The organism is Amycolatopsis sp. NPDC104775, assembly GCF_055583325.1.
In genome coordinates this window covers 1,535,867-1,593,256 of record NZ_JBVJOE010000001.1, presented here as the reverse complement: position 1 = coordinate 1,593,256, position 57,390 = coordinate 1,535,867, and the positions used below count along the sequence as shown (strand labels likewise).

Genomic DNA, 57,390 nt, shown 5'->3' with positions numbered 1-57,390 from the left:
TCGCTGGCGATGTCACCAGCGCGGCGGACGTCGCCGCCCTCGCCGCGGGGCACGACGCGGCCATCAACGCGGCCGCGGTCTACGGCGAGGGCACCGACCCGGAAGCGTTCTTCACCGGTGCCGCACGGGCTCTTGTCGCCGGTTTGGCGCAGGCCGGGGTGAACCGGCTGGTCGCGGTCGGGCTGTCCGCGCTTCTGCCCGCCGCGGACGGAACCCCGGTGCTGGACTCGATTCCGGCGGAGTTCCGGCCGTTCTGCCTGGCGCACGCGGCGGGGCTCGAAGTGCTGCGCGCCGAGGGCACCGGGCTGGACTGGGTGTACGTCAGCCCGGTCGGCGACTTCGATCACGACGGCGAGCGGACCGGCCGCTACGAAATCGGCGAGCACGGCGACCTCTCGGTCAAGATCTCGTACGCCGATTTCGCCGTGGCGCTGCTCGACGAGGTCGAGAACCCGCGGCACCTCCGCGTGCATCTGGCGGTGGTTTGAACCTACTTGGCGAAGCGGGAGTGCTTGCGGCCGTAGAAGAAGTAGATCAGCAGGCCGATCACCAGCCACGCGGCGAAGCGGAGCCAGGTCATCACGTCGAGGTTCAGCATCAGGTAGAAGCACGCCAGCGCGGCGATGATCGGCAGCACCGGCGAGAACGGCACGGTGAACGGCCGCTTCAAGTCCGGGCGGCGTTTGCGCAGCACCGGCACCGCGACCGCGACGATGATCATCGCCGACAGCGCGCCGATGCTGACCATGTCGGCCAGAGCCGAGATCGGCACGAACGCCGCCAGCACGGCGATCAGAGCGGCCCCGCCGATGGTCATCCGGTGCGGCGTGCCCCAGCGCGGGTGCGCCGTGCCGATCGCCTTGGGCAGCAGGCCGTCGCGGCCCATCGCGAAGCCGATCCGGCCGATCGTGACCAGTTCGACCATCATCACCGACGTCAGCCCGGTGACCGCGCCGAGCGAGATCAGCGCGCCGACCCAGTGCTGGCCGACCCGGTCGAACGCGTCCGCGAGCGGGGCGCCCGCGTCGATGTCGGTGTAGGGGACCATGCCGGTCAGCACGATCGACACGCCGATGTAGAGCACCGCGCAGACGGCCAGCGCACCGAGGATGCCGACGCGGAGGTCCTTGCGCGGGTTGATGGTTTCCTCGCCGAGGTTGGCGAGCGCTTCGAACCCGGTGTAGGCGAAGAACACGACGGCCGCGGCGGTGACCATGCCCGCGATGCCGTACACCGACTGCTCGAGCCCGAGCGCGGCCTGGACCACTGGCTGGTGCAACGCGTTCGCGGTGCCGGACGGCGGCTGCGCGGGCGGCACGAACGGGGTGAGGTTCGAGCCCTTCACGAAGAACACGCCCACGGCGAGGATCAGCACGCAGACCGCGACCTTCACGAGCACCAGCAGGTTCGTCAGCCACGAGGATTCCTTGATGCCGACCACGGCCACGACCGTCAGCACCGCGATGATCAGCACCGCGCCGACGTTGACCGTCGCGTCCTCGCCGAACCACTCCGGCGACAGCCCGAGCAGGTTCGCGAGATAGCCGGACCAGCTGCGCGACACCACGGCCGCGCCGAGCGCGAACTCCAGCAGCAGGTCCCAGCCGATGATCCAGGCGAAGACCTCGCCGAGCGTGGCGAACGCGTAGGTGTAGGCGCTGCCCGCGGTCGGCACGCTCGAGGCCAGTTCGGCGTAGCAGAGCGCGGCGAGCCCGGCGACCACCGCGCCGATCACGAACGACAGCGTCACCGACGGCCCGGCGTGCGTCTTCGCCTCGACCCCGGCGAGGGTGAAGATCCCGGTGCCGATGATGATGCCGACGCCGAAGCCGATCAGGTCGCGGCCCCTGAGCCGCCGCTTCAGCTCGCCGGACTCCTGCCGCTTGAGGACTTCGTCGACGTCGAGAGTTCTCCGCTCGCCCATGAGGGAACGTTAGAAGGTCTCGCCCGGATGCGCAGATCGGCTATCCGGGCGGTTCGATCCCGCGGTCCTGGGCGAGGATCGCGGCCTGCACGCGGGAGCGCAGGCCGAGCTTGGCCAGCACCCGGGAAACGTGCGTCTTCACCGTCGCCTCGCCGATGTACAGCCGGGCGCCGATTTCGGCGTTCGAGAGCCCGGCTCCCAGGCAGCCCAGCACCTCGCGCTCGCGTTCGGTGAGATCCGCCAGCCCGGTCGGCGCGGGCGACGGAGCGGCCGGCGTGCTGGCGAACGCGGCGATCAGGCGTTTCGTGACCTGCGGGGCGAGCACCCCTTCGCCCGCCGCGACCAGCCGGACGGCCTCGATCAGCCGCGGCGCCTCGACCGACTTCAAGAGGAATCCGGCGGCTCCGGCGCGCAGCGCGGCGTGCACGTACTCGTCGAGGTCGAAGGTGGTGAGGACGAGGACTTCGGCGAGCCCCTCGGCGATCAGCTGCCGGGTGGCGGTGATCCCGTCGGTGCCGGGCATCCGGACGTCCATCAGGACGACGTCCGGCCGCAACGCGCGGGCCTGGCGCAGCGCGACCTCGCCGTCGGCGGCTTCGCCGACCACCTCGATGCCCTCGGCGTTGCCGAGGATGAGCGCGAGCCCGGCGCGGATGGCGCCGTGATCGTCGGCGACGAGGACCCGGATGGTCATGACAGCTCTCCGGCGAGGGGAAGTTCGGCGTGGACAAGCCAGCGCGGCCCGGACGGACCGGCTCGCAGGGTGCCGCCGACGGCGTGCGCGCGCTCGCGCATGCTCAGCAGTCCGTGCCCGCCGCTGTCGGCTTGGGCGGGTGCGCCGAGCAGTTCGTTGCCGATCTCGACGGTCAGCGTGCCGTCGGCGATGTGCAGCCGCACTGTCGCCCGGCTGCCCGGAGCGTGTTTGACCGCGTTGGTCAGCGCCTCCTGAGCGATCCGGTACGCGGTGAGGTCGACCGCCGTCGGCAGCGGAAGTTCTTCGTCCACAGTGGAATCCACAGTAACCGTCATGCCCGCCGCCCGGGCCGATTCCACCAACCTGGACAACTCGGCCAGCCGCGCCGGGGCGGTCACCTCTTCCTCCGCGGACACTGAGGACACTGGGGACTCCGAGCGCAACAGGCCGATCATCGCGCGCATTTCCTCCAGCGCGCGCACGCTGTTCTCCCGCACCGCGACGAGTACGGTCTGCGCGGTCTTCGGATCGTCCGCCATGGACAGTGCCGCCTCCGACTGGATGGCGATCGCCGACAGATGCCCGGCGACGGCGTCGTGCAGGTCTCGGGCCATCCGCGCGCGTTCGGCCGCCACCGCCGCCCGGCGGTCCAGCGCCGCGATCGTCGCGAGCTGTTCGGCGTTGGCGCGTTCGGAGGCCGCGATGTCGCTCTGCTGGCGCACATTCGCGCCCCACCACACCGGGACCAGCACGAACGACAGCATGCTGAACGCGCCGAGCGCCGCTGTCCGCCAGCCCGCCACGGCCAGGAACACGAACAGCACGGTGAGCGTGACGGTCGCGGTCACCCCGACCAGCACCCGGGACGTCCAGCGGGAGCCGTAGAGCATCGCGGAGTACAGGAAATCCGTGTACGCGATGACGATCGGCAACGACAGGCCCAGCGCGACGTCGACGCCGACGATCCCGGTGGCGACCAGCAGCCCCCACGGCACGTTCCGGCGCAGGAACGTGGCGAGGCACACCGCGCCGAGTTCGGCGAACCGGACCCAGAGCGGGAACGAGTCGCCCTTCGGCAGCAGATGATGGCTGCCGGTGAGGTACAGCATCGTGCCGCCGGCGAACACCGCGAGCGCGATGAGGCCGTTCTGCTGCCAAGAGGGCAGGTCGCGCGGCCGGGGGACGGCCGAGCGCAGGTCTCGCAGGCGCACCCGACCATGACAGCACACCGCGGCAGCGGGGTCGTCCTACGAAATGATGACCCTCGATCGTGCCGTCCGCTGACGCGCGCGGACGCCCGCGCCCGCGACAGTGAAGCCATGGACGAGCTTCTGAACAGCCCGATGACCGCCGCCATCGTGGCGTGCGAGGTCGGGTTCTGGGTCTTCATCGCGGCCGGGCTGCTGACCCGGTACGCCTTGCGCAAGCAGAAGGCCAGCACCGTGCTCCTGGCCCTGGTGCCGGTGGTCGACCTGGTGCTGCTGGTGATCACGGTGATCGACCTGATGAATGGCGCGACGCCGAACGTGACGCACGGGCTGGCCGCGGTGTATCTGGGCTTCTCGGTGGTGTTCGGGCCGTCGATGGTGGCGTGGGCCGATGCCCGGTTCGCGCACCGGTTCGCCGGCGCACCGCGGCCGGAGAAGCTGTACGGCCGCGCGAAGGCCCGCAAGGAATGGCTCGAATGGGGCAAATGCGTGCTGGCGTCCGCGATCAGCGCAGGGCTGCTGCTGCTCGCGATCGCGGTGGTCGGCGGATCGGGGCACGTCGAGCCGCTCTGGGGCTGGCTGCCGCGGCTGGGCACGCTCACCGGCCTGTGGTTCGTCTTCGGGCCGCTGTGGCAGGAGATTTTCGGCTCTTCCGCGCAGAAAAAGGAAGCGTCGCGATGATCGAGCTGATCGGCGTTCTCCTGGTGGTGCAGGGCGCGGGCGGGCTGATCAACCGGATCGCCGGGGCGGAGCACCCGAGCTGGTTCGTCCAGTTGCACGTGCTGCCGCCGGAGCTGCACGTGATCGCCAGCGTCGTCCTGCTCGCGGCGGGCGTGGCGGTGCTGTTCGCGAACCGCGCGCGCAAACGCCGCCGCGGCTAAACTCGGGAGCGTGGCGGCCGGTCCGGTTGTGCTGTTCGCCGTGGTCAGCGTGGCACCCTCGGCGTTGTTCTGGGCTGCCCTCCGCGTTCCCGCGCTCTGCCGCTGGCTGCGTCGGCGACGTGCTGCTCCAGTACCGTCCGAACCGCCAGTGGAGCAGGTGGCGGCCGACTTGCGCCGGGTACGCCGGACACTCGCGCAACTGCCCGCCGGAACGCCCGCCGCGCGCCGGATCGGCACCCGGCAGGCGTACGACGAACTGCTCGTCACCGCCTGCCGCGAGGTCGGCGTCGCGCACCGGCTCGACGGGCTGCGCGAGGGCGTCGACCGGGATCTCGAACGGCTGCGGATCGAGGATTCGCTGAGCCGTAAAGGATTCGTGCTGTCCTGAGCGGAGTGGCAGGATGCCCCGGTGGACTTCCAGCCGAAAGACCGGCCCTCAGACGCGTTCCAGCAACCGCTCACCGCCGAGCAGATCGAACTGCTCTGCCGCCGCGCGCTCGGCTCCAGCGTGCGGTCCGCCGTCGAAATTGGCTGGGGCGGGTACAACAACACCTATCGAGTGGAACTGGCCGAGGGCTCGGCGATCCTGCGCGTCGCCCCGGAACCCGCGCGGCAGACCCGGATCGAGCCCCAGTTCATGCGCAACGAATACCTCGCCGCGCCGTACTTCGCGCCGATCGCGCCGCTGATGCCGCGCACGCTCGCCGCGGACTTCACACATCAGGTCATCGGCCGCGATTACGTACTGCAGGCCGTTCTTCCCGGAGAACCCGGTCCGGAAATCCTGTCCGCGGTTTCGCCAGGGGAGCGGACGCCGTACTTCCACCAGCTCGGCGAGATCACCCGCGCCGTCCACGAGGTGCGCGGCCCCGGTTTCGGCCTCGTGGCCGGACCGCATTTCGGGACCTGGAGCGAGGCGCTGATCGCGTACTTCGAGGACAACGCCGCTGACGTCGAAGACCTCGGCCTCGACGGGGCAGACCTGCGCGCGGTGGCCGACTGGGTGAGGCGCGACGCGGAACTGCTCGACGAGATCACCGAACCGCGCCTGCTGCACGGGGATCTGTGGCATGTGAACGTGATGCTGACGCCATCGCTGGAGATTGTCGGTGTGTTCGACCACGACCGCGCCTGGTGGGGCGACCCGGCGGCGGACTGGACGATCCGCATGGCGTCGGCGAAACCCGGCACCGAGCGGGACGCGTTCTGGGACACCTACGGCCAGCCGGACGCTTCTCCGGCAGCGCGGCGGCGGGCGTTGTACTACGAAGCCCGGCATATCGGCGCGGTGCGGTTGGAGCGGTACCGGCTCGGCAAGGAAGGGAAGGTCGAGGAGTCTTATCCGGAGCTGGCCGGGATCCTGTCGGCGCTGGAGTCAGAGTGACGGGTCGGAACCACGCAACGCGGCCCACCAGAACCCGAACGCCGCGATCAGCACGCTGACCGTCAGCCAGCCCGCGAAGCCGCTCCCGTCCACCAGCGCCCAGAACGCACCCACTACCGGAGCGACCGCGAGCACCGGCAGGTCAGCACGGAACTGCCGCGCAAGCCGTACCGGCGTGGCTGCGGCAAGTGCGCGTTCTTCGTCCGGCTCGGAAGGGTTGTCGAGGCGACGGCCGCGAGGTTCGCCAGTGCGCACCGATCCCGCCGGGTACAGCACCTCGTCGTCGATCCGGACGGCGACGTGGCGGTCCGTGCGCAGGTCACCCAGCACCTCGACTCGCGAGGGCGACGGCAGGCCGATCAGCGTCGGCGAGAAGTACACCGGAATCCAGCGCGGCGTGGCGGTGTCGGTCTCCAGCCACGACCGCGTCAGCAAGCCGCGCTGCACCTTCACTCGGCGCATCGGCACCGAAGCGCTCGCCTTCCGTCGCGAGGGTTGCACGAAACGCGTGAAGAGCAGGAATCCGTTCACCGCCAGCATCGCCAGCACCGCGACCACAGTGACCGTCGCGTACGTCGAGGCACGGTCGGCCGTCACCAACGCCGACGCCCCGGTCGTGACTGCCCGCGAAGGGGCTGCCGGGTCGTAGCGCACCGGAACCTTCGCGCCCAGCCGCGGGGGAGTGGTGTCCAGCTCGACCGCAGCGCTCGCTTCCGGCTGATTCGGCACCGGGAACCGCACCGTGACAGTGGAATCGTCGACCCGGGAGACGATCCCGGTCGCGTTCGCGGTCAGCCCCTGCAGCCGCGGCCGGGTGCTGTTGAACTCCAGCAGTTGCACCACGAACACCGCCGCGCACGCGACGAACACGACCGCGCTCGTCACCAGGATGTGCCGTACCGGCCGCAATCGCAGGAAATTCCGCACAGAGCTCACCTTAACTCACCTTGACCGTCCAAAAAGGAAGGAGCGGCGCGGGGAGTCCGCGCCGCTCCTTCGATTCCCGCTAGGGGAGGATTACTTCATGAACCCGATCTTGGGGTAGTCGTACGGGTTGTTCGCGTAACCCGGCGAACCGAAGTTGGCCACGGTCTTGCGCACGGCGAAGGCTCCGACCGACTGGAAGATCGGAAGCTGGTGGCCCAGCGCCCAGATCTCCTTGTCCGCGGCGTTGATGTCCGCGGCCCGCTTGGTGTCGTCCAGTTCCTGCGCCGCGGTGTCGAGCAGCTGGTTTTCCTTGTCGCTGCCGATCCGGCCGTAGTTCTGGTTGATGTTCTTCGGGTCCAGGTAGTAGATGCCCTTGCTGCCGCCGATCGGGAACGAGTTCGAGATCCAGCGGAACAGCGTGAGGTCGAAGTTGCCGACGTTCACGTAGTTCTTGAAGAACTCGGTCGACGGGACCGCGACGATGTCGATGCCCACGCCGATCGCCTTCAGCTGCGACTGCAGGATCTGGGCGGTCTGCTGGCTGATCGGGGTGCCGGTCGGGATCACCAGGCGCAGCTTCAGCTGCTTGCCGTCCTTGGCGCGCAGGTCGCCGGACTGCTTCCAGCCCAGCTTGTCCAGCTCGGCCTTGGCCGCGTTCTGGTCGAACTTGTACGGCCCGCTGTTGTCCTCGTAGGTCTTCGAACCCTTGAGGTACAGGTGGTTGCCGATCGGCGTGGTGTCCTTCTGCATCTGGCCGAGGATCGACTTGGCGATGGTCACCGTGTCGACGCCGCGCATGACCGCCAGCCGCAGGTCCTTGTCCGCGAGGATCGAGGACGAGGCGCCGTTGAGCGTCATGTGCGTGTAGTCGGGGTAGGCCGACTGGCGCACGACCGCGTTCGGGTCGGCCTGGGCCCGCTTGAACGCGTTGATGTCGTTGTTCAGCGGGTAGTAGTCGATCTGCCCGTTGGCGAACGCGTCCGCCAGCGCGGGACGGTCCACGACCTTGTAGGTCACGGTGTCCAGCTTCGGCTTGTCGCCCCACCAGTTCGGGTCGCGCTCGAACACCGCGGTCTTGGCGGTGTAGTCGACGCTCTTGATCTTGAACGGACCCGCGGTGATCAGCGCCTTCTGCGCCCAGCTCTTGTTGAAGGTGTTGGCGTCGGCCATCGCCTCCTTCGGGTACAGCGGCGAGAACAGCGACTTCCACTCCGCGAACTTCTTCGCGAAGGTGACCTTGACGTCGAGGTCGTCAGTGCCCTTCTCGACCTTCGAGATGTCCTCGTAGCCGGTGGTGCTGGAGACCTGGTAGGAGGTGTCCTTGCCGTTCAGCACCTTCGCCATCGCGGCGAAGTCCTCCCAGGAGAACTGGCGCCCGTTGCTCCACTTGGCCTTCGGGTTGATCTTGTACTCGATGACCTGCGGGTCCTGGCTGACGATCTCCGCCGATGTCAGGTAGTTCTTGTCCAGGCCGACCGTCGAGTCCGCGTTCTGCGGGAACGGGTAGGGCAGGATCGCGCCGAACATGCTCGCGCCGTCCAGGACGGTGCCGTCGACCTGGTAGTAGTTCCAGTTGTCCGGCAGCTGGTCGACCGGCCACTTGAAGTCGCCGCCGTCCTTCAGCTTGTCCAGCGGCTGCTCGTTGATGTCGGCGGTCTTGACGCTCGACGTGCCGGTGTCCTGCAGCCCTTTGCCGTCGCTGCCGCTGCCGCCGCCGCAAGCGGCGAGCAGGAGCCCCAGAGCGGCAACGGGGGCCACGATCGCGGCCATTCTCCGTCGCATGTGTTTACCTTCCTTCTTCTGGTGTGCCAACGGATCGTGGCTACACGACTTCGCGGGTTTTGGCGTAGTGGCACGCCACGTCGTGGTCCTCGGCGCGGGATTCGCGCGGCGGTTCGACGTCGACGCACTTCTTCTTGTCCTCATCGGACAGTTGAGAGAAAACGAAACACCGGGTGCGGAACCGGCAGCCCGAAGGCGGATTCGCCGGGCTGGGCAGGTCGCCGGTGAGGATGATCCGGCCGCGCTCGCGCTCCTTGGCCGGGTCCGGGATCGGGATCGCCGACAGCAACGCCTGCGTGTACGGATGCTGCGGCGCCTCGAAAACCGTGCGGACGTCGCCGATCTCCACGATCTTGCCGAGGTACATCACCGCCACGCGGTCGGCGATGTGCCGGACCACCGACAGGTCGTGCGCCACGAACAGGTACGACAGGCCCAGTTTGGCCTTGAGCTCGTCCAGCAGGTTGATCACGCCGGCCTGGATCGACACGTCGAGCGCGGACACCGGCTCGTCGAGCACGATCAGCTTCGGCTCCAGCGCGAGCGCCCGGGCGATGCCGATGCGCTGGCGCTGCCCGCCGGAGAACTCCGCCGGGTACCGGTCGGCGTGCTCGGCGCGCAGGCCGACCAGCCCGAGCAGCTCCGGCACGCGCTTGTCGATGCGCTCCTTCGAAAACCCGTGCGTCACCATCGGCTCGGCGATGATGTCGCCGATCGGCAGCCGAGGGTCGAGCGCGGCCATCGGGTCCTGGAAGACCACCTGCAGGTCGCGGCGGATCGACTTGCGGTCCTTGCCCGCGAGCTTCGCCACGTCCTTGCCGAGCACCGCGACCGAACCGTGCGACGGGGCCGCCAGCTCGAGGATCTCCATCAGCGTGGTCGACTTGCCACAGCCGGATTCGCCGACCAGGCCCAGGGTTTCGCCCTCGACGATGTCGAAGGTGATCCCGTCCACCGCGCGGACGGTGCCGACCTTGCGCTTGAAGACGGTGCCCTTGCTGACCGGATAGTGCTTCTGCAGGTCCCGCACGTCCAGCACGGTGGAACGCTGGGCGCGGGGCAGGGCAGCGACCGGGGCCTCTTCGATGACCTCGGCTCCGTAGACCTCGGCGGCGTCCGCCTCGGGACGGGCGAGTTCCTCGGTGCGGATGCAGGCGGCCCGGTGCGTGGTGTCGACCGGCGCGTTCGGGTTGCCCGGCGTGATCGTGAACAGCTCCGGCTCGGCTGTGCGGCAGGCGTCGATCGCCAGCGGGCAGCGCGGCGCGAACGGGCAGCCTTGCGGCAGGTTCACCAGAGACGGCGGCTGGCCCTCGATCGGCACCAGCGGCTGCTTCTCCCGCGCATCGACGCGGGGGATCGAACCGAGCAGGCCCAGCGTGTACGGCATCCGCGGCTGGGCGTAGATCGTGTCGACCGGACCCTGCTCGACCGCGCGCCCGGCGTACATCACCATCAGCCGGTCGGCGAACCCGGCGACCACGCCGAGGTCGTGCGTGATGATCACGATGCCGGCGCCGGTGACCTCCTGCGCGGTCTTGAGCACCTCGAGCACCTGCGCCTGCACCGTCACGTCGAGCGCGGTGGTCGGCTCGTCGGCGATGATCAGGTCCGGGTCGTTGGCGATCGCGATGGCGATCACCGCGCGCTGGCGCATGCCGCCGGAGAACTCGTGCGGGAACGCCTTCGCGCGCGCCGCCGCGTTCGGGATGCCGACCAGGTCGAGCAGTTCGACCGCGCGGTTGTTCGCCTGCTGCTTGGTGATCGTGCCCTTGCCGTGCACCAGCAGCGCTTCGGCGATCTGCGCCCCGACGGTGTACACCGGCGTCAGCGCGGACAGCGGGTCCTGGAAGACCATCGAGATCTTCTTGCCGCGGATCTTCGACAGTTCGGTGTCGGACTTGCCGATCAATTCGCTGTCCTGGAACCGGATCGAGCCCGAAACCCGCGCCTGCGGGGGCAGCAGCCCCATCACCGCGAGCGACGAAACCGACTTGCCCGAACCGGACTCGCCGACGATGCCGAGGACCTCGCCCGCGGCGACCTGATAGCTCAGCCCGCGCACCGCGTGCACGCGGCCGGACTCGGACGGGAAGGACACTTCGAGGTCGGAAACCTCGAGCACGGTGCCGGTGGGCTTGCCCGTTTCCGCGCTCAGTTCGAGTGCGGCGCTCATGCTTCTGCTCCCACAGGTTGCGTCGAGGCGCTCGACTTGGTCTTTTCTTCGATCCGCTTGCGTTCCTTGCGCCGCGAACGGCTGGACGACGGGTCGAGCGCGTCGCGCAGGCCGTCGCCGACGAAGTTCACCGCGAGCACGGTGAACACCAGGAAGCCGGCCGGGATGTAGAACAGCCACGGGAACGTGCGGACCGCGTCGGAACCCGCCGAGATCAGCGTGCCGAGCGAAACGTCCGGAGCCTGCACGCCGAAGCCGAAGAACGACAGCGACGTCTCCATGATGATCGCGACGCCGACGTTGATCGTCGCGTCGATGATCAGCAGCGACGCCATGTTCGGCACGATGTGCTTGAAGATGATCCGCCACGGGGACTGGCCCATGAACTTGGCGGCCTTGACGAACTCGCGTTCGCGCAGCGTCAGCGTCATGCCGCGGACGATGCGGGCGGTGATCATCCACTGGAACAGCGCGATCAGGCCGACCAGGATCAGCCAGGTCTTGCCGCGGAAGGCGGGCGACAGGATCGAGATGATCAGGAACGGCGGCAGGATCAGCAGCAGGTCGACGACCCACATCGAGATCCGGTCGGTCCAGCCGCCGAAGTACCCGGCCGCGGAGCCGACGATCGAGGCCACGCCGGTGGAGAACAGCGCGGCCAGCAGGCCGATGGTCAGCGACTTCTGCAGCCCGCGCATGGTCTGCGCGAACATGTCGCCGCCGATCTGGTTCGTGCCGAACCAGTGCGTGCCGTCCGGCGGCATCAGCGTCGAGGCCGGGTCGAGTTCGTCGTAGCCCCACGGCGAATACCAGGTGTAGGTGAACGCCAGCACGTAGAACAGCAGGATCACGACGAGCCCGGCGAGGGCCAGTTTGTTGCGGAAGAACCGGCGGGCGACGAGCTTGCCGCGGCTGGAGGACTTCCCGCCCTGCTGCTCGGTGGCCGTTTCGGTGGCGGCGACGGCCGAATCGGCGAGGTCGGCCTCGTTCAATGGGGCGGCCATCAGATCCTCACCCTCGGGTCGAGCGCGGCGTAGAGCACGTCCGCGAGCCAGCCGGCGAGCAGCACGCAGATCGCGATGAACAGGGTCACGGTGGTGACGATGTTGGTGTCCTGCTTTTGGATGCCGGTCACCAGCCAGTCGCCCATGCCGTACCAGCCGAAGATCTTCTCGGTGAAGACGCCGCCGGTGATGAGCAGGCCGAAACCGAACGCGAACAGCGTCGCCATCGGGATCAGCGCGGTGCGCAGGCCGTGCTTGAACAGCGCGCGCCTGCGGGTGAGGCCCTTGGCCTGCGCGGTGCGCAGGAAGTCCGAGCCGAGCACGTCGAGCATCGCCGAACGCTGGTAGCGGCTGTAGTAGGCGACCTGGGTCAGCACGATCGCCAGAGTCGGCACGATGATGTGCTGCAGCCGGTCGAGCAGGACGTCGCCGAAGCCGCCGTCGATCGCGCCGCCCTCGCCCTGCACGATGAAGAACTGGTACCCGTCGAGCAGGTTGTCGTTGACCGACTGCGCGCCCGCCTTGAGGATCGTGGCGATCACGAACACCGGCGTCGACAGCACCACGAAGGAGAACGTGGTGGCGATGTAGTCGCTGATCTTGTACTGCCGGATCGCGCTGACCACGCCGACCAGCACGCCGATGATGATGCCGATCGTGATGCCGAGCAGGAACAGCCGCAGGCTCACGCCCGCGCGGCGGAACAGCTCGTCGGTGATCGCCTGATCGGCGACGGTGCGGCCGAAGTCGCCCTGGATGACGCCGCCCAGCCAGGTGATGAACCGGTGCGGGATCGACTGGTCCAGGTGCAGTTCGGCGGCCTTGGCGTCGATCGTCGCCTGCGGGGCGGGCGGGTTGCGCAGCTTGAGCGCGTCCAGCGGGCTGAAGGACAGCGACGCCAGGGAGAACGCCGCGAAGGTCGCGACGAGGCACAGGGCGATGTAGTTGACGAGTCTGCGGAGGAGGAACCCGATCACAGTTGCCTCGCTTCACCGGGGCCGGAGGATCCGCTCCGCGCCGCCGGGCATCCCTGGCTCGCTCGCGATTGAGTTTTCGTCGAAAACACTGGGCGGTGCTGCCTTCCAATACTGACGCTCGTTGTGGGCGCAGCCTAATGGCGATCAGCCGTTGCGATCTTCGTTTTCAGGCAACCAAACAATCACGATTTTCGCGCGTGGGCGGAGAACAACCGACTTTAGCCCCTTGCCCGCGTCCCAGTGTCGCTTTGGGTGCGCGACCGTGCACCCGCGATGAGTATTCCGGAACGGTTCCGGGGGTTCCGGGTGAACGGTTGTGAACGGGAAACGGACACGCACGCCAACGCCCGAGACTCCGAAGCCCCGCGGGACTGCACGTTCGGGTGCACGTTCGCTCTCCGGGATTCACTCGATGGATTCCCGTTGCGCCGCAGCGTAATTCGCATCGGGGCTTCGTGTCTCCGGGATTTCGGGACTTGTCCAGTCCACTGTGCCGGGCGAAGGAAGGATTTCGCGGAAAATGCCGGCCGCCGTTGTTGTCGTTAAACGCGAGAAACCCCGCCGCCGCGTAGTGCGGGACGGGGTTTCTCGGGAGAACCTGAGCGGCTCAGTCCAGGTAGTCGCGCAGCACCTGCGAACGCGACGGGTGACGCAGCTTCGACATCGTCTTCGACTCGATCTGCCGGATCCGCTCGCGCGTGACCCCGTAGACCTGGCCGATCTCGTCGAGCGTGCGCGGCTGGCCGTCGGTGAGGCCGAAGCGCAGCCGGACCACGCCCGCCTCGCGCTCGGACAGCGTCTGCAGCACCGACTGGAGCTGGTCCTGCAGCAGCGTGAACGACACCGCGTCCACCGCGACGACCGCCTCGGAGTCCTCGATGAAGTCGCCGAGCTGCGAATCGCCCTCGTCGCCGATGGTCTGGTCCAGCGAGATCGGCTCGCGCGCGTACTGCTGGATCTCCAGGACCTTCTCCGGCGAGATGTCCATCTCCTTGGCGAGTTCCTCGGGCGTCGGCTCGCGGCCGAGGTCCTGCAGGAGCTCGCGCTGGATGCGGCCGAGCTTGTTGATGACCTCGACCATGTGCACCGGGATGCGGATGGTGCGGGCCTGGTCGGCCATCGCGCGGGTGATGGCCTGGCGGATCCACCACGTGGCGTAGGTGGAGAACTTGTAGCCCTTGGTGTAGTCGAACTTCTCCACCGCGCGGATCAGGCCGAGGTTGCCCTCCTGGATCAGGTCCAGGAACGCCATGCCGCGGCCGGTGTAGCGCTTGGCCAGCGACACCACGAGCCGGAGGTTCGCCTCCAGCAGGTGGTTCTTGGCCCGCTCGCCGTCGCGCACGATCCACTTGAGGTCGCGGCGCATCTGGGTGACGAGCTTCTCGCCCTCCTCCTCGGCGGTGCGCACGCGCTCGGCGGCGTAGAGCCCCGCCTCGATCCGCTTGGCGAGCTCCACCTCCTCCTCGGCGTTCAGCAGCGCGACCTTGCCGATCTGCTTGAGGTAGGCGCGGACGGAGTCGGCCGACGCGGTGAGCTCGGCGTCCTTGCGCGCCTGGCGCAGCGCCTCGGACTCCTCCTCGTCCCACACGAAGTCCGGGTTGTCCGAGGACTTGCCGCCCTTGTCGGCCGCGGCCGCGCGACGGCGCGCCGCGGTCGAGGAAGCCGCGCCCGCGGTCTCGTCGACCGCTTCGGCCTCGTCCTCGGAGTCGTCCTCGTCGTCGTCGGTCTCGTCGTTGACCGTTTCGTCGACGACGTCGACCTCGACCTCTTCGAGATCGGACAGGTCCGGGCTGTCGAGTTCGGCCTCGTCGAGGTCGACCGGGCCGTCGGGATCGCCGTCGTCGGTCTTCGGACCCTTCGCGGCGGCCTTCTTCGCCGGAGCCTTCTTGGCCGGAGTCTTCTTCGCGCCCGCCGGCTTCGCGGCGGTCTTGCGCGCCGGGGACTTCGCCGCTCCGGTGGCTGCCTCGTCGGCCGGCTCGCCGGCTTCGGTCGCTGTCTTCGTCCCGCTTCGGGTTGCGGTTCTTGCGGCTGCCACTTACGCCCTTTCGCAGCGGTCGATCATGACGAGCCGAGATGTCGCCACCTCAGCTGCCTCACATTCGGGGAACACGCCTCGGCCTGCGGTTTTACCTCCGCAGCTCCTGCGCCGTGTTCCATTGTAACGACGTCGGCCCACTGCGTCGCGAAGCGATCACCCTCCGGCCCCCTGTCCGGCGCCTCGCGGTGACCGGTCCGAGACCTGGCGCGGACCGCTCGTTCAGCGCCCGGCGCTCTCCGCGGCGGCCGCGGCGGCCCCGACGATGCCCGCGTTGTTCTGCAACGACGCGACGGCCACCGGCGTGCGGATGTCCAGCAGCGGCACCCACTTCTCGGCCTTCTTGCTGACGCCGCCGCCGACGATGAACAGGTCCGGCCAGATCAGGTTCTCCAGCACCGAGAGGTACCGGTGCACCCGCTTGGCCCACTCCGGATACGACAGGCCCTCGTTGTCCTTCACCGAAGCGGCGGCGCGCTTCTCCGCGTCGTGGCCGTCGACCTCCAGATGGCCGAACTCGGTGTTGGGCACGAGCTTGCCGTCCTGGAACAGCGCGCTGCCGATTCCGGTGCCGAAGGTGAGCAGCGCCGTCACGCCGGTGCGCGCGGCCGCGTCGCCGAAACGGATTTCGGCGAGGCCGGCGGCGTCGGCGTCGTTGAGCATCGTGACTTCCTCGACGCTCTTGCCGAGCCGCTTCGCGAACAGCGCTTCGGCGTCCGTGCCGATCCACTTGTGGTCGATGTTGGCCGCGGTGTGCGCGGTCCCCTTCTTCACCACCGCGGGAAGCGTCACGCCGACCGGGCCGTCCCACTCCGCCGCGCGGACGATCTCGGCGACGACGTCCGCCACCGCGTCCGGCGTCGACGGCTGCGGCGTTTCGATCCGGTGCCGGTCCCCGATGAGCTGTCCCTGTTCCAAATCGACCAGCGCGCCTTTGATCCCGCTGCCGCCGATGTCGATTCCGAAACCTCGGGTCGCCGTCACTGACGTGGTCCCTTCTCGCACGATTCAGAAGTCTGCTGCGGAGACTTTAACCGGATGTGATGACATGGCGGGCGTGGGAGTTGACGAGGCGATGCTGAACGACCTGAAAAACACCGCCGAACAGGTCGCGGTCGAGGCCGCGCACCTGGTCCGGACGGCTTGGGTGCGGATGCGGTCCGGCGGCGAGGTCGCGGTGGACACGAAGTCGGCGGAGACCGACGTGGTGACCGCGGTGGACCGCGAATCGGAGGAACTGGTCCGCGCTCGCCTGGAACGCCTCCGGCCCGGGGAACCGGTGCTCGGCGAAGAGGGCGGCGGGGCCGGGAGCGCCGCCGAGGGCGGGGTGGTCTGGGTGGTCGATCCGATCGACGGGACGGTCAATTTCCTTTACGGCTTGCCGACTTTCGCGGTGTCGATCGCCGCGCAGATCGACGGGGTGTCGGTCGCCGGAGCGGTCGTCGAGCCGGTCAGCGGCCGGCGCTGGACGGCCGTCCGCGGCGGCGGTTCGTGGCTCGACGGCGCCCGGCTGTCGGTGACCGCGGCGGACCGGCTGGAGCTGGCGCTCGTGGGGATGGGGTTCGCCTACGGCCAGGAACGCCGGGTCCGGCAGGGCAAGCTGACCGCGGATCTGGTCGGGCGCGTGCGCGACATCCGCCGCCGGGGCGCGGCTTCGCTGGACCTGTGCGCCGTCGCGGCCGGCTGGCTGGACGGGTACTTCGAGCATGGCTTGCACCGCTGGGACTGGGCCGCTGGCGCGCTGGTGGCCCAGGAGGCGGGCGCGACGGTGCTGCTGCCCGGCGAAGCAGCGGATCTGGGGGAGGACGCGACGTTCGCGGCGTCGCCCGGGATCGCGGCGGAACTGCGCGCGGCGCTGGCCGAAAACGGCGCGGCGGACGTGTGACGGCGGGCCGGGCCTGCTGACCTCGTCGAGGGGGTCAGCAGGTGACGGCGCGGGCCGAGGCCAGGAGAGTCTGGTCGATCACCGGCGCGCCGGGGCTGGCCGACTGCTCGCTGCTGCCGCCGCCCTGGTGCGCCTGCGACCAGGAGGTGAGCTGCTTGAGGATCGTGACCGCCTCGGGCCGCGGCAGGATGTCGGTGAACAGCTTGCCGGTGGCCAGGTCGACGCTGGCGTCCTTGCGGGTGTCGTGGACCAGTTCGGCGCAGGGGACCACCAGGCTGACCGTGCGGGCGGCGGAGGCGCCGTTGTCGCCGTAGCGGATCTGGCCGCGGCAGCGCGCGTCGCCCTTCGGGTACGCCGGGTCGTTGCCGGGATCGCCGATCGCGGTGAAGCCGAGATCCCGCAGCGCGTTGGTGGCGATGCTGCCCTGTCCGCGCGTGCTGCTCGCGTTGAGCACTTTCAGCGCGATCTTGTCCGGCGGCATCGGCGAGCGGTCGTCCAGGCCGTTGTGCGGCACCGAGGTGTAGGTGACTCCCGGCGGGGCCTTGGGCTCGGGACTGCAGCGGACCGCCTCGTCGACGTCGCCGCGGCCGACCACGGCGTGGACCCAGACGAACACCGCGCCGAGCGCGAGCACGCCGATCACGATCAACGCGGGCAGCGGACGGTGCTTGCGATAAGGCCGCGCACCACGGTTCCCCGACCCGTTCCCCGACGCCACCTGCCCCGTCCCTTCCCCTCGCAGAACCGGCCGCGGTCACCCCGCCGCGCCTCGCGGTAACCGCCAGCGTACGCACCGGCGTGGTAGCCGGTGAGCCTAGGCGCTCTCCGCGGGGCGCGGTGTCGCGGGTCACCTTCACCCGTTCCGCGTAATGCCCCTCCGGCCCGATCGCATCATGGACGGCTCCGCGCGAGCAAGCGGACTCAGCCGCGAGGTGATGTTTACGACGGCGGGGCAACCCGAACGGAGGACAGGCGTCTCACCTGCGCGTTCCCCCTCCCGGGTGACGCTGGTCCGGCAATGTCCGACTCGGTGCGAGGCGCGCCCGGCGGTGAGCTACCCTTCCCGGGCTCCGGCCGCAGAACGAGGTCAACCAGGTTGAGACCTGGGTCACTCGAAGGCCGGGCACAAACAGGGGCGCTGGAACGTTGACCAGCGGCACGACCGGTATCGGGCGCCTCCGGAACCGGTGCAGGACGAGATGCTGAATCGCAGGGGTGAGGGACAATGGCTACCGACTACGACGCTCCGCGCCGCAGCGAAGCCGACGAGCTGGCCGAAGACTCGTTGGAGGAGCTGAAGGCCCGGCGCAACGAGAACCAGTCCGGCGTCGTCGACGTCGACGAGGACGCGACCGCGGAGAACTTCGAACTTCCCGGCGCGGACCTCTCGGGGCTCTCCGGGGAAGACATGACCGTGAAGGTCGTGCCGAAGCAGGCGGACGAGTTCACCTGCTCGGTGTGTTTCCTGGTGCACCACCGGAGCAGGCTCGCCGAGGACAACGGCGGACGGCTGATCTGCCGCGATTGCGCCTGACCTGGGGATTTTCCGAGGGGAGATCCAGGGGAGATTCACGGGGTCAGCGTTTTCGCGGTCTGGTGTGACCGGGTAGCAAGGGGGTCGGCCTTCGGGGCGGCCCCCTTACTCGTGTCCGGGTGGGGGCGGCTCGTCGCCTGGGGGCGACATTGCGCTGGGGGTGGTGCGTGGGGCACCCCGAAGCTGAGTGTGCTGACGGTTCGAGGGTGGTTGTCAAGGCGGGAAAGATGCCTTGACAACCACCCTCGAACCGCAGGGAAGGCTTCGTATCGGGGTGCAGGGCGGGGGCTGGCTGCCGGGTTGGGTTGGTTGTGCGGGGTGCGGTTGGTTAGGCGTTTGGTTAGGCGTTGCGGAGGAGTTCTGTTACTCGCTGTGGTTTGCGGGTGCTGAAGAGCCAGTAGGGGGTGGGGTCTTCCGGGTCCGTGAGGGTGATGCGGACTGCGGGGCCTACCCAGCCGCGGTGGAGGACGAAGGCCGCGGGGTCGCCGTCGCGGCCTAGGGCGTGGCGTTTGGCGTCTTTTTCCACGACGGTGATGTCGCCGACGTAGCGCAGGGGCAGGTGGGCGTCGCCGACCCAGAGTTCTGGCTCGTCGCCGCTGGTGATCTGGATTTTCGCCCTGCCCATCGAGAGCAGGAGGGCGGCCATGACCGGGACGGCGATCGCGAGGGGGATCCACATCGGGATCGACGGGTAGCCCAGGTGGACCTCGATGCCGAGCAGGATCGCCCCGGCCATCGGCAGGGGCCAGCCCCACCACGGGAGGTAGAGGCGTTCGGAGTGTGCGACGACGCCCGTCGCGGCGGTGTTCACGCGGTCAGCCACGAGGGTAAGGGTAGTCTCGCCGCCCGTGTCCAGCGTTCAGGTCCTCCTTCAGCGGCTCGACCCCGAAGTCCCGCCGCCCGCCTATGCCCGGCCCGGCGATGCCGGGGCCGATCTCGTCACCACCTCGGATATCGTGCTCGGGCCCGGCGAGCGCGGGGTCGTCGGCACCGGGGTCGCGATCGCGCTGCCTTCCGGGTACGCCGGGTTCGTGCACCCGCGCTCCGGGCTCGCGGCGCGCGTCGGGCTGTCGGTGGTGAACACTCCTGGCACGATCGACTCGGGCTACCGCGGCGAGATCAAAGTGTGCCTGGTCAACCACGACCCGCGCGAGAAGATCGTGCTGGCCCGCGGCGACCGGATCGCGCAGCTGGTGGTCCAGAAGGTCGAGCACGCGGAGTTCGTCGAGGTCGCCGAACTCGAGCCGACCGAACGCGGCGCGGGAGGTTACGGCTCGACCGGCGGGCACGCCACACTGGCACCCGGCGCCGGAGACACCGGCGCGGGCACCGGGGAAGGAACGGAACGATAGTGGGGATTTTCGGACGCAAGCGCCGGTCCGGCGACGACGAGACCGGGGGTGCCGCTTCCCGGCGCGGAGAAAGCGCCGAAGCGGACGGCACCGACGACGCGCTCGAACCCGAGGACCAGCTGTCGGAAACGCCCGACGGCCCGTTCGACGTCGCCGAAGCCGAAGAAGACGGCATCCCGCGCATCGACCTGGGCTCGGTGCGCGTTCCGGTGCCCGACGGCTCGCAGGTGCAGGTCGAAATGGACCCGGAAGAGGGCGGCGTGCGCGCGGTGCACGTCGTGACGGAAGTCGGGCAGATCACCGTCAGCGCCTACGCGGCCCCGAAATCCGGCGGCCTGTGGCGCGAGGTGAGCAACGAGCTCGCCGACCAGCTGCGCGCGGACGGCGCGAAGGTCAACGTCGGCCGCGGCGAATGGGGCATGGAACTGTCCGCGATCGTCGGCGACGTCGCCTTGCGTTTCGTCGGGGTGGACGGCCCGCGCTGGATGCTGCGCGGCGTCATCGCCGGTCCGCAGTCCGCGGCCGCCCAGGCTCCCGAGGTGCTGCGGGCGATCGTGCGCCACACCGTCGTCGACCGGGGCAACTCGCCCATGCCGGTGCGCACTCCGCTTCCCATCACGCTTCCCGACGCGGTTGCCCAGCACATCGCCGAGCAGCAGGGCTAAGGCACGCTCGTTTTTCCGGTGGCCCTCACGGACGTCAGTTCCGTGGGGGCCACTCTCACGTTCCCGCAAGAGGGAACCGGTCAGAGAGACCGCAAGAACGCCAGGACGGTCGCTCTTCCCAGCGACTCCCGCTCCCGGCCGAGCGCCGCGAGCGACGTCTCGCCGTACTGGCCCCGGGGCAACGCTTCCGCCCACTCCCGGGCGACCGAAGCGGGATGAATCGGGTCGTCCACGCACGCCCCGACGCCCGCCGGGACATCCAGCTTTCGCAAGGCCTCGACCGTCGGCGCGGCTCTTCCCGCCGCCACCCGCAGCCCGGCCTCCAGCCCGTCTCCGTGCCGCCGCCAAGCCCGGCCCAGCTCCTCCGCCAGCCACGCCGGACTCCCGGCCTCGGCGTGCGCGACTGCTCCGTCGACCCCTTTCCCGGCCACCAGATCCGCTGTGACCGTCGCGGCCAGCGCCGCGGGTGCTTGGCCGGATTCGCCGTTCCAGGCCGGGAGCGCCGCGAGCAGCCCCCCGCAACGCCCGGGATTCGCCACCGCCCACTCCGCCGCGAGATGCGCCCCGAACGAAATCCCGCCGACCAGCACCGTCCCGTGCCGGTCAGCGAGACGGTCCAGCTCGGCCAGGAATCCCTCCGCCAGACCGGCCCCGGCGACCGGCGCGGGTGTGGTCAGCGGCACCCCCAGCGCCGCGAGCGGACCCCCGAACACCGAGCGCACGAACACCTCATCGGAGCCGGTACCGGGCAGGAGGACGGCGGCCGGGAGACGGATTGCGGACGTCACGTTGCGATCTTGCCCCAAACCCGTTTCCCTGGCTGGGACCGCAGCTACGCTGGAATACGCACGGGCCGAACGAAGTCGGGGGCCCCGGAGCACAGGAGCACACCATGTCCGCCAAGGACGGCGGCTACTTCAGCCGGTTGGTTCGCAAGCTGACCAGCGACGTCGAGGACCTCGACGCCGACGAAATGTCCGAGAGGTCGGGTGCCGAAGGCGCGCAGCGCGCCTGTGACTGCCGGTCCGGCGAAGAGGTGACTGTCCTCGGAAGGCTGCGCAGCGTCGAGCTGTCGCCGACCGACGGGCCCGCCTCGCTGCAGGCGGAGCTGTTCGACGGCACACAGGGCGTGACGCTAATCTGGCTGGGCAGGCGCCGGATTCCCGGCATCGAGCCCGGCCGTACTGTCAAGGTGCGCGGCCGGATGGCCGAACGGGATGGGCAGAAGGTGCTCTACAACCCGTATTACGAACTCCAGAGCCCGGTAGGGTGATCAACTCTCGTGACTGAACCCGCTGCTCCCCGCGACCAGAAGGACGTGCCCGGAAACGGGGACGACGAAGAGCGGCAGCCGACGCTGATGGAGCAGATGGGCGGCGTTTCCGGCCTGTTCTACTCCTCGGTGCCGGTCATCGTGTTCGTCCTGCTGAACGCGTTCTTCGGGCTTACCGTGGCGATCTGGGGCTCGATCGGGAGCGCGGTGGCGATCACCGTCCTGCGCGTCGTGCGCAAGGAGCCGCTGCAGCCGGCCATCTCCGGGTTCTTCGGCGTCGCGATCGCGGCGTTCATCGCGTTCCGCACCGGATCGGCGAAGGGGTTCTTCCTCTTCGGCATCTGGGCGAGCCTCGTCTACTGCGCGGTTTTCGTGATCTCGGTGCTGGTGCGCTGGCCGCTGGCGGGCGTCGTGTGGAACGCGCTCAACGGCAACGGCACCGCCTGGCGCAAGGACAAGCCGTCGCGCTACGGCTACGACGTCGCGACGCTCGCGATGGCCGTCATCTTCGCCGCCCGGTTCGTGGTGCAGCGCTGGCTGTACGACGGCAACCAGACCGGCTGGCTCGCGTTCGCCAAGATCGCGATGGGCTACCCGCTGTACGCGATCGGGCTGCTGGTGGTCGTCTGGGCGGTGCGCCGCTCCGACAAGCGGCTCAAGGCGCTCGCCGAGGAAGAACCGCAGCCGGAAACCGACGCGCAGGTCGAAGCGCGGCTGCGGGAGAAGTACGCGCAGGCGCCGACTCCCGAAACCTGATCCGACGCACGAAAAAGGGGCGGGCCCGCGGTGGCCCGCCCCTTTTCGCGGTTCAGTAGCCCAGTGCCGTGCGGATCTCGGGTTCGACGTCCGAGGTCGCGACGAACAGCAGCTCGTCGCCCGCCTCCAGCGGGTCCTCCGGCTGCGGCACGATCACCCGGTCGCCGCGCAGGATGGTCACCAGCGCGGCGTCGCGCGGCAGCGCCAGCTCGCTCACCGGCTTGCCCGCCAGCGGCGTCTCCTCCGGCAGGGTGAGTTCCACCAGGTTCGCCTGGCCCTGCCGGAACGTCATCAGCCGCACCAGATCGCCCACGCTCACCGCTTCCTCGACCATCGCGGCGAGCATCCGCGGGGTCGACACGGCCACGTCGACGCCCCACGCGTCGGTGAACAGCCATTCGTTGGCCGGGTTGTTCACCCGCGCCACCACGCGCCGCACGGCGAACTCCGTCTTCGCCAGCAGCGACACCACGAGGTTCGCCTTGTCGTCGCCGCTCGCCGCGATCACGACGTCGCAGCGCTCGATGCCGGACTCCTCGAGGATCGACACCTCGCACGCGTCGCCCAGCACCCAGTCGGCCTGCGGAACGGATTCCGGCTCGAACTGGTCGGCGTCGCGCTCGATCAGCATCACCTGGTGATTGCCGTCGATGAGCTCGGCGGCGATGGACTGCCCGACGGCTCCCGCGCCCGCGATCGCGACCCGCATCAGTTCTCCTCCTCGGGGGCGCGAGCGGCCAGGCTCGTCACGTCTCCGACGGTGCCCGAGCGCGCCGCCACCCACACGTCGTCGTCGGCCTGCACGACGGTTTTCGCGTCCGGCAGCACCGCGGTGCCGAACCGCATCATGAACGCCACCCGCGCGCCGGTGGTCTCCTGCAGTTCGCGCACGCTGCGGCCGACCCAGCCCTCGTGCAGCGGCAGCTGCAGCAGCGCGACGTTGCCGGACGGGTCGCGCCACGCGGAGGCGACGCCGTCGGGGAGAAGGGTGCGCAGGAACCGGTCGGTCGTCCACGGCACGGTCGCGACGGTCGGGATGCCGAGGCGCTCGTACACCGCGGCGCGCTTGTGGTCGTAGATCCGCGCGACCACGTGCTCGACGCCGAAGTTCTCGCGCGCGACCCGCGCGGAGATGATGTTGGAATTGTCGCCGCTCGACACGGCCGCGAAAGCACCCGCGCGCTCGATCCCGGCCTCGACGAGCACCCGGCGGTCGAAACCCGCCCCGACGACCTGCTGGCCGTGGAAGTCGCTGCCCAGCCTGCGGAACGCCTGCTGGTTCTTGTCGATGACGGCCACGTCGTGGCCCAGCCGCTCCAGCGCCGCGGCCAGAGACGCGCCGACGCGGCCGCATCCCATGATCACCACGTGCACGCTTAGCCTCCTCGCAGGTGCGGATGACCCGTTGATGGGTACCCCTCGGACACCAGCGCCGAACCTACCTTGCCGCACCCGGCCAGCCCCACCGTCCTCCCCTCCACCGCCCTCAGCGAGGGAGCCGCGCTCCGCTGTACATTCTGCAGGTGTCGAAGTTCCCGACAGTGCTGAAGCGGCTGGTCCTAGGGCGTCCGTTCCGCAGCGACCGTCTCTCCCACACTTTGTTGCCCAAGCGCATCGCGCTGCCCATTTTCGCCTCCGACGCGCTGTCCAGCGTGGCCTACGCCCCGGAGGAGATCTTCCTGACGCTGAGCGTCGCGGGCCTGTCCGCGTACGCCTTCGCGCCGTGGATCGGCATCGCGGTCGCGCTGGTCATGCTCGTCGTCGTCGCGTCGTACCGGCAGAACGTGCACGCGTACCCGAGCGGCGGCGGCGACTACGAGGTCGCGACGACCAACCTCGGCGGCAAGTTCGGTCTGACGGTGGCGAGCGCGCTGCTGGTCGACTACGTGCTGACCGTCGCGGTGTCCACTTCGTCCGGCGTCGCGAACATCGGCTCGGCGATTCCGTGGGTGGCCAACCACAAAGTGACCGCCGCGGTGGTGATCGTCGCCGTGCTGACCGCGCTCAACCTGCGCGGCGTGCGCGAATCGGGCAAAGCGTTCGCTATCCCTACTTACGGGTTCATCGCGGGCATCCTGATCATGGTGGTCTGGGGTCTGTTCCAGACCTTCACCGGCACCGAGATGCGGGCCGAGAGCGCGGGTTTCACGCTGCACGAGGAAGGCAACTGGGCCGGTTTCGCTTTCGTGTTCCTGATCCTGCGGTCGTTCTCGTCCGGCGCGGCGGCGCTGACCGGGGTCGAGGCGATCAGCAACGGCGTGCCCGCGTTCCGCAAGCCGAAGTCGAAGAACGCGGCCACCACGCTGCTGCTGATGGGCGTGCTCGCGGTGACGATGCTCGTCGGCATCATCACGCTCGCGGTCGTCACGAAGGTCAACTTCGCCGAGGACCCGGCGCGGCAGCTGGCCGGCGCGCCCGCGGGCTACGAGCAGAAGACGATCGTCGCGCAGATCGCGCACGCGGTGTTCGCCGACTTCCCGCCCGCCTTCTACTACATCTCGTTCTCCACCGGCATCATCCTGCTGCTGGCCGCGAACACCGCGTTCAACGGCTTCCCGGTGCTCGGCTCGATCCTCGCCCAGGACCGCTACCTGCCTCGGCAGCTGCACACCCGCGGCGACCGGCTGGCGTTCTCCAACGGCATCCTGTTCCTCGCGATCTTCGCGCTGGTGCTGATCATCGCGTTCGACGCGGAGGTCACCCGGCTGATCCAGCTGTACATCGTGGGCGTGTTCGTGTCGTTCACGGTGAGCCAGGCGGGCATGATCCGGCACTGGAACCGGTTGCTGGCCAAGGAAACCGACCCGGCGGCGCGGCGGCGGATGCGGCGCTCGCAGACGGTGAACGCGATCGGCCTGACCATGACCGGCACCGTGCTGGTGATCGTGCTGATCACCAAGTTCCTGCTCGGCGCGTGGATCGCGATCGCCGCGATGGTGGCGATTTTCGCGCTGATGACCGCGATCCGGAAGCACTACGACCGGGTCGCGGAAGAACTCAAGGACATGGGCGAAGCGCCGACCGTGCTGCCCTCGCGCAACCACGCAATCGTGCTGGTGTCCAAACTGCACCGGCCGACGCTGCGCGCGCTGGCCTACGCCAAGGCGATGCGCCCGGACGTGCTCGAAGCGGTCACGGTCAACGTGGACGACGCCGACACCCGGGCACTGACCCACGAATGGGACGCGCACAAGTTCAAGGTACCGTTGAAGGTCGTCGAATCGCCGTACCGGGAAATCACGAAGCCGGTGCTCGATTACGTGAAGCGGGTCCGCGGCGCCAACCCGCGCGACGTGGTCACCGTTTTCATTCCGGAGTACGTCGTGGGGCACTGGTGGGAGCAGGTGCTGCACAACCAGAGTGCGTTGCGGCTCAAGGGAAGGCTGCTGTTCCAGCCCGGTGTGATCGTGGCGAGCGTGCCATGGCAGCTGGAGTCGTCGCAGAAGGCGGCGGCGCGGATGCGCAAGGCGCGCCCGTCCGCCGGCGACGTGCGGCGCGGCTTCACGCCCGGCACTTCCCGGCCCGCCGACGCCAAGAAGCCAGCCCCTGCGACAAAGGAATCATCAGAATGAGCGACAGCTGGCTAGGCCGGATCCTCGAACTGGAAGTCGGCCCAGTCGCGCACGGCGGACACTGTGTGTCGCGTGTGGACGGACGAGTGCTGTTCGTGCGGCACGCGCTGCCCGGCGAACGAGTCCGGGCCGAGGTGACCGAGGACAAAGGCGGCTCGTTCTGCCGGGCCGACGCGATCGAGGTGCTCAGCGGTTCCGAACATCGCGTGACGCCGCCCTGCCCGCTCGCCGCGCCTGGCGGCTGCGGCGGATGCGACTGGCAGCACGCCGAACCGGCCTACCAGCGTGAACTCAAGGCCGCGGTGGTGGCCGAACAGCTGCAGCGGCTCGCCGGGATCACCCGCGAAGTGGTCGTGGAACCGCTCGAAGGCGGTCCGCTCGGCTGGCGCAGCCGGGTGCGGCTCGTCGCCGGACGCGACGGCCAGGCCGGGTTGCGCGCGCACCACAGCCACCGCGTCGTTCCGATCGACGACTGCCCGATCGCGGTGCCGGGCTCGCTCGACACCGCGTTGAGCAAGCGCTGGCGGCCGGGCACCGAACTGGAAGTGACCAGCGACGCCGACAATCACCTCCACCTGCGCGAACTCGCGACGGTGCGCGGACGCACCCAGGGCAAGCAGCTGTCCGGCGGCATGGCCATCCAGCACGCGGCGGGTCGCGACTGGCGGCTCGACGCGCACGGCTTCTGGCAGGTCCACCCGCACGCGGCGGACACGCTGGCGGACCTCGTGCGGGAATGGGCGGACGCGCCGCGCGGCGGGGTCGCCTGGGACCTCTACGCCGGGGTCGGGCTGTTCGCCTCGGTCCTGGCCGAGCAGGTCGGCCCGGACGGCCAGGTGCTGGCCATCGAATCCGGCCGGCGCGCGGTGTCCGACGGCGAGCGCAACCTCGCCGACCTGCCGCAGGTGAGCTGGCGTTCCGGACGCGTGGAACACCTCATCGGCGACGCCCCGACGCCGGTCGACGTGGTGGTGCTCGACCCGCCGCGCAAGGGTGCCGGGCGAGCGGTCGTCAACGCGATCGCCGAGGGCGAGCCGGACCGGATCGTCTACGTGGCGTGCGACCCGGCCGCGCTGGCGAGGGACGTGCAGTTCTTCTCCGAGCACGGGTATTCGCTGACGGATCTGCGGGCATTCGACGCGTTCCCGATGACGCATCACGTGGAGTGCGTCGCGCTGCTGCAGTGACGGTGGTGCGCATGGGACGGTGGCCGTTGCCATAAGCCAGATTGCTTGTCCCGCAACGCGATCCGCGACCTCGCCCGAGCGGGAGACACCTCGCCGTTGGTCACGATTCGGTCACGCGAGAACCTCAGCGCGCTCCCTGGCGACTGACCGGATGTGCATCGCGGAGGATGCGCGGTCCTCCGGCACCAGGCCGGAAGACGACGCGAGGGGCGGACATGATTCTGCGCGCAATACGGTCGCTGGCGGGTGTTCTGCTGGGCCGCCGGACCGGCTTCCGACGGAGATATGGCGGGCGGCCCGATCCGGGCGCTCGCCCGCGTCCTGGGTCAGGGCCGGAGCCAGCGGTCGAACCAGGCCCGGGTCCGGCGCAGGATGTCGAGCTGGTGACGGCGTTCCCGGATCGAGTGGCCCTCTCCCGGATAGATCACGAACTCGTGCTCGACGCCGAAATGGCGCAGTGCCCGGTGGAAGTACACGGACTGGCCGAGGGGGCACGTTGGTGTCCTCGGCGCCGTGCAGCAGGAGCACCGGAGTGCGAACGCGGCTGGCATAGGAGATCGGGCTGACCGCGTCGTGCGGATGCGGGCCGATGCCCTCCCACCCGGTGCTGCCTCCGAGCGCGGCTTCGAACTGGCCGTATTCGCCGGTCGCGGCGAGCATGCCCCAGTCGATGACTCCGGCGAGAACGAGCGCGGCGCGGAATCGCCCGGTCTGGCCGACGGCCCAGGCGGAGAGGAACCCGCCGTGGCTTCCGCCGGCGATGCCGAGCCGATCCGGGTCGGCGACGCCCTCGGCGACGAGCCGGTCGATGCCGGCCTGGATGTCGGTCCATTCCTCCTGTCCGACCCTGCCCGCGACGCTGGCCGCGAACTCGTGGCCATGGCCTTCTCCGCCCCGCGGATTGGGCAGGAACACCGCGTACCCGGCGGTGGCCAGCCACTGCGCGCTGGGGAACCAGAACAGCTGGAGGCGATCGGCGTACCGGTCGTAGGGGCCGCCGTGCGCGATCGTGACGAGCGGGAACGGACCGTCCGAAGCGGATTTGCCGACCGGCAGCACCAGCAGGCCGTCCAGCTCGAGGCCGTCGGCGCCGTGGTAGGTCAGCGGTCGCTGGGTGCCGAACGCGAGGCCGTTCAGTTCGGGGCGGGTGTCGGTGATCTTCCGCAGCGGCCCGGTGGGCGGACCGACGTGGACGTTCGCGGGCTGGTAGCGGGTGCCGGTCAGCGCCGCGATCGTCGTGCCCTCGGGGGTGCTGGTGAGGGCGTCGAGACGGCCGGGGCGCCGCGACAAGATCGTGGGTCCGGCGGGATCGAGCCGGGCCAGGGTCGTGTTCAGTCCGTCGGCGAACACCACCAAAGGGGCGGCATCGGTCTGGTGCAGTTCGGTGGGGCACATCCGAAGGCCGGAAGTCCGGTTGCGGCGCACCCGGCTGCGTACGGCCAGGTCGAACACCGCGGTGCCAGCTTGCAGAACCGGCGGGGTGAGAGCGAGATAGCCGAGGTGCCAGCCGTCCTCGCCCGGCCACCAGGCCAGAGAGCGCGCGTCGGCCTCGACCGGTCCGAGGTCCTCCGCGGCCCCCGTCGCGGAGTCGAACAGGTGCAGCTGGCCGGTGCGGGGGCCGTAGTCGTTGTCGCTGCTGGCCTGGGTGAGCACGGCGAGCGGTCCGCCGCCGGGTCGCTGCCGCAGTTCCACGACGTGTCGGTCGCCGAACACCTCCGGGGTGGCGACCAGGCCAGTGCGCAGGTCGAGCAGACGCAACCGGGCACGTGGTTCCCGCTCGCCGACGACGATGGCGTCGTCCCGGGCGCGGCTCGCGTCCTCGTCGGTGGGTTCGTCCTCGGCGAGCAGCGCGAGCAGGTTGGGGTCAGCGAGCGGCAGATGGTCCACGATGCCGCCGCGCCAGCTGGTTACCGCCGTCGCTGTGCCGTCGGCGAGGGTGAGCCGGTGTACCTGCGGCGTGCCGCGGTCGGCGCGATCGGACAGGAAGAACAGCGTGCCCGAGTCCGCGGACCAGCGTGGCCGGGATTCCGTCGCGGTGTCCGCAGTGGCTCGGCGCGACGGGGCAGTGCCGTCGGTGTCGACGAGCCAGAGTTCGGTGTCGAGGTGGTCACCGGCCCGGCTGAGCGGAGTAAGGACGTAGCAGAGCCGGTGGCCGTTCGGGGCGAGGGCTGGGGTCTGCGGTGCGCGACCATCAACCACGAGTTCGGCGGTCAGACCAGACATGTGCCCAGTCTGCCCACCTCGCTAGTGCACCACGGTGCCCTCGAACGCCGACGGCGGGCGGTAGGGCCAGCCGGGACCCCACCACCCGCCGGACGATCAGCCGCGGTCTTCCTTGAGCAGGTCCGCGCATTTCTCGCCGATCGCCATCGTCGTGATGCACGGGTTCACCGTGACGAGGAACGGCATCACCGAAGCGTCGGCCACCCGCAGGCCGTCAACGCCGCGGACGCGCAGGCGGGCGTCCAGGACCGCCTCCGGGTCGCCGTCCGCGCCCATCCGGGCCGTGCACGCGGGGTGGTACACGGTGTTGTGCGTTTTGCGCAGGTAGTCGGCGATCTCGTCGTCGGTCGTGCAGTCGCGGCCCGGCGCGAGTTCCACGCCCGCCCATTCGTCGAGCGCGGGCTGGGCGGCGATCTCGCGGGCGAGCTTCACGCCGTAGGTCATCACGCGCATGTCGTACTCGTCGGTGAAGTAGCGCGGGTCCACGCGGGGCTTGTCGCGGAAGTCGCGGGTGCGCAGCCGCACGGTGCCGCGGGAACGGCTGCGCGTCACGTTCGGCGTGAGGCAGAAGCCGTTCTCGGTCGTCGGGTAGCCGTGCCGGACGGTGTTCAGGTCGAACGGCACCGAACCGTAGTGGAACATCAGGTCCGGGCGGTCCAGGCCCTCTTCGGTCATGGTGAAGATGCCGATTTCCCACCACTGCGTGGATTCGGTGACCATCGGCTGCAGGGCGTCCCACATCACCAGGCCCTCGGGGTGGTCCTCGAGGTTCGAGCCGACGCCCGGCGAGTCCACGAGCACCTCGACGCCGACCTCGCGCAGATGCTCGGCGGGCCCGATGCCGGACAGCATCAGCAGTTTCGGCGTGTCGATCGCGCCGGAGCTGACCACGACCTCGCGGCGCGCGGTGATCGTGCTGTGGTGGATCAGGTCCGGCTCCAGCACCTCGACGCCGGTGCAGCGGCGGCCGTCGAACAGCAGCCGGCTCGCCCGGAGGCCGGTGCGGATCTCCAGGTTCGGCCGCTTGCCCATGATCGGGTGCAGATAGGACACCGACGCCGAAGACCGGGTGCCGTCCTCGCGGGCGTTGATCTGGAACCAGTTCGCGCCGTGGGTGACGGTCTTGCCGGAGTTGAACTCCGTCGTCGGGATGCCCGCCTGGGCGCACGCGGACAGCAGCGCCGCGCCCGCCGGGTCCTTCGGCGGGACCGACCGGATGGTGACCGGGCCCGAGCGGCCGTGGTGGTCGCCGGGGCCGTCGTTGGTCTCCAGCCGTTGGTACAGCGGGAAAATGTCCGCGGCCGACCAGCCGGGCAGGCCCAGCGAGGCCCATTCGTCGAGGTCCTCGGCCGGGGCCCAGAACGCGATGCACGAGTTGTGCGACGAGCAGCCGCCGAGCACCCGGGCACGGGCCTGGCGCAGGTAGGAGTTGCCCGCCTCCTGCGGTTCCACCAGGTAGTCCCAGTCGTAGCCGGATTCCAGCAGGCCCATCCAGCGGGTCAGCTCCAGCACCTCCGGCACGTCCGCGTCCGACGGCCCGGCCTCGAGGAGGCAGACGGTCACGTCCGGATCCTCCGACAGCCGGGCGGCAACCACCGATCCGGCTGTGCCGCCGCCGACCACCACGTAGTCGAACTCGCTTGCGCTCACCGGGAAACCTCCTCATCGGGCGCGGGGGCGGCGGCGTGGTCCGCCAGCACCCCGACCTTGTGCCGTTGCACGAACCAGTAATAGGCGAAGCCGCCGGCCGCGAAGACGCCGACGAACAGCACCGAAATCCACTGCAGGTACCAGTGGAAGGGCGGGGAAGCGTTGTAGATCTCGTTGCGGGGCCAGGCCAGGTTGACCGTCATCGCGCCGCCCCACAGCACCGCGAGCACGTTCACCGGGAGACCCCAGCGGCCGAGGGAGAACCGGCCGGCCGGCGTGCCCTCGCGCGGCCAGCGCCCGCGCAGCCTGCGGATCAGCATCGGCACGGTCACGAGGAGGTAGGACAGGTAGATCAGGATGATCGCGAGGCTGGTGACCGCGGAGAAGATCTGCGTGGAGTTGATGTTCAGCACCAGCAGCGCGATCGCGAGCACGCCGATCACGATCGCGGGCAGCACCGGGGTGCCGGTCTTCTTGTTGACCCGCGCCAGTTTCCGGCCGCCGGGCAAGGCGTTGTCCCGCGCCATCGCGAAGGCGATCCGGATCGCTGCGGTGTGCACGGCCAGCACGCACACGGTGATCGCGATGAACACGACGAACAGGAACACGCGTCCGATGGCCGGGCCGAGCGCGTCGGTGAGCACGTACTGCAGGCCGACCGTGCCGAGTTCCGGCGCGTGGATGTTGCCCACGGCCATGAGTGCGAACAGGATGATCAGCCCGCCCAGCACGAAGGAGGCGACCAGTGCGCGCAGGATCGCCTTCGGCGCGTTGCGGTGCGGGTCCAGCGATTCCTCGCCGAGCGAGGCCGCGGTGTCGAAGCCGTACATCACATAAGAGGAGGCGATGCCGGCGATCAGGAACGCGCCGAGATACCCGGATGAATGCCCGGCTTCGGTGCCGTTCGTCTCGGTCACCACCGACGGGCCGCGCACGAAGTGGAAGGCCAGGAACACCACCAGCAGCACCGCGAACAGCAGTTCCACGAACACGCCCGCGCTGTTGATCCGCGCCATCAGCTTCACGCCGAACGCGTTGACCAGCGTCGTGAAGACGATCAGCACGGTGGCCAGCAGCACGCCGTTGGCCGCGTCGCTGGTGCCCGTGCCGTCGCCGATGAACTGGAAGAACGACGCGATCTGCGGCAGCGTCCGCTGGTAGGCGAGCGCGGTCGCGGAGATCGAGACGATCGAGGCCAGCAGCATCATCCAGCCGGCCATCCACGCGATGTGCGGGTTGCTGAGCTTCTTCGCCCAGTTGTAGACCGACCCGGCGACGGGGTACTGCGCGGCCAGTTCGGCGAAGCAGAGCGCCACCATCAGCTGCCCGACGAACACCGCGGGCCAGGACCACCAGTAAGCGGGCCCGCCCTCGGACAGGCCGAGGTAGGACAGCTGGAACACCCCGGTCAGCACGGAGATGTAGCTGATGCCGGCAGCGAAGGTGTGGAAACTGCCGAGCGTTCTCTTGAGCTGGTTGGTGTAGCCGAATTCGCCGAGTTCGCGATCGCCGGTGTCGCTCAAGGGCAGGGGTCCTTTCGGTGGGGGAGGGGATCAGCCGGAGAACCAGTGCTGGGGGCCGGGCTTGAGGTTCTGGTGGATGTGCTTGACCTCGGTGTATTCGGCCAGGCCGGTCGGGCCGAGTTCGCGGCCGAAGCCGGACTGCTTGTAGCCGCCCCATTCGGCCTGCGGCAGGTACGGGTGGTAGTCGTTGATCCACACCGTGCCGTGCCGGAGCCGGTTCGCCACGCGCTGGGCGCGGGCGGCGTCTTGGGTGAACACGCCGCCAGCCAGGCCGTAGTGGGTGTCGTTGGCGATGCGGACCGCGTCGTCCTCGTCGGTGAACGTCTCCACGGTCAGCACCGGGCCGAAGGATTCCTCGACGACCGCGGTGCTGCCCTGTTTGACGTTGTCGAGGATCGTCGGCAGGTAGTAGAAGCCGTCCTGCAGCGCCGGATCGTCCGGACGCTTGCCGCCGGTCCGCAGCACCGCGCCCTCTTCGAGGGCGGTCGCGACGTAGCGCTCCACCTTCTCGCGGTGCGCGGCGGAGATCAGCGGCCCGGTCTCGGCGTTCTCGTCGAACGGCCCGCCGAGGCGGATCCGCTCCGCGCGCCGCACGAGTTCGTCGACGAACTCGTCGTGCCATTCCTGCTGCACGATCAGTCGCGCCCCGGCCGAGCAGACCTGTCCGGAGTGCAGGAACACCGCGGTGAGCGCGTAGTCGACGGCGGTCTCGAAGTCCGCGTCGGCGAACACCACGTTCGGGTTCTTGCCGCCGAGTTCGAGCGCGACCTTCTTCACCGTCGCCGCCGCGTTGGCCGCGATCACCCGTCCGGTGGCCAGTCCGCCGGTGAACGACACGAGGTCGACGTCGGGGTGCTCGGACAGCGGAGCACCGGCCGTCGGGCCCGCGCCGAGCACGAGGTTCGCGACGCCACCGGGCAGCCCGGCCTCGGCGAGCAGCCGCATGAACAGGATCGAGGTGTGCGGCGTCAGCTCGCTCGGTTTGAGCACGAACGTGTTGCCCGCGGCCAGCGCCGGGGCGATCTTCCACACGGTCTGCAGCAGCGGGTAGTTCCACGGGGTGATGAGGCCGCAGACGCCGACCGGTTCGTGCACGATCCGGCTGAACGAGTCCGCGCTGCCGGTGTCCACGACCCGGCCCGCGTCGTTGCCCGCGAGCTTGCCGAAATAGCGCAGGCAGGCCGCGATGTCGCTCATGTCGTACCGGCTTTCCACCAGGCGTTTGCCGGTGTCGAGCGATTCGGCGCGGGCGAATTCCTCGGCGTCGCGGTCGAGCAGGTCGGCCGTGCGCAGCAGCAGGTTTCCGCGTTCGGCGGCGGGGGTAGCCGGCCAGGGTCCGGTGTCGAACGCCCGGCGCGCCGCGGCGATGGCGGCCTCGGTGTCTTCCGCGGTCGCCTCGGCGACCTCGGCGACGAGGCTGCCGTCCGCGGGGCACCGGATCTCGCGCCGCCCGCCCGCGCGCGCGTCCACCCATTCGCCGCCGATGTACAAGTCAGCCATGGAGTCCTCTCGGGATCGGGGTCCGTCCGGGATTATCACGGCCACTCGGGGTGACCGCGACTTGACCGACCGGCCTCGTGATCTTCCCCGCTCGTGGAGTTGCGTCCCGGCTGGAGCTGTGATCCGGGACGCGGGCGGCCGGACCCGGGTGGCGGCCGTCCGTAGACTGGCCGGAACCGGCGGAGGAAGAAACGGACGGGGTGGAGCGGTGACCATGCTGGACTCGGTGCACGGACCGGCGGATCTGAAGCGCATGAGCGTCGAGGACCTCGGCGAGCTGGCGGCCGAGATCAGGGACTTCCTCGTGGACAAGGTCCGCCGCAGCGGCGGGCACCTCGGTCCCAACCTGGGCGTCGTCGAGCTGACGCTGGCGCTGCACCGGGTGTTCGACTCGCCGCGCGACGCGATCGTGTGGGACGTCGGGCACCAGGCGTACGTCCACAAGATCGTCACCGGGCGGCACGGCGAATTCGACAAGCTGCGCCAGCAGGGCGGCCCCACCGGGTACCCGTGCCGCGGCGAGAGCGAGCACGACCTGGTCGAGAACAGCCACGCGTCCGCCGCGCTGTCCTATGTGGACGGAATGGCGAAGGCGTTCGAGCTGTCCGGCGGCCCGCGCAGGCACGCGATCGCGGTGGTCGGCGACGGCGCGCTCACCGGCGGCATGTGCTGGGAGGCGCTCAACAACATCGCCGGGCGCAAGGACCGCCCGGTCGTGATCGTGGTCAACGACAACGGCCGGTCGTACTCGCCGACCATCGGCGGGATGGCCGACCACCTGGCGTCGCTGCGGCTGCAGCCGGGCTACGAGCGGCTGCTGGACGGCGGCCGCGAGCTGCTGCGCAGCACCCCGGTGGTGGGCAAGCCGATCTACGCCGCGCTGCACGCGGCCAAGGCGGGCATCAAGGACGCGCTGAGCCCGCAGGTGATGTTCTCCGACCTCGGCTTGAAGTACCTCGGCCCGGTCGACGGCCACGACCTGGTCGCGCTGGAGAAGGCGTTCCAGAGCGCGCGGGCGTTCGGCGGCTCGGTGATCGTGCACGTGGTCACCGAGAAGGGCCACGGCTACGCGCCCGCGGTGAACCACCAGGCCGACCAGATGCACCAGACCGACCCGATCGACCCGGAGACCGGACTGCCGCCGGTGAAGGGTCCCAGCTGGACCGGCGTGTTCGGCGACGAGCTGGCGAAGATCGGCGAGGAGCGCAAGGACGTCGTGGCGATCACCGCCGCGATGCTGCGCTCAACCGGGCTGGAGAAGTTCTCCGAGCGCTTCCCGGACCGCTGGTTCGACGTCGGCATCGCCGAACAGCACGCGGTGACGTCCGCGGCCGGGCTCGCGATGGGCGGCTGCCATCCGGTCGTCGCGTTGTACTCGACGTTCCTGAACCGGGCGTTCGACCAGGTGCTGATGGACGTCGCCCTGCACCGCCAGCCGGTGACGTTCGTGCTGGACCGCGCGGGCATCACCGGTCCGGACGGCCCGAGCCACCACGGCATGTGGGACCTGTCGCTGCTGGGCATGGTGCCGGGCATGCGCGTGGCCGCGCCGCGCGACCCGGGCACCCTGCGCGAGGAGCTGCGCGAGGCGGTCGCGGTGCAGGACGGGCCGACCGCGCTGCGGTTCTCGAAGGGCAGCGTCGGCCCGGACGTGCCCGCGGTGGAGCGGATCGGCACGGTCGACCTGCTGCGCCGCCCGTCGGGTTCGACGGACGTGTTACTGGTCGCGGTGGGTCCGTTTGCGCAGCTGGCGCTGGAGGCCGCGGACCGCTTGGCGGACCAGGGCATCGGCGTGACGGTCGCGGACCCGCGCTGGGTGGTTCCGGTGCCCGCGGAGCTGGTCGCGCTCGCGGAACAGCACAAACTCGTGGTGACGGTCGAGGACAGCGGACGGCACGGCGGTTTCGGCTCGGCGCTGGCGGCGGTGCTGCGGGACGCCGAATGCGACGTCCCGCTGCGCGACCTCGCGGTGCCGCAGGCATTCCACGACCACGGCACCCGGGCCGAAGTGCTGGACCGGATCGGCCTGACCGCGCAGGACGTGGCGCGGCGGATCACCGAGTGGGCTTCGGACCGCCTCGGCTCCGACGTGGAGGAAACCGCGGGGGAGAAACCCCGCGCTTGAGCGGAGTTGCCTCTGGTCGGTGGTGTTCCAACGTGGGGAAAGCGCTGAGAGAAGCTCCGCGCCTGAGTGGAGTTGCCTCCGGTTGGTGGTGCTCCCACGTGGGGAAGCCGTAGAGCGAAGCCCCGCGCCTGAGCGCTTGACCGGCGGGTTCCCGGGAACGGGGACCCGCCGTGCTCATTTTTCCGAGGCTTCGCCGGTGAAAGTCTCGTCGATGTCCGGGATCCAGTAGCAGATTTCCAAGGTCTTCATCCTCGACATCTGCCACACCTTCCGGCCGCCGCCCAGCGCACCGGTCGCGCCGAGCAGTGCGAGGACCGCGGCCCCGGCGGCGATCAGCCGGTGCGGTCCGGTCGCGGTCTGGACGAGCGCGACGACCGTGGCCAGGACGAAAGCGAAGGCGATGTTGCGCAGCATGACCGACTGCGCGCGCATCCGGACGATCTCCCCGGCCGCGTCCTTGTCGTGCAGTTCGGCCGCGGCGAGAAGCAGTGCCGGGTTGGCCTGGAGGTAGGCGCGGTCGCGTGCCTGAGGAACCTCGGCGGCGAATTCCCGTCGAGCTTCCTCCGCGTCCTGCCTGGGTCGCAGCCGGTCCAGTTGCCGGGCCAGCGGGTGGAAGAGATGCCCGAGCAGATAACTGGCGATCACGGCACCGGCGGTCAGTAGTACGCCCGGGGCGGTGGCCAGCGCGGCGACGTGCAACACGCCCAGTCGGTCGAGCACGTAGACCAGCAGCGACAACTGCACCGCTCCGGGAACGGCGAAGCTGAACAGGTCGAAGATGCCGACTGCGAACGTCACGGATCGCCTCCCGGACAGGGGGTTTCGGAGATCGAGATCGTCCCACAGCCGCGCAGCGCGTGTACCGCGTTCGCTCATCGCCATGCGCGATAGCAGTGATCCACGCCGGGCTCTTTCCGTTCTTCGCGTTTTCGGAAGAATCAGAGGCAGCAGATCTTCCTCGGTTCTGGAAAGGCGGAATAATGGCGGAAATCAGCAGGCGGGGCGCGCTCGGGGCGGGTGCGGGAATCGCTGCGGCGACCGCGTTGGGCGCGACCGGAACGGCGCGGGCGAGCACCGGGAAACCGGCGAAACCGGGGTACGTTTTCCCGCTCGCCACATCCGAACCGGCCGTCCATGACGGCGGCACGCTGCGCGGAGCCCACGAGAAGAACTTCCCGGTGCTGGCCGGTCAGCAGGGCTCGGTGTACCTGGTGCACCTCGACCCCGGCGGCATGCGCGAACCGCACTGGCACCCGTCCGCGTGGGAGCTGAACTACATCATTTCCGGCAAGGCTGACTGGAGCATTCTCGGCACGCACCCGGACGGCAGCTATCACAACGAAGTTTTCAGTGCGAAAGCCGGTGAGCTCGTTTTCGCCCCGCAGGGATTTTTCCATTATTTCGCGAATTCCAGCACCACCGAAGGCCTGGACGTGCTCGTCATGTTCAACACCAGCACCGGGGAGCCGAACGACGACATCGGCATCGTCGGGACGCTGAACTCGCTGCCGAGGGAGATCCTCGCCGCCGCGTTCGGGGTTCCGGTGTCGGCGTTCGCCGCGGTCCCGAAGGACCTCAAGCCGGTGGTGATCACGCGCCGCCGGTAGTGGCAGTGCCCACACCTGGTACACGACTGGGTACCCAGAGTGGTACTCCGGAGTAGTGATCGATCCGGTGCTGCTGCGCACTTTTCTCGCTGTGGCCGAGGCGGGCGGGTTCTCCGAAGCCGCCCGCCGGCTGGATCTCGGGCAGTCGACGGTGAGCCAGCACGTCCGCCGTCTCGAAACGGCGCTCAGCTGCGTGCTGTTCGAGCGCGACACGCACAGCGTGCGCCTCACCGGCGACGGCGAGACGATGACCGGTTTCGCCCGCGGCATCCTCGACCAGCAGGACCGCGCACTGCGGTATTTCTCCCGGCCGGGCCCGCGCGGGCGGGTCCGGTTCGGGGTGTGCGAGGACTTCCTGCTCGGCCACGCCGCGGACGTCCTCGGCCGCTTCCGCGGCGCGCATCCGGGGATCGACCTCGAACTGTCGGTCGAGCTGAGCGAGGTGCTGCATTCCCGGCTCGCCGACGGAGACCTCGACCTGGTGCTGGCCAAACGCGATTCCGGCCAGGGAGTGCGCCGGGACCCGCTGGTCTGGGTGGGCGCGCCCGGGCTGGAACTCCTCCCGGGCGAACCGGTTCCGCTGGTCCTCTACCCGGAGCCGAGCGTCACCCGCGCCCGCGCGCTGACCGCGTTGCGCCAGGGCGGTGTCGAATGGCGGATCGGCTGCGTCAGCGAACGGCTCAACGGCCTGCGGGTCGCACTCGAAGCCGGACTCGGGGTGGGCTTGTTCGCGGCGTCCGTGGTCCCGGCCGGGCTGGTCCCGATCAGCGGGCTGCCCGATCCGGGATCGGTGACTTTCGTGCTGAGCCACCGGGGAACGGCGCGGGGTTCGGCGGCGGCGTTGGCGGACACGATCCTGTCGGCTCAGTGGAGCCGATCTGACCGGGGATTACCTGTGGTTCCGGGGAAGTCCTGACCGCCGCTGTGTCGCTCATGCCGATGACCGGAAGAAAATAAGGAGCCCCAGGCGCTTGCAAGCAGAGGCGACCCTGGGGCGTTCGAACAAGACGATAGCATCAAGCGGTGTCGTCTGTCGACGTAGACCGAACCGTGGTTTGGCACATGCTGTCCGAACCGAGGATGGCCCCCTACCTGGCTGAAGCGGGAGGGGATCGCGACCTCGCGCTCGACCTGTACGCGTGGAGCGCGCGGATGTAATCGGCTGCTTTTTTGGCAGTCGGTCATCTAGAAGTGTTGCTGCGCAACGCTCTCGACCGGTGTTTGGCTTCTGGACGGGCTTGCTGGGGCCGAAGTACGAACAGCTTTGGCGGGAGTGTTTGCGGCACGCCTTCCCTCATTCAAATGGCACCCGCAAGCAGGTTGTCGTCGCGGCCGAACGGGTTCGCAAGTTCCGAAACCGGCTGGCACACCACGACTCGACGATCAATGTGGACATCCCCTTCGAGATCCGGAAGCTTTTCGAGCTGGCCTCGTACATCGACGGTGACGTGGCACGGTGGTTGGAGCAATGCAGCTCCGCGATGGATATCTATGCCGAGCGCCCGGTGGCGGCTGAGGACACGGTGGTGGTTCCCGCGAAACACGCTTGGCCGCTCTACGAGGGCGTGCGTGCTTACGTATGCCAATCCGGCCGTTCGTTTCGCCCGGTTCAGCGGGTCGCCTTCTGCTCCGGTCGCGAGATCAAGCAGGATGTTCCGGCGATTGTCCACCGCCGGGATGGTGTCGAGTGGACACCTGAGTCGGCCAGTCGGCTGCGATCATCTGACGACCGGTTCGATCGTAAGATCGCTGCGGTGATCGAAGCTTCTGCTGACGTCTGGCACCATGGGCGGTACCAGGTGTTTTTGCTGACGAAGCCGGCTGATCAGGACCATCGACAGCTGAGTGCACCTCTCCCGCACCGCGGCAGCGGCCGAGGCTCGGCTTTCGTGCAGAGCCAGCGATATGTATCGCTTCACGCATTGGAAACAGCTCGGTCGACAGCTGATTTGTGAATAAGGACGGCGGGCTCCGGGGCCAGGGAAGCCGCCGCCCCCACCCTCACGCTTCGGCAGCCACCACTTCCGCTGGGATAGCCGAAGAAGGCCCGAAGACCTCCCGAGGCTCCGGAAACACTTTCACCAGCACCGGATACGCCACCGCCGCCGTGCACAGCGTCACCACCAGGCTGATGTCCACTCCGCCCGCGATGCCCGCCAGCGGTCCGGTGATCATCGGGGTGTTCGCGCACAGCAATCCCAACGCGGTAGCCGGGATCCAGGCCGCCATCGCGCGCCAGTTCACGCCCCGGTGGAACCAGTACCGGCCACCGGTGCGGCCTTCGTTGAACACCTGCAAGTCGGCCGGGTCGTAGTAGCCGCGGCGTTGCACGTAGCCGATCATCATGATCACCATCCACGGCGACGTGCACAGCACGATCAGAGTCGCGAACGCGTTGATGCTGGACACCATGTCGAGCACGAAATTGCCTACGAAGATGAACAGTACGCTCAGCGTCCCGATCAGCAGCGTCGCCCGCACCCGGGACAGGCGCGGGAAGATCGAGCTGAAATCCAGTCCGGTGCCGTACAGCGCGGTGGTGCCGGTGGACAGTCCGCCGATGAGCGCGACCACGATCAGCGGGATCGCGTACCAGAGCGGGGAAATCGCGGTCAGGCCGGTGACGTAGTCGGCCGGATCGGCGACCAAGGTCGCGGTCGCGATGCCGAAGCCGAACGGCAGCAGCGTCGCGAGCTGCGCGAGGAACGGCGCGGCCAGCAGCGAGCGGCGCGAGTGGGTGGCGGGGATGTAGCGCGACCAGTCGCCCAGGAACGCGCCGAACGAGATCGGGTTCGCCATCACGGTCAGCACGGCGAGGATCCAGGTCGGCCAGAACGTGCCGAGCGCGAAGTTGCCGCTGCCGGTGAACGACGGGTCGAACGAGCCGCCGTAGGCGAAGATCCCGACCAGCATGATGAGCGTGCCCAGCGTGACGGCGACGCGGTTGACCAGCAGCATGAAGCGGTAGCCGTAGATGCACACGACGAGGACGGCGATCGCGATCACGCCGTAGGCGACCGCGCGCAGAACGGGGCCGCCGTGGATGCCGAAAAGCCGTTGTGCCGCACCGGCTACCGCGTCGCCGCTCACCCACACCGAGATCGCGAAGAAGGTGATCGCGGTGAGCAGCGACAGGAACGAGCCGACGCACCGGCCGACCACGCCGAAGTGCGCGCCGGACGAAACCGCGTTGTTGGTTCGCGTGATCGGGCCGAACAAAGCCATCGGGGACAGCACGAGCGCGCCGAGCACCACGCCCACGACGGTCGCCGCGAGCGCGGCCCAGAAGCTCAGCCCGTAGGCGATCGGGAGAGTGCCGAGGATGATCGTGGCGAACGTGTTGGCCCCGCCGAACGCGAGCCGGAACAGGTCGCGCGGACGGGACGTCTGCTCGGCGGGCGGGATCGGCGCGATGCCGTGCTGTTCGACCTCGGTGACCTTGCCGCCCATCACTCGAACCTCGTCATCACGTGCTTGACCCGGGTGTACTCGGCGAACGAATACGCCGAGAGGTCCTTGCCGTGCCCGGAGTGGCCGAACCCGCCGTGCGGCATCTCGGCGGTCAGCGGGCCGTGGGTATTCACCCACACACAGCCGAAATCGAGGTCGCGCGACACCCGGGCGACCCGGGCGACGTCGTTCGTCCAGACCGAGGAAGCCAGGCCGTACGGGACACCGTTGGCCAGCTCCAGCGCTTCTGCCTCGTCGGCGAACGACTGGACGGTGATCACCGGTGCGAAGATTTCCTCCTGGACCAGTTCGTCGTCCTGGCGAAGGCCGGAGACGACGGTCGGCGCGAGCTGGAAGCCCGGTCCGGTCGCGGTGCCGCCGGTTTCGACGCGGGCGTGCGACGGCAGCCGCTCCAGCAGGCCGAGCACGCGGTCGAGCTGAGCGCGGCTGTTGAGCGGGCCGTAGTCGACGTCCGGACGCCGGGTCGCGGCCGTTTTCGTCAGCGCGGCAACGAATTCGTCGTGGACGCTCTCGTGCACCAGCACTCGGCTGCCCGCGGTGCAGTCCTGTCCGGCGTTGTAGAACGCGGCGTCGGCGATCCGCTCGGCGGTGTCGGCGAGATCGGTGTCTGGGAAGACCAGCAGGGGAGCGTTGCCGCCCAGTTCCAGGTGGGTGCGCTTGAGGTCGGCCGCGGCGACGGTCGCCACGTCGATGCCCGCCCGCGTCGAGCCGGTGATGGACACCAGGTCGGTGATGGGGTGCCGGACCAGCGCGCGGCCGGTTTCCCGGTCGCCGCACACGACGTTGAACACGCCCGGCGGCAGGAATTCCGCCGCCGTTTCGGCCAGCAGCACGGCGGTGGACGGGGTGGTTTCCGCGGGCTTGAGCACCACGGTGTTGCCCGCGGCGAGTGCCGGGCCGATCTTCCATACGGCCATCATCAGCGGGTAGTTCCACGGCGCGATCTGCGCGCACACGCCGATCGGCTCGCGGCGGATCACCGACGTGTGCCCGGGCAGGTACTCGCCCGCGCCGGTGCCTTCGAGCTGCCGGGCCGCACCGGCGAAGAACCGCAGCGTGCTCACGCACTCAGGGATTTCCTCGTCCAGCATGACGGAGCGGACCTTGCCGGTTTCGCGGACCTCGGCGTCGGCGAACTCTTCCGCACGCGCTTCCAGCGCGTCGGCGATCTTGAGCAGAGCTTCCTGGCGCTGCGCGGGAGTGCTGCGCCGCCACGACTGGAACGCGCGCGCCGCCGACTCCATCGCGAGGTCGATCTCGTTCCGCCGCGAAACGACGCTGCTGCCGAAGACCTTGCCGGTGGCCGGGTTGGTCAGTTCGAGGGTGGCCTCGGTGTCGGGGGTGTCGACCAGCGCGCCGCCGACGAAGTTGCGGATGTGGGTCACGAGTGCTCCAAATGGGTTGGGGCGAACATCTTCAGCAGCGCGGGAAGCACGACGACCGAGGGACCCGGCGTGCGCAGCGCTTCGGCGAGGTCGGTGCGGACACTGTCCACAGTGGTCTTCCGGGCGGGGATGCCGAACGACTCGGCCAGCGCGACGAAATCCGGTCGCGGCAGTTCGGTCGCGGTGGTCTGGCCGAACGCACCGGTGAGGTACTCGCGCAGGATGCCGTAGCCGCCGTCGTCGATCACGAGCCAGGTCACGTCGAGTTGGTGCTGCACGGCGGTGGCCAGCTCGGCCAGTCCGTACATCGCGCCGCCGTCGCCGGAGACCGCCAGCGACCGCACGCCTGCTGCCGCGGCGCCGATTGCGCCGGGAAGGCCGTAACCGAGGCCGCCCGCACCCTGCGCGGTGTGGATCGGCGCGCCGTCCGGGTTCCAGGCCGACCACGCCCAGTAAGCCGCGATCGTCATGTCCCAGAAAGTTTGCGTGCCTTCGGGAAGCGCGGCGCGGAGGTCGTCGATCAGCTTCCGTTCAAGCGCAAGCGGCTGACTGTCCAATCTGGACTCCACGCGCGCCAGCAGGTCCTTCACCGCCGCTTCGGCTTGTCCGTCCGCGGTTCGCGGGGTGAGCTGGTCCAGCAGCGCGCGGAGAGTGTGCCGGACGTCGGCGTGCAGCGCGAGCGCGGGGTAGTTCGACTCCAGTTTCCCGAGATCCGCTTCCACCTGCACGATCCGGCCGCGTGGCGCGAACTCGCGGTAGTTGCTGGACAGCTCGCCCAATCCCGAGCCGAGCACCAGGAGGACGTCGGCGTCGGCGAGGAATTCCGTGGTGTGCCAGTCTTCCAGCCACGATCGCGCGGACAGTTCGTGGTCCCAGGCGAAAACGCCCTTGCCGCCGAACGTCGACACCACTGGTGCGCGCAGGGTTTCGGCGAGCTGGCGCAGCTCGCCGTGCGCGCCGGACCGCAGTGCGCCGCCCCCGGCGAGAATCACCGGATTCTTCGCTGCCTCAAGGAGTTTTGCGGCTTCGGCGACCAGCTCCGGCAACGGTTCGAGCGGGGCCGGAGCCGCGGTGACGCTGGTCAGCGGCGGCAGCGTGGTTCCGGCGAGCAGCACGTCCTGCGGGATTTCCACCCACACCGGCCCGTACGGCGCGGTCGCGGCCGATTCCCACGCCTCGCGCAGCGCGGTCGGGATCTGGCTGATCGAGCGGACCACGTGCACCGACTTCACGACGTCGCGGAAACTGGCCTGCTGGTCCGGCAATTCGTGCAGGTAGCCGTGCCGTCCGCCGCCGAGCCCGGCGACCGGGATCTGGCTGGAGATCCCGAGCACCGGCACCGAGGCCGCGCGCGATTCCTGCAGCGACGCCAAGGTGAGCAGCGCGCCGGGGCCGGTCGACACGATCATCGGCGTGACCGGCACCGGGCCGTGCGGATCGGCGGCGAGCCGGGCGCGCGCGTGGCCGTCCGCGGCGAAGGCGAGGTTGTTCTCCACCCGCGAGCTGACCACGCGCAGGTCTTCCGCGCGGCGCAGCGCTTCGAACAGGCCGAGCGCGTGCTGTCCGGGCAGGCCGAACACGGTGTCCGCACCGAGCGCCCGCAGCGTTTCTACGACAACGTCGCCGCCGATCCGGGTCATGCGTCGCGTCCCAGCGCCAGCAGGCTGACCAGGTCGTAGGCGACGTGCGAAGCGGCGACTGCGGTGATCTCGGCGTGGTCGTAGGCCGGGGCCAGCTCCACGACGTCCGCGCCGACCAGGTTGAGCCCGCGCAGGCCGCGCAGGATCTCCAGCAGTTCTCGGCTGGTCATGCCGCCGGCTTCGGGAGTGCCGGTGCCGGGTGCGTGCGCGGGGTCGAGCACGTCGATGTCCACGGACACGTACAGCGGACGGTCGCCGATGCGCTGCCGAAGCGCGTCCACGGTCTCGTCGATGCCGCGGCGCAGTACGTCGCCGGAGGTGACGATGCCGAAACCGAGGCGTCGGTCCTCTTCGAGGTCACGCTTGCCGTACAGCGGGCCGCGCGTGCCCACGTGCGACACAGCGCTGGTGTCGAGGATGCCTTCTTCGACCGCGCGACGGAACGGCGTGCCGTGGGTGTACGGCTCACCGAAGTAGGTGTCCCAGGTGTCGAGGTGAGCGTCGAAGTGAAGCAGCGCAACGGGACCGTGCTTCTTCGCCGCCGCGCGCAGCAGCGGGAGCGCGATGGTGTGGTCGCCGCCGACGGTCACCAGCTTCGTCTCGCCCGCAGTAAGCGCTTCGGCTTCCTGCTGCAGCTTCTCGATCGCTTCGCCGATGTGGAACGGGTTCACCGCGATGTCCCCGGCGTCCACGACCTGCTTCTCGGCGAACGGCGAAACGTCCAGACCCGGGTGATACGGCCGCAGCAGCCGGCTCGCCTCGCGAAGCGCCGAAGGACCGAACCGAGCGCCGGGGCGGTAGGACACGCCGGAGTCGAACGGCACGCCGACTACGGCTACGTCGGCGCTCGGCACTTCGTCAATCCGCGGCAGCCGCGCGAAGGTCGCGAAGCCGGCGAAGCGCGGGATCTGCGACGAGTCGAGCGGGCCGACCGGACGCTGTTCACTCACTGGGTCAACTCCTGTCGGTTTTCGGATGCGCTGAGATCTTCAGCGGCTTCGGAGCCATGCAAACGTTGTGTCCACACGGAAAGAATGCTGTCCGGCGTACGCGGTGTCGCGAGGCTGACGCCGACGTACACGACCAGGCTGACGCCGAGGCCCCAATAGATCGGACTGTTGGCCGCGACGCCGTCGATGATCATGAAGGCGATGACGGACACCGTCCCGGCGACCATTGACGCGTACGCGCCTTCGCGAGTACCGCGCTTCCAGAACAGCGCGCCGATGATCGTGACGAGCAAGCCGCCGACGAGGATGTCGTACGCGATGGTGAGCGCGTTGACGACGTCGTCCACGAGCATTGCGATACCGATGGCCACGATGCCCAGCACAAGTGTCGTCACTCGGTTACGCAAGACCTCGCCACTCTTAAGGCCGACCTTGCGCAACAGGTCCGAAGTCGTCGTGGTGGCGCACGCGATCAGCGCACCGCTGGACGTCGACATCAGCGCGGACAGCGCGGCAGCGAGCACGAGGCCGCGTACGCCAGTAGGCAGCAGCCGTTCGGCGATGGTGGCGAAGGCGTCCTGCGCGCTGCCGAGATCCGGGTACAGCACCTTCGCCGCCGTACCGATCAGCGCGCCCGCGATGCCGTAGACGAGGCAGTACACGCCGGAGATGACACCGCCGCCGGTCGCGACGCGCGGGGTCCGCGCGGTGAACACGCGCTGCCAGATGTCCTGCCCGATCAACAACCCGAAGGTGTAGATCAGGAAGTAGGTCAGGATCGTCTCGCCGCCGATCGAGGTGAACTCGAAGTACGACGCGTCCAGCTTTTCGGCCATCCCGCTGAAGCCGCCCGCCGAGACGAGCGCGACCGGCAGCAGCACGAACAGGATGCCGATCGTCTTGATCACGAACTGCGCGATGTCGGTCAGCGTGATCGACCACATGCCGCCGAGCACCGAGTACAGCACCACGATCGACCCGCCGATCGCGATCCCGGCCCAGCTCGGGATCGAGAACAGCACCTTGAAGATCGACGCGAACGCCAGCGTCGAGGTGACCGTGAGCATCAGCGTGTAGCCCCACATCACCACGCCGGACACCGCGCTCGCGCGGCCGCCGTAGCGCAGGTCGAGCATCTCGCCGACGGTGTAGACGCGCAGTTTCACCAGCCGCCGCGCGAAAACCGCGTGCAGCACCAGGATGCCGACGCCGATCGTGATCACCAGCCACGCGCCGGAGATGCCGTAGGTGTAGCCGAGCTTCACGCCGCCGACGGTCGACGCGCCGCCGAGCACGACGGCCGACATCGTGCCGGAGTACATGAACCAGCCGAGCCGCCGTCCGGCGACCAGATAGTCGGATTTCGTCTTGGCCAGCCGGAGGCCGATCCAGCCGACCCCGATCATGCCCGCGATGTACAGCGCGATCACCGCATAGTCGCCGCCCACGGGTCCTCCTTGAAACGGGGTGGGTTCTTGCGGGACACCGTAGGGTCGGGCGACCCCGCGGCGGCATGGGACGATGTATCCAAGGCTTCCCGGAGGATTGGTTGAAATGACCCAGCAGGACGTGCTGTTGCCCGCGGAGGTGACAGTTCCACTACGCACCGTCGCGGGCAACTCGGAGCTGGCGCTCGACGTCGTGCCCGAAACGCTGCGTCCGGGCGCGCTGGACCGGCCGGTGCGGTGGGCGCACGTGAGCGAACTGGCCGACCCCGCGCCGTACCTGGTGGGTGCCGAACTCGTGCTGACCGCGGGCGTGAACCTGCCGAAAGACGCCGACCGGTACGTCCGGGGGCTGTGCGCCGCGGGCGTCACCGCGCTCGGCTTCGGCCTCACGCCGACGGTCTCGGAAACCCTGCCGACCTCCCTGCGCGACGCCTGCGCGGAGCACGGTCTGCCGCTGCTGGTCGTCCCGCCCGCGACGCCGTTCTTGGCGATCAACCGTGCCGTCGCGGTCGCGCTCGCCGAGGCAGGGCGGCACGAAGAACGACGGCTGGCGGAAGGCCGCGAAGCGTTGACGCGAGCCGCGGGCGGCGGGCTGGGGGAACTGGTCGCCGCGCTCGCCGGACGATTGCGCGGATGGGTCGCGATGGTCGGCGCCGGGGACGTGCTGGCGGCGGGTTACGACGCGCCGCAGCCCTTGCCGTCGCCGGTGAAGAATCTGCTCGCGACCCTGCGTTCTCGGAGCGGAATCCGCATCGCCTCCACCGAATTGCCGGACGGCACACACGTCGTCGCGCAGCCGGTGTACCCGCAGGCGACCGCCGCGCACCTGGTCGTGGTCGGCCGGGCCCAGCGGTTCGACAGCGGGGACCGGGCGATCCTGGCGGTCGGTGCGGCGCTGCTGGGACTCGTCGGCCGAGCCGGATCGGACAGCGCGGAACTCGGCGCCGCGGCCACCGCGCTGCTGCTCGGCGGCCCCGGTGCGGACGCACTCGCCGGAGTCGTCGGCAGCGACCACGCCCGGCTCGTCGCCGGAGTCGCCCATCGGCGAGGCCCGGACGCGCTAGCCCGGCGGCCGGACTGGCTGCGCGCCCGGCTCGACACCCCGCTGGTCCAGGTCTTGCCCGGCCCGCGCTTCTACGCCATCACCGGCGAGCTCGGCACCCTGGACGGCCTCCTCGAACACGGTTGGCTGGCGGTGGCGAGCCCACCCCACCCGGCTGCGGACCTGCCCGGCGCCGTCGCGGAAACCGAACTGCTGCTCGCCCGCGCCCGCGCACTCGCCCGTCCGCTGGCGGCCAGCGCCGACCCGCTCGGCTTCGACGACCTGATCCCGCCCGCCGCGGCCGGCGCGTTCGCCGACCGTCTCCTGGCCCCGCTGCGGGAACTGGACCGCGCGCACGGCCGCGAGCTAGTGCCGACCCTGCGGACCTGGCTGGCGCACCACGGCAGCTGGGACCGCACCGCGACCGAACTCGGCGTGCACCGCAACAGCGTGCGGCACCGGATCGGGCAGGTGGAACGGGCGCTGGACGTCCGGCTGGCCGATCCGGAAACGCGAATGCGGCTGTGGTTCGCGTTGCGGTGGGGGTGAAGGCGAGTGTCCATTCAGGTCTCTCAGGTGTTCTCAGGAAACTATGGGATTGTGGTCTCGTGCGAGTTCTGGTAGTCGAAGACGAAGAGCCGTTGGCCGACGCGATCGCCCGCGGGCTGCGGCGGGAGGGCATGGCCGTCGACATCGCGCTCACGGGCGACGACGGGCACGAGAAGTCGTCCGTCACGCGGTACGACGTGGTGCTGCTCGACCGCGACCTGCCCGGGATGTCCGGCGACGACCTGTGCCGCGAGATCGTGACGTCGGGCGAGCTGACGCGCGTGCTGATGCTGACCGCGAGCAGTTCGGTGTCCGACCGGGTGGACGGGTTGTCCCTGGGCGCGGACGACTATCTCGCCAAGCCGTTCGCCTTCCCGGAGCTGGTCGCGCGCGTGCGGGCGCTGGGCCGCCGCGCGACGCCCGCCGCGCCGCCGCTGCTCACCGCGGGCGACGTCGAGCTTGATCCGGCGAAGCGCACCGTCCGGCGCGCGAGCGGGCCGGTCGAGCTGACCCGCAAGGAGTTCGGCGTGCTCGAGGTGCTGCTGTCCGCGGGCGGATCCGTGGTCAGCAGCGAGGAACTGCTTGAACGGGTGTGGGACGAGAACGCCGACCCGTTCACCACGACGGTCCGGGTCACCGTGATGACCTTGCGCAAGAAGCTCGGCGAACCGGGCATCATCGAGACCGTGGTCGGCTCGGGCTACCGGGTGTCGGTCGCCCGGTCCGAGTGAAGCTTCCCGGTGCCCGCAGTCTGCGGGTGCGCGTCACCGTCCTGGCGACCGTCCTGGTCGCCGCGGCGGGATTGCTGCTGCTGTGGCTGGCGTGGACGCTCGTCGGCGACGCGGTCGACGCGGTGCCGCACATGCCGCCGGGCACGATCGTCCGGGTCGACGGGAACGACGTGGACGCGTCCACGCTCGCGCAGCACTTGCGCACGCACGCGGTCACCCGGGTGCTGATTTTCGGCTCGCTGGCGTTCTTCTTCGTGGTGGCCGCGGCGGCGATCCTGGCCTGGACGTTCACCTCCCGCGTGCTGCGGCCGCTGCGCGAGATCACCGGGACCGCGCGCCGGCTGTCGGTCGAGTCGATGGGGGAGCGCATCGGCGAGATCCGCTCGCGCGACGAACTGGCCGAACTGGCGCGGACGTTCGACGACATGCTCGACCGGCTGCAGGACGCGTTCGATTCGCAGCGGCATTTCGTGGCCAACGCGAGCCACGAATTGCGCACGCCGCTGTCGGTGATCCGGACGGAACTGGACGTCACACTGTCCGACGAGCACGCCGACGAGGCCGAATTCCGCCGGATGGCCGGAGTGGTGCTGGACGCGACGAACCGGGCCGGGCAGCTGGTGAATTCGCTGCTGCTGCTGGCCAGGACCGACGGAGCCGGGCTCGTGACGCGGGAACTGGTGGACCTGACGGTGCTCGTGGAACGCGCGTGGTCCGCCGTGCGCGGCGAGGCCGAACAACGGGGCCTGCGCGCGGATTTCGCGATGCAGCCGTCGCCCGCGATCGGGGATTCGGCTTTGCTGGAACGGATCGCCGGGAACCTGGTCGAGAACGCGGTGCGGCACAACGTCGACGGCGGCTGGATCGAGGTGACGACGGAGCCGGGCGCGCAGTGGTCGACGCTGCGGGTGCGCTCGTCGGGCGGGCTGCTGGACCCGGCGGCGGTGCCGGAACTGTTCCAGCCGTTCCGCCGCGCCGGGGTGGCCCGGACGGCCCGGTCGGGGGCGGGGCTGGGGCTGTCGATCGTGCGGGCGGCGGTGCAGGCGCACGGGGGGACGGTGTCGGCGGAGCCGGTGGTCGGGGGCGGGCTGGCGGTGGCGGTGCGGTTGCCCGCGGCGTAGCACCGGTGTAGCACATGGGTAGCACTTTCGCGAAAAAGCGCTACACTTCGGGTTATGGGGTACGCAATCGGCCAGCGAGAGCTGCGCAACGACAACGCGGAGATCATGCGGCGCGTGGCGGCGGGCGAGTCGTTCGTGGTGACCCGCAACGGAAAGCCGGTGGCCGACCTGGTGCCGCACCGCGGCCAGGAGGAACCGCGGCGAGACCGGACTCTCGGCGAGATCCAGGAAGCCTTCCGCGGGCTGCCGCCGATGGACAGCGCCGAATGGCGTCGGGAGCGGGAAGCCGATGACGCGGTCTTCGGTCCGGACCGCCTCGGCGATCCCGGCGAAGACCAGTGACCGCTCCGTCCCGGGTCCTGCTCGACACCTCGGTGGTCATCGATCTCGAACGGCTCGACCTGGGCCCGTACGCGTCCTCGGTGCCCGCGGTCAGTTCGGTGACCGTCGCGGAACTGGCTTACGGTCTCGTCACCGACGATCCCGTCCGGCTCGCGGAACGGGTCGAACGCTACCGCCGTGTTCTCGACCAGTTCGTGGTGCTGCCGTTCGGCGTGGACGAGGCCAAGATGTACGGCACGGGCGCGGGACTGGTCCGGCGGTTCGGGCGGGATCCGCGTCCCCGCCGGATGGACCTGCAGATCGCGGCGACGGCGGCGGCGCAGCAAATCCCGTTGCTGACCAGGAACCTCAAGGACTTTGTGGGACTGGACCGGCTGGTCACCGTCGTCGAGATCTGAACCCGGCAGGCGCGGATCGCTCCGCGCCTGCCGACTGTCCTCAGTAGACGTCCACGAATGTGGGATTCCCGTACAGCCACAGGTCTTCGTACGGATTCGCCTGCCCGATCACGTCCATCATCGGCTCGATCCCGCCAGCGACGTGCCGCTTCCCGTCCGTTCCACGCACCCGGACGTAGAACGGCTCCCGCACATTGCGGAACGTGTGCTTGAACGTCACCCGCCGTCCCGCATAGCCGCGCGAAGGCGTGAACGACTCCACCACCCGCGTACCCGGTGCGGTCATCGCGTCGCGATCCGCCGCCGGGCCGGTGACCGGACCTGAGATCAGGTCCAGCCGACCAAGCTGCGGCACCGAACCCGATCCATTCGGCCGGTACGCTGTCACTGCGGACACGACGACCGTCACGGTCGAGCCGCGGCGCACGCGCAGGCGTCCGCCGAAGGTCGCGCAGTCACCGCTGCCGTAGACGCCGACTTCCAGGTGCTGCACCAAACCGCCGTGAGACAGCCAAATCCGGCCCGTGCGCAGTCCTTCCAGCACGCCTTCGAAGCCCGGCCGGCGCACGCCGACCACGGTGCGGCTGAACTCGCCAGGGTAGAAATCCGCGTACGGCGCGGACAATTGCGGGACTCCGCTGTCGACCGGGTCTGGGTACTTGCCGGTCTGCTCGTACCAGCCGTCCGGCACCGCCGGGCGCACCAGGTGGTCGCCGCGGTTGTAGTGCGAATCGGAGTTCGTGGTGATCCACCACGGTTTTCCTTCGGCCAGCAGGGAATCCCAGAGCCCGCCGACCTTCGCGGTGGTCCAGTCCCAGCCGCCGAACGTGCGGTACGCCTCGGCCGGGAAGCCGGGCCAGGAGTTGTCGCCAGGGTTGTTGCCGTACCCGCCTCGCGCGCCGCCATTGCCTTGCGGCTTGGGGAATCCGTCGGCCTGCGCGCCGGGCGCGCCTTCCATGCCGATCACGATTCCGGGCGCGGTGTCGCGGTAGTTGCGCAGTTCGTGCGGTGACACGCGCCCATTGCGCAGCGGGTGGTTGATCAGCACGACCGGCGCGTGGATCCGGCGCTTGCGTTCCTGCTCGGCAAGCCACCGCAAACCCTTAAGCGCCAACGCTTCGTGCTCCGGGCTAGACGATTCGGAACCGGTCAGCCGCCAGTCGAAACTCCGCTCGAATTCGCGCAGCACGGTGGCCTGGTCGCGGCCGGCCTGGAAGAACAGCGTGGCGTGCTCCGCGCCCGGCACGTTCCACTCCATGCCTTGCCACAGCAGCAGATCAGGGTGCCTCCGCTGCGCGGCGAGCACGTCGCGGCTGGTCGGCTCCACTGACGACTTCTCGTGCGTCGCGTGCCCGTGATCGGTGAAGACGATCCACTTCGCGCCGTGTTCGCGCGCTCCGGAGGCGATCCGGTCGATGGTGTACATCGCGTCGTACGAATACTGGCTGTGCGTGTGGTGGTCGCCGACGACCCACTGATAGCGGCGGCCGAACAGCCAGTCGAGATCAACCCCGAGGTCGAGCCCCAGATCGAGGTCGAGGTCCGCGGCGTCGGCCTGGCCCGAGGCCAGCACCGGGGCACCGGCGGCGACAGCGCCGGCCAGCCCCGCGCGCTTGAGGAATCCGCGACGGCCGACGCCGTCCGGGTTCGTGCTGTTCATCCTGCTCCTGACCTGCTCCGATGATTCGGCAGGACGTTATGGGGCAGCGGTGAACGGCTGGTGCCCGGAAGGTCACGAAGTGCTCGGTGTGTCCCGGTTCACGGCGGAGCCGCCCGGTGAAAGGCGGCTCCGCCGGGGCATTACGCCGGAACCGAAGCGACTCCCTGGGAGAGGAACGGCTTGCCGTTGACCCGCTCCGACACGCCCGACCGGTCGAGGTACGGCGTGATGCCGCCCAGCCAGAACGGCCAGCCCGCGCCGAGGATCAGGCACAGGTCGATGTCCTGGGCTTCCGCGACCACACCCTCGTCGAGCATGATCCGGACCTCTTCGGCGATCGCGTTCAGCGCGCGGTCGCGGACCTGCTCGGCCGTGGAGGGCTGGTCGCCCTGCTTCCACAGCTGCGCGACCTCCGGGTCGACCGACGGCTTCCCGGTCTCGTCCCAGGTCCAGACGCCCTTCTTGCCCGCCTTCACGAACTTGTCCAGGTTCTCGCTCACCGTGAAGCGGTCCGGGAACGAGCCGTGCAGCGTCTCGCCGACGTGCAGCGCGATGGCCGGGCCGACGAGCTGCATCAGGTTCAGGGGCGACATCGGCAGGCCGAGCGGCTCCAGCGCGGAGTCGGCCACGTCGAACGGCGTGCCCTCGTCCACCGCCACCAGCACCTCGCCGAGGAAGCGCAGCAGCAGCCGGTTCACGACGAACGCCGTCGCGTCCTTCACCAGCACGCTCGACTTCTTCAACTGCTTGCCGACCGAGAACGCGGTCGCCAGCGTCGCGTCGTCGGTCTTCTCGCCGCGCACGATCTCCAGCAGCGGCAGCACGGCCACCGGGTTGAAGAAGTGGAAGCCGACCACGCGCTCCGGGTGCTGCAGCTTCGAGGCCATCGCGGTGATCGACAGCGACGAGGTGTTCGTAGCCAGGATCGCCTCGGGGGAGACGTGCTGCTCCAGCTCGGCGAACACCTGCTGCTTCACGCCCAGCTCTTCGAAAACGGCCTCGATCACGAAGTCCGCGTCGGAGAACGCGGCCTTGTCGAGCGAGCCGGTCACCAGAGCCTTGAGCCGGTTCGCGCCGTCCGGGGACACGCGCTTCTTGGCCAGCAGCTTGTCGATCTCTTCGTGGACGTAGCCCACGCCCTTGTCGATCCGCGCCTGGTCGACGTCGGTGAGCACCACCGGCACCTTGAGGCGGCGCACGAACAGCAGCGCCAGCTGGCTGGCCATCAGGCCCGCGCCGACGATGCCGACCTTGTTCACCTTGCGCGCCAACGATTTGTCCGGCGCGCCGGCCGGCCGCTTCGCCCGCTTGTTGACCAGGTTGAACGAGTACAGCCCAGCCCGCAGCACGTCCGACATCAGCAGTTCGGCGAGCCCGTCGGTCTCCGCCGCGTAGCCGCGGTCGAGGTCGTTCTCCCGCGCCAGCTCCAGCAGTTCGACCGCCTTGGTCGCGCCCGGCGAGGCACCGTGCGTGCGACCGTCCACGATGGACTTGGCACGCGCGATCGCCGCGTCCCACTCCGCGCCGCGGTCGATTTCCCGGCGAGCCGGGGTGATCTCGCCGTTGACCACCTTCGCCAGCCACAGCAGCGACTGCTCCAGGTAGTCCGCGGAACCGAAGACCTCGTCGACGATGCCGAGTTCGGCGGCCTTGCGCACGTTCAGCATCTTGTTCTGCGCCAGCGCGTTCTCGATGATCACGGTGACGGCGGCGTCCGGGCCGATCAGGTTCGGCAGCAGCTGCGTGCCGCCCCAGCCCGGGAACAGGCCGAGGAACACCTCGGGGAACGCGATCGCGGCGGTGTTCTCCGACAGCGTCCGGTAGTGGCAGGACAGCGCGAGTTCGAGCCCGCCGCCCATCACCGCGCCGTTGACGAACCCGAACGTCGGGATCTTCGATTCGGTGAGCCGGCGGAACACGTCGTGCCCGGTCTGCGCGATCTCGCGCGCCAGCTTCGGGTCCGACACCGCCTCGACGCCGGAAAGGTCCGCGCCGACGGCGAAAATGAATGGCTTGCCGGTCACCGCGATCGCGGCGGGCTCGGCGGCGAACGCCTCGTCCAGCGCGGCGTTCAGCGCCACGAGACCCTGCGGGCCGAAGGTGTTCGGCCGGGTGTGGTCGTGACCGTTGTCCAAAGTGATCAGTGCGACCGGCTTGTCCAGACCGGGAACCTTGACCAGGTTGGTGACCGCGTTCGTCACGACCTCGTCCGGGAACGCGGCCTTGGCCTCTTCAGCGGTGAAAGTCATTACTTCGCCCCCTCAGAGCCGTTATAGGCCGGGTTTTCCCAGATCACGGTGCCGCCCATGCCGATGCCGATGCACATCGTGGTGAGGCCGTAGCGCACGTCGGGACGCTCGGCGAACTGGCGCGCCAGCTGCGTCATCAGCCGGACGCCGGACGAGGCCAGCGGGTGGCCGCACGCGATCGCGCCGCCCCACTGGTTGACCCGCGGATCGTCGTCGGCGATGCCGAAGTGGTCGAGGAACGCGAGCACCTGCACCGCGAACGCCTCGTTGATCTCGAACAGGCCGATGTCGTCGATGGACAGGCCGGTGCGCTTGAACAGCTTCTCGGTGGCCGGCACCGGGCCGATGCCCATCACCTCGGGCTCGACGCCCGCGAAGGAGTAGCCGACCAGCCGCATCCCGATCGGCAGGCCCAGGTCGCGCGCGGTGTCCTCGTCGGCGAGGATCGCCGCGGTGGCGCCGTCGTTGAGACCGGCCGCGTTGCCCGCGGTGATCCGGCCGTGCGGGCGGAACGGCGTCTTGAGCTTCGCCAGCTGCTCGACGGTCGTGCCCGGGCGCGGCGGCTCGTCCTCGGTCGCGAGGCCCCAGCCGAGTTCCTTGCTGCGGGTCGCCACCGGAACCAGCTCGGGGCCGATCTTGCCGGTCTTGACCGCCTCGGCGTACTTTTCCTGGCTGCGCGCGGCGAACGCGTCCGTGCGCTCCTTGGTGATCTCCGGGAACCGGTCGTGCAGGTTCTCCGCGGTCTGGCCCATCACGAGCGCGGTCGGGTCGACCAGCTTGTCCGCGATGATCCGCGGGTTCGGGTCGACGCCCTCGCCCATCGGGTGGCGGCCCATGTGCTCGACGCCGCCGGCGATGGCGATGTCGTAGGCGCCGAAGCCGATGCCGCTCGCGGTGGTGGTCACCGCGGTCATCGCGCCGGCGCACATCCGGTCGATCGCGAAGCCCGGCACGGACTTCGGCAGCCCGGCGAGCAGCGCGGCGGTGCGGCCGATGGTCAGTCCCTGGTCGCCGATCTGCGTCGTCGCGGCGATCGCCACCTCGTCCACGCGCTCGGGCGGCAGCTCCGGATGCCGCCGCAGCAGCTCGCGGATGGCGTTGACGACGAGGTCGTCCGCGCGGGTCCCGGCGTACATGCCCTTGTCGCCCGCCTTGCCGAAGGGCGTGCGTATCCCTTCGACGAAGACGACATTGCGCACCCCTCGCGCGGTGGGCGCGAGCGGCGGCGTTGCTGGTGCGGCCACGAATGCTCCTGAAGTCGAGAGTGTTCCTGTCCCGCACCCTAGCCCTTGTTACCCGTGGGTAACCAGGGGAGTGGCCCGGTCGAGTGGGGGACGGCACACTCCCGGGGAACCAGCGCCGGAACTCGTCAACCGGGACGAGAGCGGCAACGGGGCGTTTTCCCGGCGAGTTCGACGGGCGGGGCGGTGCCGCCGCGCACGGACTCGCGCATGCCGCGGACTCGGCTGCGAGTCCACAGTGGACACCAGTCGGGCGGAAGCGATCGGAAGCAGCCGAAGCCGGTGGATGCCGTCGCGGGGCTGGACGACGCGCGGGCCTTGGCCAGTTCGCCAAGGCCCGCGGCCGGATCACTCCGCCGAATCGTCCTCCGGACGCACCGGGACCGGCGTGCCGTCCCGCAAATGCGGCTCTCGCAGCCGGAAGATGTCCTCGAACTCCCGCATCCGCGCCGCCCGGTAGTCCGGGACCCCGGCCGGGTCGAAGCGGTAGAACCCGGCCCCGTCCTGCAGGCCGCGCCGCCGGCCGGTCATGTTCTCTTCGACGATCGCGGGAGCCTGGAACCGCTCGCCGAGTTCGCCGGTCAGGTAGCGCGAGGCGTAGTACAGGATGTCGCCGCCGCCCCAGTCGATGAATTCCAGCGGTCCCAGCACGGAAAACCGCGGCCCGAGCCCGGCGCGGACCGCGAGGTCGATCTCGGCGGCTCCGGCCACCCCTTCCTCGACCATCCGCGCGGCCTCGTTCATCAGCAGCGCCTGCAGCCGCGGCACGATGTACCCGGCGGCGGGCCCGCACACCACCGGCACCTTGCCGATTTCGCGCAGCAGCGCGACAAGCCGGTCCACCGCGGCCGGATCGGTGTCCTCGCCGCGGCTGACCTCGACCAGCGGCATCAGCTCGGCCGGGTTGAGCCAGTGCGCGTTGACGACCCGCTCCGGCCGGTCGGCGAGTTCCGCGATCTGCGTGACCAGGAAGGTCGACGTCGTCGAGGCCAGCACCGCGGACTCCGGCACCTGCGAGCCGAGCCAGCCGAACACCTCGCGTTTGACGTCCATGACCTCCGGCACGGCCTCGAACACCACGGTCGCGTCAGCGAGTTCCTTCGCCGAACGGTCGCCCAGCGTCAGGCTTTCCAGCGCGTCCGCGTGGCCGAACATCGCGCGCAGCCGGTCCGCGAGCCGCACCCGGACCTCGTCCCGCCGGAGCTGGCGTTCTTCCTCGGTGCGGTCCTTGACGTCCGCGAGCAGCACCGGATGTCCCGCCGCGAGGAAGGCCAGCGCGATGCCCTCGCCCATCCGCCCGGCTCCGACGATGGCGATCACGA

At 69.6% G+C, this 57,390-nt stretch carries 53 protein-coding genes and 1 pseudogene (2 of these 54 only partly in view); 23 read left to right on the top strand and 31 right to left on the bottom strand.

The window, feature by feature from the left end; translation table 11 throughout:
- Nucleotides 1-488 carry the 3' portion of an NAD(P)-dependent oxidoreductase gene (locus ACZ63D_RS06995; RefSeq protein ID WP_465353711.1) on the top strand. The gene continues 247 nt to the left of window position 1, outside the view, so 488 of the gene's 735 nt are visible here — the last part of the coding sequence; its start codon lies beyond the left edge, outside the window; it ends in the stop codon at nt 486-488.
- A gap of 2 nt (nt 489-490) precedes the next feature.
- Here ACZ63D_RS06995 and ACZ63D_RS06990 read toward each other — a convergent pair whose 3' ends face one another.
- From ACZ63D_RS06990 to ACZ63D_RS06980, 3 genes are read right to left on the bottom strand one after another with little or no spacing between them, the layout of a single operon-like run.
- Nucleotides 491-1,924 carry an APC family permease gene (locus tag ACZ63D_RS06990; RefSeq protein WP_465353342.1) on the bottom strand — a complete coding sequence of 478 codons (1,434 nt, stop codon included), beginning with the start codon at nt 1,922-1,924 and terminating at the stop codon, nt 491-493.
- A 40-nt stretch (nt 1,925-1,964) separates the two neighbouring features.
- Nucleotides 1,965-2,618 (bottom strand): response regulator, encoded by a 654-nt coding sequence (locus ACZ63D_RS06985; protein ID WP_465353341.1) that lies wholly within the window; start codon nt 2,616-2,618, stop codon nt 1,965-1,967.
- The gene (locus tag ACZ63D_RS06980) at nt 2,615-3,814 is read right to left on the bottom strand and encodes a sensor histidine kinase (protein ID WP_465353710.1); all 1,200 of its coding nucleotides are present in this window, start codon (nt 3,812-3,814) and stop codon (nt 2,615-2,617) included. Before ACZ63D_RS06980 ends, ACZ63D_RS06985 begins: the two co-directional genes overlap by 4 nt.
- A 123-nt stretch (nt 3,815-3,937) precedes the next feature.
- On the opposite strand from ACZ63D_RS06980, the gene ACZ63D_RS06975 reads away from it, so the two are divergent.
- From ACZ63D_RS06975 to ACZ63D_RS06960, 4 genes are read left to right on the top strand one after another with little or no spacing between them, the layout of a single operon-like run.
- Nucleotides 3,938-4,507 (top strand): hypothetical protein, encoded by a 570-nt coding sequence (locus ACZ63D_RS06975; protein ID WP_465353340.1) that lies wholly within the window; start codon nt 3,938-3,940, stop codon nt 4,505-4,507.
- Complete coding sequence (locus tag ACZ63D_RS06970; RefSeq protein ID WP_465353339.1) at nt 4,504-4,707, top strand: hypothetical protein; 204 nt, start codon at nt 4,504-4,506, stop codon at nt 4,705-4,707. The genes ACZ63D_RS06975 and ACZ63D_RS06970 overlap by 4 nt, the downstream gene beginning before the upstream one ends.
- A 10-nt stretch (nt 4,708-4,717) precedes the next feature.
- Entirely contained in the window at nt 4,718-5,095 is a 378-nt protein-coding gene (locus ACZ63D_RS06965) for a hypothetical protein (protein WP_465353338.1), read from the top strand.
- Between the two features lie 21 nt (nt 5,096-5,116).
- Nucleotides 5,117-6,091, top strand: coding sequence for a phosphotransferase family protein (locus ACZ63D_RS06960; RefSeq protein WP_465353337.1), 975 nt, complete (start codon nt 5,117-5,119; stop codon nt 6,089-6,091).
- On the opposite strand, the gene ACZ63D_RS06955 is transcribed toward ACZ63D_RS06960, so the two are convergent.
- From ACZ63D_RS06955 to ppgK, 7 genes are all read right to left on the bottom strand, one after another.
- On the bottom strand, nt 6,083-7,027 hold the full coding sequence (locus ACZ63D_RS06955) for a hypothetical protein (RefSeq protein WP_465353336.1): 945 nt from the start codon (nt 7,025-7,027) through the stop codon (nt 6,083-6,085). The two genes, ACZ63D_RS06960 and ACZ63D_RS06955, sit on opposite strands and share 9 nt — an antisense overlap.
- An 81-nt stretch (nt 7,028-7,108) precedes the next feature.
- Nucleotides 7,109-8,800 carry an ABC transporter family substrate-binding protein gene (locus ACZ63D_RS06950; protein ID WP_465353335.1) on the bottom strand — a complete coding sequence of 564 codons (1,692 nt, stop codon included), beginning with the start codon at nt 8,798-8,800 and terminating at the stop codon, nt 7,109-7,111.
- A 40-nt stretch (nt 8,801-8,840) separates the two neighbouring features.
- Nucleotides 8,841-10,973, bottom strand: coding sequence for an ABC transporter ATP-binding protein (locus ACZ63D_RS06945; protein WP_465353334.1), 2,133 nt, complete (start codon nt 10,971-10,973; stop codon nt 8,841-8,843).
- On the bottom strand, nt 10,970-11,977 hold the full coding sequence (locus tag ACZ63D_RS06940) for an ABC transporter permease (protein WP_465353333.1): 1,008 nt from the start codon (nt 11,975-11,977) through the stop codon (nt 10,970-10,972). Before ACZ63D_RS06940 ends, ACZ63D_RS06945 begins: the two co-directional genes overlap by 4 nt.
- Nucleotides 11,977-12,954, bottom strand: a complete 978-nt coding sequence (locus tag ACZ63D_RS06935; protein ID WP_465353332.1) for an ABC transporter permease — start codon at nt 12,952-12,954, stop codon at nt 11,977-11,979. The genes ACZ63D_RS06940 and ACZ63D_RS06935 overlap by 1 nt, the downstream gene beginning before the upstream one ends.
- 607 nt (nt 12,955-13,561) lie before the next feature.
- Nucleotides 13,562-14,989 (bottom strand): RNA polymerase sigma factor, encoded by a 1,428-nt coding sequence (locus ACZ63D_RS06930; RefSeq protein WP_465353331.1) that lies wholly within the window; start codon nt 14,987-14,989, stop codon nt 13,562-13,564.
- Between the two features lie 222 nt (nt 14,990-15,211).
- Entirely contained in the window at nt 15,212-15,973 is a 762-nt protein-coding gene (ppgK, locus tag ACZ63D_RS06925) for a polyphosphate--glucose phosphotransferase (RefSeq protein WP_465353330.1), read from the bottom strand.
- A 64-nt stretch (nt 15,974-16,037) separates the two neighbouring features.
- On the opposite strand from ppgK, the gene ACZ63D_RS06920 reads away from it, so the two are divergent.
- On the top strand, nt 16,038-16,874 hold the full coding sequence (locus ACZ63D_RS06920; RefSeq protein WP_465353329.1) for an inositol monophosphatase family protein: 837 nt from the start codon (nt 16,038-16,040) through the stop codon (nt 16,872-16,874).
- Nucleotides 16,875-16,908: 34 nt separating this feature from the next.
- Here the strand turns inward: ACZ63D_RS06920 and cei are convergent, their stop codons facing one another.
- A complete protein-coding gene (gene cei / locus ACZ63D_RS06915; protein WP_465353328.1) occupies nt 16,909-17,592 on the bottom strand; it encodes an envelope integrity protein Cei in 684 nt (227 codons plus the stop codon).
- A 507-nt stretch (nt 17,593-18,099) separates the two neighbouring features.
- Between cei and ACZ63D_RS06910 the strand changes: the two genes are divergently transcribed.
- Nucleotides 18,100-18,408 (top strand): DUF4193 domain-containing protein, encoded by a 309-nt coding sequence (locus ACZ63D_RS06910; RefSeq protein WP_013224476.1) that lies wholly within the window; start codon nt 18,100-18,102, stop codon nt 18,406-18,408.
- Nucleotides 18,409-18,748: 340 nt separating this feature from the next.
- Here ACZ63D_RS06910 and ACZ63D_RS06905 read toward each other — a convergent pair whose 3' ends face one another.
- Entirely contained in the window at nt 18,749-19,231 is a 483-nt protein-coding gene (locus ACZ63D_RS06905) for a DUF3093 domain-containing protein (RefSeq protein WP_465353327.1), read from the bottom strand.
- A 25-nt stretch (nt 19,232-19,256) separates the two neighbouring features.
- Between ACZ63D_RS06905 and dut the strand changes: the two genes are divergently transcribed.
- Nucleotides 19,257-19,760, top strand: a complete 504-nt coding sequence (gene dut, locus ACZ63D_RS06900; protein ID WP_465353326.1) for a dUTP diphosphatase — start codon at nt 19,257-19,259, stop codon at nt 19,758-19,760.
- Nucleotides 19,760-20,425 (top strand): DUF3710 domain-containing protein, encoded by a 666-nt coding sequence (locus ACZ63D_RS06895; RefSeq protein WP_465353325.1) that lies wholly within the window; start codon nt 19,760-19,762, stop codon nt 20,423-20,425. Before dut ends, ACZ63D_RS06895 begins: the two co-directional genes overlap by 1 nt.
- An 80-nt stretch (nt 20,426-20,505) precedes the next feature.
- Here ACZ63D_RS06895 and ACZ63D_RS06890 read toward each other — a convergent pair whose 3' ends face one another.
- Nucleotides 20,506-21,213, bottom strand: coding sequence for an alpha/beta fold hydrolase (locus tag ACZ63D_RS06890; protein ID WP_465353324.1), 708 nt, complete (start codon nt 21,211-21,213; stop codon nt 20,506-20,508).
- 104 nt (nt 21,214-21,317) lie between these two features.
- On the opposite strand from ACZ63D_RS06890, the gene ACZ63D_RS06885 reads away from it, so the two are divergent.
- Entirely contained in the window at nt 21,318-21,698 is a 381-nt protein-coding gene (locus tag ACZ63D_RS06885; protein WP_009075573.1) for an OB-fold nucleic acid binding domain-containing protein, read from the top strand.
- Between the two features lie 9 nt (nt 21,699-21,707).
- Nucleotides 21,708-22,454, top strand: coding sequence for a DUF3159 domain-containing protein (locus ACZ63D_RS06880; RefSeq protein WP_465353323.1), 747 nt, complete (start codon nt 21,708-21,710; stop codon nt 22,452-22,454).
- Between the two features lie 52 nt (nt 22,455-22,506).
- On the opposite strand, the gene ACZ63D_RS06875 is transcribed toward ACZ63D_RS06880, so the two are convergent.
- Both ACZ63D_RS06875 and ACZ63D_RS06870 read right to left on the bottom strand, forming a co-directional pair.
- Complete coding sequence (locus tag ACZ63D_RS06875; protein WP_009075577.1) at nt 22,507-23,163, bottom strand: potassium channel family protein; 657 nt, start codon at nt 23,161-23,163, stop codon at nt 22,507-22,509.
- Nucleotides 23,163-23,828 carry a potassium channel family protein gene (locus ACZ63D_RS06870; protein ID WP_067579456.1) on the bottom strand — a complete coding sequence of 222 codons (666 nt, stop codon included), beginning with the start codon at nt 23,826-23,828 and terminating at the stop codon, nt 23,163-23,165. The genes ACZ63D_RS06875 and ACZ63D_RS06870 overlap by 1 nt, the downstream gene beginning before the upstream one ends.
- A gap of 149 nt (nt 23,829-23,977) precedes the next feature.
- Here ACZ63D_RS06870 and ACZ63D_RS06865 point away from each other — a divergent pair, with 149 nt between their 5' ends.
- On the top strand, nt 23,978-26,026 hold the full coding sequence (locus tag ACZ63D_RS06865) for an APC family permease (RefSeq protein WP_465353322.1): 2,049 nt from the start codon (nt 23,978-23,980) through the stop codon (nt 26,024-26,026).
- Nucleotides 26,023-27,213: a class I SAM-dependent RNA methyltransferase gene (locus ACZ63D_RS06860; RefSeq protein ID WP_465353321.1), complete on the top strand. Its 1,191-nt coding sequence runs from the start codon at nt 26,023-26,025 to the stop codon at nt 27,211-27,213. Before ACZ63D_RS06865 ends, ACZ63D_RS06860 begins: the two co-directional genes overlap by 4 nt.
- A gap of 326 nt (nt 27,214-27,539) precedes the next feature.
- Here the strand turns inward: ACZ63D_RS06860 and ACZ63D_RS06855 are convergent, their stop codons facing one another.
- From ACZ63D_RS06855 to ACZ63D_RS06835, 5 genes and pseudogenes are all read right to left on the bottom strand, one after another.
- A complete protein-coding gene (locus ACZ63D_RS06855) occupies nt 27,540-27,764 on the bottom strand; it encodes an alpha/beta hydrolase family protein (protein ID WP_465353709.1) in 225 nt (74 codons plus the stop codon).
- Nucleotides 27,765-27,768: 4 nt separating this feature from the next.
- Nucleotides 27,769-28,608 (bottom strand): annotated as a pseudogene (locus ACZ63D_RS06850) (alpha/beta hydrolase family protein); the annotation flags it as partial.
- 924 nt (nt 28,609-29,532) lie between these two features.
- Nucleotides 29,533-31,086 carry a GMC family oxidoreductase gene (locus ACZ63D_RS06845; protein WP_465353320.1) on the bottom strand — a complete coding sequence of 518 codons (1,554 nt, stop codon included), beginning with the start codon at nt 31,084-31,086 and terminating at the stop codon, nt 29,533-29,535.
- On the bottom strand, nt 31,083-32,609 hold the full coding sequence (locus ACZ63D_RS06840) for an APC family permease (protein ID WP_465353319.1): 1,527 nt from the start codon (nt 32,607-32,609) through the stop codon (nt 31,083-31,085). Before ACZ63D_RS06840 ends, ACZ63D_RS06845 begins: the two co-directional genes overlap by 4 nt.
- A 30-nt stretch (nt 32,610-32,639) precedes the next feature.
- On the bottom strand, nt 32,640-34,109 hold the full coding sequence (locus ACZ63D_RS06835) for an aldehyde dehydrogenase family protein (protein WP_465353318.1): 1,470 nt from the start codon (nt 34,107-34,109) through the stop codon (nt 32,640-32,642).
- A gap of 208 nt (nt 34,110-34,317) precedes the next feature.
- Between ACZ63D_RS06835 and dxs the strand changes: the two genes are divergently transcribed.
- Entirely contained in the window at nt 34,318-36,234 is a 1,917-nt protein-coding gene (gene dxs / locus ACZ63D_RS06830) for a 1-deoxy-D-xylulose-5-phosphate synthase (RefSeq protein ID WP_465353317.1), read from the top strand.
- Nucleotides 36,235-36,408: 174 nt separating this feature from the next.
- On the opposite strand, the gene ACZ63D_RS06825 is transcribed toward dxs, so the two are convergent.
- The gene (locus ACZ63D_RS06825; protein ID WP_465353316.1) at nt 36,409-37,032 is read right to left on the bottom strand and encodes a hypothetical protein; all 624 of its coding nucleotides are present in this window, start codon (nt 37,030-37,032) and stop codon (nt 36,409-36,411) included.
- A gap of 182 nt (nt 37,033-37,214) precedes the next feature.
- Between ACZ63D_RS06825 and ACZ63D_RS06820 the strand changes: the two genes are divergently transcribed.
- The 4 genes from ACZ63D_RS06820 (at nt 37,215) to ACZ63D_RS06805 (ending at nt 39,796) form a co-directional block, all read left to right on the top strand.
- On the top strand, nt 37,215-37,841 hold the full coding sequence (locus ACZ63D_RS06820) for a cupin domain-containing protein (protein WP_465353315.1): 627 nt from the start codon (nt 37,215-37,217) through the stop codon (nt 37,839-37,841).
- Nucleotides 37,842-37,896: 55 nt separating this feature from the next.
- Nucleotides 37,897-38,757: a LysR family transcriptional regulator gene (locus ACZ63D_RS06815; RefSeq protein WP_465353314.1), complete on the top strand. Its 861-nt coding sequence runs from the start codon at nt 37,897-37,899 to the stop codon at nt 38,755-38,757.
- A gap of 107 nt (nt 38,758-38,864) precedes the next feature.
- A complete protein-coding gene (locus ACZ63D_RS06810; RefSeq protein WP_465353313.1) occupies nt 38,865-38,999 on the top strand; it encodes a hypothetical protein in 135 nt (44 codons plus the stop codon).
- 59 nt (nt 39,000-39,058) lie between these two features.
- Nucleotides 39,059-39,796, top strand: coding sequence for a hypothetical protein (locus ACZ63D_RS06805; RefSeq protein ID WP_465353312.1), 738 nt, complete (start codon nt 39,059-39,061; stop codon nt 39,794-39,796).
- 46 nt (nt 39,797-39,842) lie between these two features.
- Here the strand turns inward: ACZ63D_RS06805 and ACZ63D_RS06800 are convergent, their stop codons facing one another.
- The 5 genes from ACZ63D_RS06800 to ACZ63D_RS06780 are packed head-to-tail and all read right to left on the bottom strand — an operon-like array spanning nt 39,843 to nt 46,735.
- On the bottom strand, nt 39,843-41,291 hold the full coding sequence (locus tag ACZ63D_RS06800; RefSeq protein WP_465353311.1) for a purine-cytosine permease family protein: 1,449 nt from the start codon (nt 41,289-41,291) through the stop codon (nt 39,843-39,845).
- On the bottom strand, nt 41,291-42,697 hold the full coding sequence (locus ACZ63D_RS06795) for an aminobutyraldehyde dehydrogenase (protein ID WP_465353310.1): 1,407 nt from the start codon (nt 42,695-42,697) through the stop codon (nt 41,291-41,293). The genes ACZ63D_RS06800 and ACZ63D_RS06795 overlap by 1 nt, the downstream gene beginning before the upstream one ends.
- Nucleotides 42,694-44,337, bottom strand: coding sequence for a thiamine pyrophosphate-binding protein (locus tag ACZ63D_RS06790; RefSeq protein ID WP_465353309.1), 1,644 nt, complete (start codon nt 44,335-44,337; stop codon nt 42,694-42,696). The genes ACZ63D_RS06795 and ACZ63D_RS06790 overlap by 4 nt, the downstream gene beginning before the upstream one ends.
- On the bottom strand, nt 44,334-45,287 hold the full coding sequence (gene speB, locus ACZ63D_RS06785) for an agmatinase (protein WP_067579433.1): 954 nt from the start codon (nt 45,285-45,287) through the stop codon (nt 44,334-44,336). Before speB ends, ACZ63D_RS06790 begins: the two co-directional genes overlap by 4 nt.
- Nucleotides 45,284-46,735 (bottom strand): sodium:solute symporter family protein, encoded by a 1,452-nt coding sequence (locus ACZ63D_RS06780; RefSeq protein WP_465353308.1) that lies wholly within the window; start codon nt 46,733-46,735, stop codon nt 45,284-45,286. Before ACZ63D_RS06780 ends, speB begins: the two co-directional genes overlap by 4 nt.
- A 106-nt stretch (nt 46,736-46,841) precedes the next feature.
- On the opposite strand from ACZ63D_RS06780, the gene ACZ63D_RS06775 reads away from it, so the two are divergent.
- Genes ACZ63D_RS06775 through ACZ63D_RS06755 form a run of 5 tightly spaced genes read left to right on the top strand, consistent with a single transcriptional unit; the run spans nt 46,842 to nt 50,918 of the window.
- Entirely contained in the window at nt 46,842-48,326 is a 1,485-nt protein-coding gene (locus tag ACZ63D_RS06775; protein ID WP_465353307.1) for a PucR family transcriptional regulator, read from the top strand.
- 59 nt (nt 48,327-48,385) lie between these two features.
- Nucleotides 48,386-49,057 carry a response regulator transcription factor gene (locus ACZ63D_RS06770; protein ID WP_465353306.1) on the top strand — a complete coding sequence of 224 codons (672 nt, stop codon included), beginning with the start codon at nt 48,386-48,388 and terminating at the stop codon, nt 49,055-49,057.
- Nucleotides 49,054-50,178, top strand: coding sequence for a sensor histidine kinase (locus tag ACZ63D_RS06765; RefSeq protein ID WP_465353305.1), 1,125 nt, complete (start codon nt 49,054-49,056; stop codon nt 50,176-50,178). Before ACZ63D_RS06770 ends, ACZ63D_RS06765 begins: the two co-directional genes overlap by 4 nt.
- A gap of 54 nt (nt 50,179-50,232) precedes the next feature.
- Nucleotides 50,233-50,520, top strand: coding sequence for a type II toxin-antitoxin system Phd/YefM family antitoxin (locus ACZ63D_RS06760; protein WP_465353304.1), 288 nt, complete (start codon nt 50,233-50,235; stop codon nt 50,518-50,520).
- A complete protein-coding gene (locus ACZ63D_RS06755) occupies nt 50,517-50,918 on the top strand; it encodes a PIN domain-containing protein (protein ID WP_465353303.1) in 402 nt (133 codons plus the stop codon). Before ACZ63D_RS06760 ends, ACZ63D_RS06755 begins: the two co-directional genes overlap by 4 nt.
- A gap of 40 nt (nt 50,919-50,958) precedes the next feature.
- Here the strand turns inward: ACZ63D_RS06755 and ACZ63D_RS06750 are convergent, their stop codons facing one another.
- The 5 genes from ACZ63D_RS06750 to ACZ63D_RS06730 all read right to left on the bottom strand — a co-directional run.
- Nucleotides 50,959-52,578, bottom strand: a complete 1,620-nt coding sequence (locus tag ACZ63D_RS06750; protein WP_465353302.1) for a PHP domain-containing protein — start codon at nt 52,576-52,578, stop codon at nt 50,959-50,961.
- Between the two features lie 140 nt (nt 52,579-52,718).
- A complete protein-coding gene (locus ACZ63D_RS06745) occupies nt 52,719-54,827 on the bottom strand; it encodes a 3-hydroxyacyl-CoA dehydrogenase NAD-binding domain-containing protein (protein ID WP_465353301.1) in 2,109 nt (702 codons plus the stop codon).
- Nucleotides 54,827-56,026: a thiolase family protein gene (locus ACZ63D_RS06740; RefSeq protein ID WP_465353708.1), complete on the bottom strand. Its 1,200-nt coding sequence runs from the start codon at nt 56,024-56,026 to the stop codon at nt 54,827-54,829. Before ACZ63D_RS06740 ends, ACZ63D_RS06745 begins: the two co-directional genes overlap by 1 nt.
- Before the next feature lie 390 nt (nt 56,027-56,416).
- Nucleotides 56,417-57,388 carry a 3-hydroxyacyl-CoA dehydrogenase NAD-binding domain-containing protein gene (locus tag ACZ63D_RS06735; RefSeq protein ID WP_465353300.1) on the bottom strand — a complete coding sequence of 324 codons (972 nt, stop codon included), beginning with the start codon at nt 57,386-57,388 and terminating at the stop codon, nt 56,417-56,419.
- Nucleotides 57,385-57,390 carry the 3' end of an NAD/NADP octopine/nopaline dehydrogenase family protein gene (locus ACZ63D_RS06730; RefSeq protein ID WP_465353299.1) on the bottom strand. It continues 1,107 nt past the right edge of the window, so the window shows 6 of its 1,113 coding nt (coding positions 1,108-1,113); the start codon falls outside the window, past its right edge — the gene reads right to left on this strand; it ends in the stop codon at nt 57,385-57,387. The genes ACZ63D_RS06735 and ACZ63D_RS06730 overlap by 4 nt, the downstream gene beginning before the upstream one ends.

Bases quoted from the DNA above. Each gene is read 5' to 3' on its own strand.
- ACZ63D_RS06990 (WP_465353342.1), bottom strand. From the start codon at position 1,924: ATGGGCGAGCGGAGAACTCTCGACGTCGACGAAGTCCTCAAGCGGCAG.
- ACZ63D_RS06985 (WP_465353341.1), bottom strand. From the start codon at position 2,618: ATGACCATCCGGGTCCTCGTCGCCGACGATCACGGCGCCATCCGCGCC.
- ACZ63D_RS06975 (WP_465353340.1), top strand. From the start codon at position 3,938: ATGGACGAGCTTCTGAACAGCCCGATGACCGCCGCCATCGTGGCGTGC.
- ACZ63D_RS06970 (WP_465353339.1), top strand. From the start codon at position 4,504: ATGATCGAGCTGATCGGCGTTCTCCTGGTGGTGCAGGGCGCGGGCGGG.
- ACZ63D_RS06950 (WP_465353335.1), bottom strand. From the start codon at position 8,800: ATGCGACGGAGAATGGCCGCGATCGTGGCCCCCGTTGCCGCTCTGGGG.
- ACZ63D_RS06945 (WP_465353334.1), bottom strand. From the start codon at position 10,973: ATGAGCGCCGCACTCGAACTGAGCGCGGAAACGGGCAAGCCCACCGGC.
- ACZ63D_RS06940 (WP_465353333.1), bottom strand. From the start codon at position 11,977: ATGGCCGCCCCATTGAACGAGGCCGACCTCGCCGATTCGGCCGTCGCC.
- ACZ63D_RS06920 (WP_465353329.1), top strand. From the start codon at position 16,038: ATGGCGGGCGTGGGAGTTGACGAGGCGATGCTGAACGACCTGAAAAAC.
- ACZ63D_RS06910 (WP_013224476.1), top strand. From the start codon at position 18,100: ATGGCTACCGACTACGACGCTCCGCGCCGCAGCGAAGCCGACGAGCTG.
- ACZ63D_RS06885 (WP_009075573.1), top strand. From the start codon at position 21,318: ATGTCCGCCAAGGACGGCGGCTACTTCAGCCGGTTGGTTCGCAAGCTG.
- ACZ63D_RS06875 (WP_009075577.1), bottom strand. From the start codon at position 23,163: ATGCGGGTCGCGATCGCGGGCGCGGGAGCCGTCGGGCAGTCCATCGCC.
- ACZ63D_RS06860 (WP_465353321.1), top strand. From the start codon at position 26,023: ATGAGCGACAGCTGGCTAGGCCGGATCCTCGAACTGGAAGTCGGCCCA.
- ACZ63D_RS06855 (WP_465353709.1), bottom strand. From the start codon at position 27,764: ATGCCAGCCGCGTTCGCACTCCGGTGCTCCTGCTGCACGGCGCCGAGG.
- ACZ63D_RS06835 (WP_465353318.1), bottom strand. From the start codon at position 34,109: ATGGCTGACTTGTACATCGGCGGCGAATGGGTGGACGCGCGCGCGGGC.
- ACZ63D_RS06820 (WP_465353315.1), top strand. From the start codon at position 37,215: ATGGCGGAAATCAGCAGGCGGGGCGCGCTCGGGGCGGGTGCGGGAATC.
- ACZ63D_RS06800 (WP_465353311.1), bottom strand. From the start codon at position 41,291: ATGGGCGGCAAGGTCACCGAGGTCGAACAGCACGGCATCGCGCCGATC.
- ACZ63D_RS06790 (WP_465353309.1), bottom strand. From the start codon at position 44,337: ATGACCCGGATCGGCGGCGACGTTGTCGTAGAAACGCTGCGGGCGCTC.
- ACZ63D_RS06775 (WP_465353307.1), top strand. From the start codon at position 46,842: ATGACCCAGCAGGACGTGCTGTTGCCCGCGGAGGTGACAGTTCCACTA.
- ACZ63D_RS06760 (WP_465353304.1), top strand. From the start codon at position 50,233: ATGGGGTACGCAATCGGCCAGCGAGAGCTGCGCAACGACAACGCGGAG.
- ACZ63D_RS06750 (WP_465353302.1), bottom strand. From the start codon at position 52,578: ATGAACAGCACGAACCCGGACGGCGTCGGCCGTCGCGGATTCCTCAAG.
- ACZ63D_RS06745 (WP_465353301.1), bottom strand. From the start codon at position 54,827: ATGACTTTCACCGCTGAAGAGGCCAAGGCCGCGTTCCCGGACGAGGTC.